The sequence below is a fragment of the Nocardioides sp. NPDC127514 genome (genome assembly GCF_040302125.1).
Lineage (GTDB): Bacteria > Actinomycetota > Actinomycetes > Propionibacteriales > Nocardioidaceae > Nocardioides.
This window is the reverse complement of sequence record NZ_JBEORF010000020.1, coordinates 57224-114894: the sequence shown is the minus strand read 5'-3', so window position 1 is coordinate 114894 and position 57671 is coordinate 57224. Positions and strand designations below refer to the sequence as shown.

50 protein-coding genes and 1 riboswitch (2 of these 51 running past the window's edge) are annotated in these 57671 nt (G+C 69.4%); of the genes, 22 read left to right on the top strand and 28 right to left on the bottom strand.

Features of this window, described 5'->3' with window-relative positions:
• On the bottom strand, positions 1 to 320 hold the 5' portion of the coding sequence (locus ABTX24_RS17240) for a DinB family protein (protein WP_350841213.1). It extends 223 nt beyond the left edge of the window; only the first 320 of its 543 coding nucleotides appear in the window; its start codon is at positions 318 to 320; the stop codon falls past the left edge of the window.
• A gap of 119 nt (positions 321 to 439) precedes the next feature.
• Here ABTX24_RS17240 and ABTX24_RS17235 point away from each other — a divergent pair, with 119 nt between their 5' ends.
• Positions 440 to 973: a TetR/AcrR family transcriptional regulator gene (locus ABTX24_RS17235; protein ID WP_160025211.1), complete on the top strand. Its 534-nt coding sequence runs from the start codon at positions 440 to 442 to the stop codon at positions 971 to 973.
• Positions 974 to 1040: 67 nt separating this feature from the next.
• Here ABTX24_RS17235 and lpdA read toward each other — a convergent pair whose 3' ends face one another.
• Positions 1041 to 2441, bottom strand: coding sequence for a dihydrolipoyl dehydrogenase (lpdA, locus tag ABTX24_RS17230; protein WP_160025212.1), 1401 nt, complete (start codon positions 2439 to 2441; stop codon positions 1041 to 1043).
• Positions 2442 to 2513: 72 nt separating this feature from the next.
• Here lpdA and ABTX24_RS17225 point away from each other — a divergent pair, with 72 nt between their 5' ends.
• The 3 genes from ABTX24_RS17225 (at position 2514) to ABTX24_RS17215 (ending at position 6013) form a co-directional block, all read left to right on the top strand.
• Complete coding sequence (locus tag ABTX24_RS17225) at positions 2514 to 2966, top strand: gamma-glutamylcyclotransferase family protein (RefSeq protein WP_160025213.1); 453 nt, start codon at positions 2514 to 2516, stop codon at positions 2964 to 2966.
• Between the two features lie 31 nt (positions 2967 to 2997).
• A complete protein-coding gene (locus tag ABTX24_RS17220; protein ID WP_350841210.1) occupies positions 2998 to 3795 on the top strand; it encodes a purine-nucleoside phosphorylase in 798 nt (265 codons plus the stop codon).
• A 568-nt stretch (positions 3796 to 4363) separates the two neighbouring features.
• Complete coding sequence (locus ABTX24_RS17215) at positions 4364 to 6013, top strand: phospho-sugar mutase (RefSeq protein WP_160025215.1); 1650 nt, start codon at positions 4364 to 4366, stop codon at positions 6011 to 6013.
• Positions 6014 to 6017: 4 nt separating this feature from the next.
• Here the strand turns inward: ABTX24_RS17215 and ABTX24_RS17210 are convergent, their stop codons facing one another.
• Positions 6018 to 6587: a hypothetical protein gene (locus ABTX24_RS17210; protein ID WP_350841208.1), complete on the bottom strand. Its 570-nt coding sequence runs from the start codon at positions 6585 to 6587 to the stop codon at positions 6018 to 6020.
• 45 nt (positions 6588 to 6632) lie between these two features.
• Between ABTX24_RS17210 and deoC the strand changes: the two genes are divergently transcribed.
• Together deoC and ABTX24_RS17200 are read left to right on the top strand one after the other, a co-directional pair.
• Positions 6633 to 7301 (top strand): deoxyribose-phosphate aldolase, encoded by a 669-nt coding sequence (deoC, locus tag ABTX24_RS17205; protein WP_350841206.1) that lies wholly within the window; start codon positions 6633 to 6635, stop codon positions 7299 to 7301.
• Positions 7302 to 7331: 30 nt separating this feature from the next.
• The gene (locus tag ABTX24_RS17200; protein ID WP_350841204.1) at positions 7332 to 7943 is read left to right on the top strand and encodes a uridine kinase family protein; all 612 of its coding nucleotides are present in this window, start codon (positions 7332 to 7334) and stop codon (positions 7941 to 7943) included.
• Here ABTX24_RS17200 and ABTX24_RS17195 read toward each other — a convergent pair.
• Complete coding sequence (locus ABTX24_RS17195) at positions 7918 to 8997, bottom strand: adenosine deaminase (RefSeq protein ID WP_350841202.1); 1080 nt, start codon at positions 8995 to 8997, stop codon at positions 7918 to 7920. The genes ABTX24_RS17200 and ABTX24_RS17195 overlap by 26 nt on opposite strands.
• A 35-nt stretch (positions 8998 to 9032) precedes the next feature.
• On the opposite strand from ABTX24_RS17195, the gene ABTX24_RS17190 reads away from it, so the two are divergent.
• Positions 9033 to 9488 (top strand): MaoC family dehydratase, encoded by a 456-nt coding sequence (locus tag ABTX24_RS17190; RefSeq protein WP_160025220.1) that lies wholly within the window; start codon positions 9033 to 9035, stop codon positions 9486 to 9488.
• 7 nt (positions 9489 to 9495) lie between these two features.
• Here ABTX24_RS17190 and ABTX24_RS17185 read toward each other — a convergent pair whose 3' ends face one another.
• Genes ABTX24_RS17185 through ABTX24_RS17175 form a run of 3 tightly spaced genes read right to left on the bottom strand, consistent with a single transcriptional unit; the run spans position 9496 to position 12349 of the window.
• Complete coding sequence (locus tag ABTX24_RS17185) at positions 9496 to 10539, bottom strand: S66 family peptidase (protein WP_350841200.1); 1044 nt, start codon at positions 10537 to 10539, stop codon at positions 9496 to 9498.
• A 59-nt stretch (positions 10540 to 10598) separates the two neighbouring features.
• Complete coding sequence (locus ABTX24_RS17180; protein ID WP_350841198.1) at positions 10599 to 11882, bottom strand: thymidine phosphorylase; 1284 nt, start codon at positions 11880 to 11882, stop codon at positions 10599 to 10601.
• Between the two features lie 53 nt (positions 11883 to 11935).
• The gene (locus tag ABTX24_RS17175; protein ID WP_160025223.1) at positions 11936 to 12349 is read right to left on the bottom strand and encodes a cytidine deaminase; all 414 of its coding nucleotides are present in this window, start codon (positions 12347 to 12349) and stop codon (positions 11936 to 11938) included.
• Between the two features lie 179 nt (positions 12350 to 12528).
• Here ABTX24_RS17175 and ABTX24_RS17170 point away from each other — a divergent pair, with 179 nt between their 5' ends.
• From ABTX24_RS17170 to ABTX24_RS17155, 4 genes are all read left to right on the top strand, one after another.
• Positions 12529 to 13617: a BMP family lipoprotein gene (locus tag ABTX24_RS17170; RefSeq protein WP_160025224.1), complete on the top strand. Its 1089-nt coding sequence runs from the start codon at positions 12529 to 12531 to the stop codon at positions 13615 to 13617.
• Between the two features lie 114 nt (positions 13618 to 13731).
• The gene (locus tag ABTX24_RS17165) at positions 13732 to 15246 is read left to right on the top strand and encodes an ABC transporter ATP-binding protein (RefSeq protein WP_160025225.1); all 1515 of its coding nucleotides are present in this window, start codon (positions 13732 to 13734) and stop codon (positions 15244 to 15246) included.
• Positions 15243 to 16523 (top strand): ABC transporter permease, encoded by a 1281-nt coding sequence (locus tag ABTX24_RS17160; RefSeq protein ID WP_350841195.1) that lies wholly within the window; start codon positions 15243 to 15245, stop codon positions 16521 to 16523. Before ABTX24_RS17165 ends, ABTX24_RS17160 begins: the two co-directional genes overlap by 4 nt.
• 5 nt (positions 16524 to 16528) lie before the next feature.
• Entirely contained in the window at positions 16529 to 17812 is a 1284-nt protein-coding gene (locus tag ABTX24_RS17155) for an ABC transporter permease (protein ID WP_201451128.1), read from the top strand.
• 7 nt (positions 17813 to 17819) lie between these two features.
• Here ABTX24_RS17155 and ABTX24_RS17150 read toward each other — a convergent pair whose 3' ends face one another.
• The 5 genes from ABTX24_RS17150 to ABTX24_RS17130 are packed head-to-tail and all read right to left on the bottom strand — an operon-like array spanning position 17820 to position 25723.
• A complete protein-coding gene (locus ABTX24_RS17150) occupies positions 17820 to 19004 on the bottom strand; it encodes an amidohydrolase (RefSeq protein WP_350841193.1) in 1185 nt (394 codons plus the stop codon).
• 12 nt (positions 19005 to 19016) lie between these two features.
• The gene (gene meaB, locus ABTX24_RS17145; protein ID WP_502890849.1) at positions 19017 to 20015 is read right to left on the bottom strand and encodes a methylmalonyl Co-A mutase-associated GTPase MeaB; all 999 of its coding nucleotides are present in this window, start codon (positions 20013 to 20015) and stop codon (positions 19017 to 19019) included.
• Between the two features lie 12 nt (positions 20016 to 20027).
• Positions 20028 to 21713, bottom strand: coding sequence for a serine/threonine protein kinase (locus ABTX24_RS17140; RefSeq protein WP_350841189.1), 1686 nt, complete (start codon positions 21711 to 21713; stop codon positions 20028 to 20030).
• 60 nt (positions 21714 to 21773) lie between these two features.
• Positions 21774 to 23951 carry a methylmalonyl-CoA mutase gene (gene scpA, locus ABTX24_RS17135; RefSeq protein WP_350841187.1) on the bottom strand — a complete coding sequence of 726 codons (2178 nt, stop codon included), beginning with the start codon at positions 23949 to 23951 and terminating at the stop codon, positions 21774 to 21776.
• On the bottom strand, positions 23948 to 25723 hold the full coding sequence (locus tag ABTX24_RS17130; protein ID WP_350841185.1) for a methylmalonyl-CoA mutase family protein: 1776 nt from the start codon (positions 25721 to 25723) through the stop codon (positions 23948 to 23950). Before ABTX24_RS17130 ends, scpA begins: the two co-directional genes overlap by 4 nt.
• 89 nt (positions 25724 to 25812) lie before the next feature.
• On the opposite strand from ABTX24_RS17130, the gene ABTX24_RS17125 reads away from it, so the two are divergent.
• A complete protein-coding gene (locus tag ABTX24_RS17125) occupies positions 25813 to 26256 on the top strand; it encodes a hypothetical protein (RefSeq protein WP_350841183.1) in 444 nt (147 codons plus the stop codon).
• Here ABTX24_RS17125 and ABTX24_RS17120 read toward each other — a convergent pair.
• From ABTX24_RS17120 to ABTX24_RS17110, 3 genes are all read right to left on the bottom strand, one after another.
• A complete protein-coding gene (locus tag ABTX24_RS17120) occupies positions 26253 to 26591 on the bottom strand; it encodes a DUF1707 SHOCT-like domain-containing protein (protein WP_350841181.1) in 339 nt (112 codons plus the stop codon). The two genes, ABTX24_RS17125 and ABTX24_RS17120, sit on opposite strands and share 4 nt — an antisense overlap.
• A complete protein-coding gene (locus tag ABTX24_RS17115; protein WP_350841180.1) occupies positions 26588 to 28132 on the bottom strand; it encodes a sulfatase-like hydrolase/transferase in 1545 nt (514 codons plus the stop codon). Before ABTX24_RS17115 ends, ABTX24_RS17120 begins: the two co-directional genes overlap by 4 nt.
• Positions 28133 to 28260: 128 nt before the next feature.
• Positions 28261 to 29844 (bottom strand): sulfatase-like hydrolase/transferase, encoded by a 1584-nt coding sequence (locus tag ABTX24_RS17110; RefSeq protein ID WP_350841178.1) that lies wholly within the window; start codon positions 29842 to 29844, stop codon positions 28261 to 28263.
• A 104-nt stretch (positions 29845 to 29948) separates the two neighbouring features.
• On the opposite strand from ABTX24_RS17110, the gene ABTX24_RS17105 reads away from it, so the two are divergent.
• The 4 genes from ABTX24_RS17105 (at position 29949) to ABTX24_RS17090 (ending at position 34684) form a co-directional block, all read left to right on the top strand.
• Complete coding sequence (locus ABTX24_RS17105) at positions 29949 to 31052, top strand: glycosyltransferase (RefSeq protein WP_350841176.1); 1104 nt, start codon at positions 29949 to 29951, stop codon at positions 31050 to 31052.
• 107 nt (positions 31053 to 31159) lie between these two features.
• Complete coding sequence (locus ABTX24_RS17100; protein ID WP_350841174.1) at positions 31160 to 31879, top strand: succinate dehydrogenase cytochrome b subunit; 720 nt, start codon at positions 31160 to 31162, stop codon at positions 31877 to 31879.
• 13 nt (positions 31880 to 31892) lie between these two features.
• Entirely contained in the window at positions 31893 to 33947 is a 2055-nt protein-coding gene (locus tag ABTX24_RS17095) for a fumarate reductase/succinate dehydrogenase flavoprotein subunit (protein WP_350841172.1), read from the top strand.
• On the top strand, positions 33944 to 34684 hold the full coding sequence (locus ABTX24_RS17090) for a succinate dehydrogenase/fumarate reductase iron-sulfur subunit (RefSeq protein WP_160025237.1): 741 nt from the start codon (positions 33944 to 33946) through the stop codon (positions 34682 to 34684). Before ABTX24_RS17095 ends, ABTX24_RS17090 begins: the two co-directional genes overlap by 4 nt.
• 138 nt (positions 34685 to 34822) lie before the next feature.
• On the opposite strand, the gene ABTX24_RS17085 is transcribed toward ABTX24_RS17090, so the two are convergent.
• Positions 34823 to 35239 (bottom strand): organic hydroperoxide resistance protein, encoded by a 417-nt coding sequence (locus ABTX24_RS17085; protein WP_160025238.1) that lies wholly within the window; start codon positions 35237 to 35239, stop codon positions 34823 to 34825.
• 48 nt (positions 35240 to 35287) lie between these two features.
• Here ABTX24_RS17085 and ABTX24_RS17080 point away from each other — a divergent pair, with 48 nt between their 5' ends.
• On the top strand, positions 35288 to 35749 hold the full coding sequence (locus ABTX24_RS17080) for a MarR family winged helix-turn-helix transcriptional regulator (protein ID WP_160025239.1): 462 nt from the start codon (positions 35288 to 35290) through the stop codon (positions 35747 to 35749).
• A gap of 3 nt (positions 35750 to 35752) precedes the next feature.
• On the opposite strand, the gene ABTX24_RS17075 is transcribed toward ABTX24_RS17080, so the two are convergent.
• The 4 genes from ABTX24_RS17075 to trpS form a co-directional block, all read right to left on the bottom strand.
• Positions 35753 to 35977 (bottom strand): SCO4848 family membrane protein, encoded by a 225-nt coding sequence (locus tag ABTX24_RS17075; RefSeq protein WP_350841170.1) that lies wholly within the window; start codon positions 35975 to 35977, stop codon positions 35753 to 35755.
• Between the two features lie 76 nt (positions 35978 to 36053).
• On the bottom strand, positions 36054 to 36971 hold the full coding sequence (locus ABTX24_RS17070) for a YihY/virulence factor BrkB family protein (protein WP_350841168.1): 918 nt from the start codon (positions 36969 to 36971) through the stop codon (positions 36054 to 36056).
• Positions 36972 to 37015: 44 nt separating this feature from the next.
• Complete coding sequence (locus tag ABTX24_RS17065) at positions 37016 to 37540, bottom strand: 2'-5' RNA ligase family protein (RefSeq protein ID WP_350665729.1); 525 nt, start codon at positions 37538 to 37540, stop codon at positions 37016 to 37018.
• 12 nt (positions 37541 to 37552) lie between these two features.
• Positions 37553 to 38590, bottom strand: a complete 1038-nt coding sequence (gene trpS / locus ABTX24_RS17060; RefSeq protein WP_350719713.1) for a tryptophan--tRNA ligase — start codon at positions 38588 to 38590, stop codon at positions 37553 to 37555.
• Positions 38591 to 39031: 441 nt separating this feature from the next.
• On the opposite strand from trpS, the gene ggpS reads away from it, so the two are divergent.
• A complete protein-coding gene (ggpS, locus tag ABTX24_RS17055; protein ID WP_350841166.1) occupies positions 39032 to 41314 on the top strand; it encodes a glucosylglycerol-phosphate synthase in 2283 nt (760 codons plus the stop codon).
• Here the strand turns inward: ggpS and ABTX24_RS17050 are convergent.
• The gene (locus tag ABTX24_RS17050; RefSeq protein ID WP_350841164.1) at positions 41311 to 42513 is read right to left on the bottom strand and encodes an MFS transporter; all 1203 of its coding nucleotides are present in this window, start codon (positions 42511 to 42513) and stop codon (positions 41311 to 41313) included. The two genes, ggpS and ABTX24_RS17050, sit on opposite strands and share 4 nt — an antisense overlap.
• Before the next feature lie 122 nt (positions 42514 to 42635).
• Between ABTX24_RS17050 and ABTX24_RS17045 the strand changes: the two genes are divergently transcribed.
• Positions 42636 to 42848 carry a helix-turn-helix domain-containing protein gene (locus tag ABTX24_RS17045; protein WP_141802873.1) on the top strand — a complete coding sequence of 71 codons (213 nt, stop codon included), beginning with the start codon at positions 42636 to 42638 and terminating at the stop codon, positions 42846 to 42848.
• Positions 42848 to 43387: a Clp protease N-terminal domain-containing protein gene (locus tag ABTX24_RS29660; protein WP_160025245.1), complete on the top strand. Its 540-nt coding sequence runs from the start codon at positions 42848 to 42850 to the stop codon at positions 43385 to 43387. The genes ABTX24_RS17045 and ABTX24_RS29660 overlap by 1 nt, the downstream gene beginning before the upstream one ends.
• Positions 43388 to 43419: 32 nt before the next feature.
• Here the strand turns inward: ABTX24_RS29660 and ABTX24_RS17030 are convergent, their stop codons facing one another.
• Both ABTX24_RS17030 and ABTX24_RS17025 read right to left on the bottom strand, forming a co-directional pair.
• Positions 43420 to 46953 carry an ATP-binding cassette domain-containing protein gene (locus tag ABTX24_RS17030; RefSeq protein WP_350841162.1) on the bottom strand — a complete coding sequence of 1178 codons (3534 nt, stop codon included), beginning with the start codon at positions 46951 to 46953 and terminating at the stop codon, positions 43420 to 43422.
• Positions 46954 to 47179: 226 nt separating this feature from the next.
• Entirely contained in the window at positions 47180 to 49372 is a 2193-nt protein-coding gene (locus tag ABTX24_RS17025) for an NADP-dependent isocitrate dehydrogenase (protein ID WP_350841160.1), read from the bottom strand.
• A 254-nt stretch (positions 49373 to 49626) separates the two neighbouring features.
• On the opposite strand from ABTX24_RS17025, the gene ABTX24_RS17020 reads away from it, so the two are divergent.
• A complete protein-coding gene (locus tag ABTX24_RS17020; protein ID WP_350841158.1) occupies positions 49627 to 50703 on the top strand; it encodes an MIP/aquaporin family protein in 1077 nt (358 codons plus the stop codon).
• 57 nt (positions 50704 to 50760) lie between these two features.
• Here ABTX24_RS17020 and ABTX24_RS17015 read toward each other — a convergent pair whose 3' ends face one another.
• The 5 genes from ABTX24_RS17015 to ABTX24_RS16995 form a co-directional block, all read right to left on the bottom strand.
• Positions 50761 to 51123, bottom strand: a complete 363-nt coding sequence (locus ABTX24_RS17015) for a DUF3017 domain-containing protein (protein ID WP_350841156.1) — start codon at positions 51121 to 51123, stop codon at positions 50761 to 50763.
• 5 nt (positions 51124 to 51128) lie between these two features.
• Positions 51129 to 51980, bottom strand: coding sequence for a bifunctional methylenetetrahydrofolate dehydrogenase/methenyltetrahydrofolate cyclohydrolase (locus tag ABTX24_RS17010; RefSeq protein ID WP_160025248.1), 852 nt, complete (start codon positions 51978 to 51980; stop codon positions 51129 to 51131).
• Positions 51981 to 52211: 231 nt separating this feature from the next.
• Positions 52212 to 53804 carry a bifunctional phosphoribosylaminoimidazolecarboxamide formyltransferase/IMP cyclohydrolase gene (gene purH, locus ABTX24_RS17005; protein WP_350841154.1) on the bottom strand — a complete coding sequence of 531 codons (1593 nt, stop codon included), beginning with the start codon at positions 53802 to 53804 and terminating at the stop codon, positions 52212 to 52214.
• A 32-nt stretch (positions 53805 to 53836) separates the two neighbouring features.
• A riboswitch (ZMP/ZTP riboswitch) is annotated at positions 53837 to 53914 on the bottom strand.
• Positions 53915 to 53924: 10 nt separating this feature from the next.
• Complete coding sequence (gene purN / locus ABTX24_RS17000) at positions 53925 to 54566, bottom strand: phosphoribosylglycinamide formyltransferase (RefSeq protein WP_160025250.1); 642 nt, start codon at positions 54564 to 54566, stop codon at positions 53925 to 53927.
• Between the two features lie 10 nt (positions 54567 to 54576).
• On the bottom strand, positions 54577 to 55839 hold the full coding sequence (locus ABTX24_RS16995) for a cell division protein PerM (RefSeq protein WP_350841152.1): 1263 nt from the start codon (positions 55837 to 55839) through the stop codon (positions 54577 to 54579).
• 156 nt (positions 55840 to 55995) lie between these two features.
• Here ABTX24_RS16995 and ABTX24_RS16990 point away from each other — a divergent pair, with 156 nt between their 5' ends.
• Positions 55996 to 57671 carry the 5' portion of a SigE family RNA polymerase sigma factor gene (locus tag ABTX24_RS16990; RefSeq protein ID WP_350841150.1) on the top strand. 157 nt of this gene lie beyond the right edge of the window, so 1676 of the gene's 1833 nt are visible here — the first part of the coding sequence; the start codon lies at positions 55996 to 55998; the stop codon falls past the right edge of the window.

Below are 57671 nucleotides of genomic sequence, written 5' to 3'. Positions count from 1 at the left end.
CCCGCCAGCGTCTCGTGCTCGGCGAGCACGAAGTCGGCGGCGAACTCGGCGTACTTCTCCGGGGTGAGCTCCTGCGCCACCGCGCCACGGACGATGAAGTCGGCCCACCCCCGCTCGCAGGCTGACACGTGCTTGACCAGGCCGCCGAGGCTGAGCGCGGAGGCGGTCGGGGTGAGCCGGGCCTGCTCGTCGGTCAGGTTGCGGACGGCGTAGCGCAGGAAGCCGCGGTGCTTGGCCAGGGTCTCGAGCAGGTCGGTCCGCTCACGGGACAGGGTGGCGGTGGCGCTGGTCTTCACGGCGCTGGCGGCGGTTGCGGTCATGACATGGACTCCTTGGTGGTGTTTCCCTCTGACACCAGCAACGCTATGAGGCGTTCAGGTCAGTTTCTGTCCGCATTGGTCGGGGACGAAAAATATCGTCCGGCCATTACCCTGCTGGGATGACGAGCCCAGCCAGCCCGACCCGAAGCGACGCGGTCCGCAACCGGGACCTCCTGGTCGCCGCCGCCCGCGAGGTGCTCGCCGAGCAGGGTCTGGACGCGCCGATGTCGGCGGTCGCCAAGCGCGCCGGCGTCGGCCAGGGCACCCTCTACCGGCACTTCCCCGACCGGCTCACCTTGGCGACCGCGGTGCTGGAGGAGAACGTACGCGACATCGAGCAGGTCGCCGCCCGCCCCGATGCGACGCTGGCCGACGTGCTCGGCGTGGTCACCTGGCAGATGATCCGCTCGACCGCGTTCGTCGGCATCATCCGGCTCACCGACGAGGAGAGCTCCCGCTTTCTGGCCGACCGGGTACGCACCGCCATCGACGGGCTCCCGAGGCAGACCTACAGCACCGACGACCTCATGCTCGCCGTCGCGATGGTCTCCGGCGGGGTGCACGGACCGACCCCGGAGGCGCGTGAGGCCGCCGCCCGCCGGGCGTGGGACCTGCTCGGCATCGAGATCGGCCCGGTCACGGCGGGCGTGTAGAAGAAACCGCAGACGTGACGAGGCCCGGATCCGCGGATCCGGGCCTCGACGCGAGAGATTGGTCTGATCAGAGGTTGATCATGTGACCAGCGATGCCCTCGATGGCTTCCTTCATCGCCTCCGACAGCGTCGGGTGGGCGAAGACGTTGCGCGCGACCTCGTCGGCGGTCAGGTCCCACTGCTGGGCGAGCGTCAGCGCGGGCAGCAGCTCGGTGACCTCGGGGCCGATCATGTGGGCGCCGAGGATCTCGTTGTGCTCGGCGTCGGCGACGATCTTCACGAAGCCGACGGTCTCGGCCATGCCGCGGGCCTTGCCGTTGGCGGAGAACGGGAAGGACGAGGTCTTGACGTCGTAGCCCTTCTCCTTGGCCTGCGCCTCGGAGTAGCCGAACGAGGCGATCTGCGGCTGGCAGAACGTCGCGCGCGGGATCATGTCGAAGTTGATCTCCATGGTCTCGGCGTCGGCGATGGTCTCGGCGGCGACGACACCCATGGCCTCGGCGGTGTGGGCGAGCATCAGCTTGCCGGTGCAGTCACCGATGGCGTAGATGCCCTCGACGTTGGTGCGGCCACGGGCATCGACAGCGATCGCGCCCCGGTCGGTGAGCTCGACGCCGGTGTTCTCGAGGCCGAAGCCCGCGACCCGCGGCGCGAACCCGAAGGCGGCCAGGAACTTGTCGGCCTCGAGGACCTGCTCGTCGCCACCGGCGGCCGGAGCCACGGTGACCTTCACACCCGAGCCGGTGTCCTCGGCGCCCTTGACGGCGGTCGAGAGCAGCACGTTGACGCCGAGCTTCTTGTACTGGCGCAGCAGCTCCTTGGACACGTCGGCGTCCTCGGTCGGCACCATCCGGTCGAGGAACTCCACGATCGTGACGTCCACGCCGAAGTTCTTCAGCACGTAGGCGAACTCGACGCCGATGGCGCCCGAGCCGCCGATGATGATCGAGCTCGGCAGCTGCTCGGTGAGGATGTGCTCCTCGTAGGTCACGATGTTCTGCCCGTTGGGCACGACACCCGGGACCGAGCGCACGGTCGCGCCGGTGCCGATGATCAGGTTGTCGAAGGTGTAGTCGGTCGAGGCGCCGTCCTTGCCCTTGACGGCGATCGACTTCGGCCCGGTGAGAGTGCCCCAGCCGTCGATCTCGGTGATCTTGTTCTTCTTCATCAGGTAGTGCACGCCCTTGGCGCTGGCGTCCGCGACACCGCGGCTGCGCTTGAAGGTCGCGCTGAAGTCCATGGTCGCGTCACCCGAGATCCCGAAGGTCTTCTTCTCGTGGGTGATGATGTGCGCGATCTCTGCGTTGCGCAGCAGCGCCTTGGACGGGATGCACCCGACGTTGAGGCAGACACCGCCCCAGTACTTGTCTTCGACGACGGCGACGGACTTGCCGAGCTGAGCGGCACGGATGGCGGCGACGTAGCCACCGGGGCCAGCGCCGAGGACGAGAACATCAAAGTGGGTCACGTACCCAAGGGTAGACCGCCAATAACAGATAGATCCCAAGCGGGTGAGGACTGGGCGGTAACCTCGTGACCCGTGACTCTCTATGCGGCCTATGGCGTCAATCTCGACCCGGCGCTGATGAGTGAGCGGTGCCCGCATTCGCCGTTGCGCACGACCGGGTGGCTGGGTGGCTGGCGACTCACCTTCGGGGGCGAGGACAACGTGCTCGGCGACGGACCGACGGCCACGATCGTCCAGGACCCGTTCGAGCAGGTCTTCGTCGCGGTCTACGACGTCGTGGACCAGGACATGGAAGCCCTGGAGAAATGGGAGCTGGCCGACATCGGCCTCTACTTCAAGACCAAGGTGCGGATCTCGGCGCTCGCCGAGGACCTGCTCTGCGAGACCTACGTCCTGGACACGTACGAGGGTGGCATCCCGGACGCCCGACACCTGGGCGCGCTGGCCGACGCCGCCGAGGCGGCCGGGGCACCGGCCGACTACGTGCACGCGCTGCGTACGCGCCCGTGCCGGTCCAACGACTGAGTCGGTCTGGGCGCGGGTCTAAACTCGGCGAGTGACCACGCCTTACGAACTCGCCAAGGAAGCCGCCTCCGCGCTCGCGGAGAAGACCGGCATCGAGAAGCACGACATCGCGTTGGTGCTGGGCTCGGGCTGGCTGCCCGCCGTCGACGCGCTCGGCGAGGACTACACCGAGATCGCCACCACCGACCTGCCCGGCTTCAGCGCCGCCGCGGTCCAGGGGCACAGCGGCAAGATCCGCTCCATCCGGTCGGCGAGCGGTCGCAACCTGCTGGTCTTCCTCAGCCGTACCCACTACTACGAGGGCAAGGGCGTCGACGCGGTCGTGCACCCGGTACGCACCGCCGCGGCCGCGGGCTGCTCGACGATGGTGCTGACCAACGGCTGCGGCGGACTCAACTCGTCCTGGTCCCCCGGCACCCCGGTGCTGATCAAGGACCACATCAACCTCACCGCCACCTCTCCGCTGGTCGGCGCCAACTTCGTCGACCTCACCGACCTCTACTCCTCGCGCCTGCGAGGGCTGGCGAAGCAGGTCGACTCCTCGCTCGACGAGGGTGTGTACGTCCAGTTCCCCGGCCCCCACTACGAGACCCCGGCCGAGGTGAAGATGGCCGGCATCATCGGTGGTGACCTGGTCGGCATGTCGACCACCCTCGAGGCGATCGCGGCTCGCGAGGCGGGCATGGAGATCCTCGGGATCTCGCTGGTCACCAACCTCGCCGCCGGCATCTCCGACCAGCCGCTCGACCATGCCGAGGTTCTCGAGGCTGGGCGCAATGCGGCTGCTCGGATGGGCGGGCTTCTCGGGGATCTGTTGCCGAAGATCTGAGGTCGTCATCCCGGTCCGACGCTTGTCGCGGGTCGTTCTTCGGGGTTGGTCTTGGGCCGCCGACCCGTTCTTTGAGGGTCTTCTCGACCTGGCCCGGGTGTGGCCGCGGCACACGCACCCACGGCGGGTGACCGCTCCGCGACTGGACCAGACAGGGGTCTCCGGGTGGAAGAAAAACTTCTTCCACCCGCCAACCCCACCCCGGACCAGGCCCCCTCTGAGGCGAACGAATTTTCGTTCGCCTCCCCGGATCAGGCCGAACGAAAATTCGTTCGCCTCCCACCCGAGCCACCCGCAGCGACGGAACGACAAACCCAGATCCAAACCCCTACCAACCCAAACCGCTGCACCAAACCCCTGCCGCCGACCCGATAGCCAGCCAAAATTCTCGGCGACGGCCGGTGTCAAGGATCGCCGAAGGCGACCGGCGCAGCCGGCGGCCGAAGGCCGTCCTTTACTCCGGATGGCGGCGAGAACACCCTCCAAGAACGGGTCGGCGGCAAACCCCAGCCACAAAACGGCAGAAGCCCTTCCATCTTCCGCCACCCGATGACCTAGGGTCAGATCCATGGTCCCCACAGATCAATCTGCGCTCGTCGTCCAAGCCCGGGAATGGCTTGCCGATGACCCAGATGCACAGACCCGAGCAGAGCTCGAGAGCCTCCTCACGTCCACCGCCCCGGGCGCCGCGGCCGAGCTGGCCGACAGGTTCTCGGGCATGCTGCAGTTCGGCACCGCCGGACTGCGGGGCGCGCTCGGCGCCGGGCCCAACCGGATGAACCGGGTGGTCGTGATCAAGGCCGCCGCGGGACTGGCGCGCTACCTGCTCGCGACCGGCGCGCAGGGGCCGGTGGTGATCGGCTACGACGCGCGGCACAACTCCGACGTCTTCGCCCAGGACACTGCCGAGGTGATGACCGGAGCAGGCCTCCACGCGCTGGTGATGCCGCGCTCGCTGCCGACGCCGGTGCTGGCGTACGCCGTCAAGGCGCTGGGCGCGAGCGCTGGCGTGATGGTGACGGCCAGCCACAACCCGCCGCAGGACAACGGCTACAAGGTCTACCTCGGTGACGGTTCGCAGATCGTGCCGCCGGCGGATATCGAGATCGCGAAGCGGATCGCGGCGGTCGACAAGGTGAGCTCGGTCCCGCAGGGACCGGCCGGCCAGACGATCAGCGAGGACCTGGTCGACAGCTATCTCGACACGGTGGTCGGGCTCCTCACCGAGGGCGGCCCGCGTGACCTCAAGACGGTCTACACGCCGCTGCACGGCGTCGGCGGCGATCTGGTGAACCTGGCGATGAAGTTCGCCGGCTTCCCCGAGCCGCTCGTCGTCAAGGAGCAGGAGCGGCCCGACCCCGACTTCCCGACCGTCGCCTTCCCCAACCCCGAGGAGCCCGGGGCGATGGACCGGGCGATGGCGCTGGCGAGCAAGAAGGGCGCCGACCTGGTCATCGCCAACGACCCCGACGCCGACCGCTGCGCGGCCGCGATCCCTGTCGGAAAGAAGTGGCGGATGCTGACCGGCGACGAGGTCGGCGCGCTGCTGGCGACCCACCTGATCCGCAAGGGCGTGACCGGGACGTACGCGGCCTCGATCGTCTCCTCCTCGCTGCTCGGCAAGATCGCCGCGGCCGCCGGCCAGGCCTACGCCGAGACGCTGACCGGCTTCAAGTGGATCTCGCGCGCGCCGGGGCTCGCCTTCGGCTACGAGGAGGCGCTGGGCTACTGCGTCGACCCCGAGCACGTACGCGACAAGGACGGCATCTCGGCGCTGCTGCTCCTGTGCGAGCTGGCGGCTTCGTTGAAGGCGGAGGGTCGTGGCCTGACCGACCTGCTCGACGAGCTCGCCGTCGAGCACGGCCTGCACGCCACCACCCAGCTCTCCGTCCGGCTCGAGGACCCGGCCCAGATCGCGGCCGCGATGCAGCGCCTCCGCGACCGGCCGGTGACCGCGTTGGCCGGGGCCACCGTGCAGCAGCTCGACGACCTCACCACCGGAATCGGTGGCCTGCCGCCGACCGACGGGATCCGTTACCAGCTGGCCGGCGGGTCACGGGTGATCGTGCGGCCCAGCGGCACCGAGCCCAAGATCAAGTGCTACCTCGAGGTCGTCGAGCCGGTCGACTCACCGGAGGCTCTGGCACAGGCCCGCACGGACGCCGAGATCGCTCTCGGCGCGCTCAAGGTCGACATCCGCGCCGCCCTCGGCGTCTAGAGAGCTAGATCACGAGCAGGACCACGAAGACGACGGCCACGACCGCGGTGGCGGCGATCAGCGGCCAGTCCCAGCTGCGGCGTACGTCCTCGGCGAGGGCGAACTGCTCGTCGGAGTCGCGCTTGATCCGGCGCCGGTCGCGGGCGTCCTGGGCCAGCGCGTTGAGCCGGTCCTCGATGAAGTCGGCGTGGTTGCTCAGCGGCTTGTGGTCGCGCTTGGCGCCCTTGATCGCCTCCCGCATCGGACGCCCGACGGCACCGCTGACGTAGGTGCGTCCGCCGGCGTAGGCGCCGAGGGTGCGGCCGACCGAGACGCTCTCCAGGGCAGCCATCGGGAAGCGCACCGTCGAGTAGAGGTGGTGGAGCACGAAGTCACCCTCGCTGACCCCGACCTTCGTGCGGACGAACGCGGCGTACGCGACCAGCGCGAAGAGCACCCCACCGGCTGTCGTCTCGGGGTGCCAGCCGGTGACCGCGTCGATCACCACGACCGCGATCGCGGCCCCTGCCGAGAGGAATCCCCACGTGGTGCTGCTGGAGTTGCGGAACCACTCCTCGGGCTGATCGTCATTCACGGCGCAAACCTTAGCCCTCCGGGCGTAGATGCATATGCTGAGCCCGTGCCTACCCCCGCTGACATCGCGAAGCTGATCGACCACACCCTTCTCAAGCCCGAGGCGACCCACGCCGACGTCGAGGCGCTGATCCTGGAAGCCGCCGAGCTCGGCACCTACTCGGTGTGCGTCTCTCCCTCGATGCTCCCGGTCAACGCGCCGGCCGAGCTGAAGATCGCGGTCGTGTGCGGATTTCCGAGTGGCAAGCATCTCTCGTCGATCAAGGCCGCCGAGGCCAGCGCCGCGGTCGACGCCGGTGCGGACGAGGTGGACATGGTCATCGACGTCGGCGCCGCGAAGGAGAAGCGGTACGCCGACGTGGAGGCCGACATCGCCGCCGTACGTGCGGCCGTTCCCGCTCCCACCGTGTTGAAGGTGATCATCGAGTCCGCGGCGCTCGACGACGACGAGATCGTCGGCGTGTGCCAGGCGGCCGTTCGCGCCGGCGCGGACTTCGTGAAGACCTCCACCGGCTTCCACCCCGCCGGCGGCGCCAGCGTCCACGCCGTGAAGCTGATGCGCCAGACCGTCGGCCCCGACCTCGGGGTCAAGGCCTCGGGCGGCGTACGGACCATGGAGCAGGCCGAGCAGATGATCGCCGCAGGGGCGACCAGGCTCGGGGTCTCGGGCTCGCGCGCGCTGCTGGCGGGGTCGGCTCCCGGCGCCGGCTACTGACTTCGGCCCGCCACAGGCGAGAATGCTCCGGTGCGCGCTCAGGTCATCGTCCTCGCCGGCCCCTCGGGCGCCGGCAAGTCCCGCCTCGCCGAGCGGCTCGGTCTGCCGGTCCTGAGGCTGGACGACTTCTACAAGGACGGCTCCGACCCCTCGCTCCCCCGGATCACCGAGGGCCCCAACGCGGGCCTGGTCGACTGGGACCACCCCGACTCCTGGCACCCCGCTGACGCGGTGAAGGCGATCACGGCGCTCTGCGAGACCGGCACTGCCGACGTACCCGTCTACGACATCGCCCACGACGGCCGCACCGGCTGCCAGTCACTGACCCTCGGCGACGAGCCGTTCTTCGTCGCCGAGGGGATCTTCGCCCAGGACATCGTCGCCGAGTGCCGCGACGCGGGGCTGCTGGCCGCCGCCTACTGCGTCACCCAGTCACCGACGGTGACCTTCTGGCGCCGGCTCACCCGCGATCTCCGCGAGCACCGCAAACCACCGTTCGTGCTGGTCAAGCGGGGCCTGGCGCTGATGCGCGCGCAGCCGCAGGTCGTCGCCGACGCGGTCGCGAAGGGCTGCACGGCGGTCTACCCGAAGCACGGCTTCATCGCCATCCAGCGACTCACAGGGCCGCGTACGCGTCCTTGATCTCGTGGATCAGGTCGACCCGCTCGTCGTAGGGCAGGAACGCCGACTTCATCGCGTTGGTCGTCAGCCGCTGGAGCTCGGGCAGCCCCCAGCCGAAGGCCTCCACGATGCCGGCCATCTCCGCCGACATCGAGGTGCGTGACATCAGTCGGTTGTCGGTGTTGATCGTGACCCGGAAACCCAGGTCGTAGAGCAGCCCGATCGGGTGCTCGGCGATCGACTTCGCCGCCCCGGTCTGCACGTTGGAGCGCGGGCAGAGCTCGAGGGGGATCCGCCGGTCGCGGACGTACGCAGCGAGCCGGCCGAGCCGCGGCGCCTCGCCCTCCTCGAGGGTGATGTCGTCGACGATGCGTACGCCGTGACCGAGCCGGTCGCAGCCGCAAGGGTGCACCGCCTCCCAGATCGAGGGCAGCCCGAAGCCCTCGCCGGCGTGGATGGTGAAGCGCATGTTCTCGGCGGCGAGGTGCTCGAACGCCGCCAGGAACCGGCTCGGCGGGAAGCCCTTCTCCGGCCCGGCGATGTCGAACCCGGCGACCCCGCGGTCGCGCCAGGTCACCGCGAGCTCGGCGATCTCGGCGGCGCGAGCGGCCTGCCGCATGGCGGTGAGCAGCTGGCGTACGACGATCTTCCGACCGGTCGCCGCAACGGCCTCCATACCCTCGTCGAACCCGGTCTGGACGGCCGCGACGACCTCGTCCAGCTCGAGACCGTTGGCCAGATGGAGCTCCGGCGCCCAGCGGACCTCGGCGTAGACGACGCCGTCCTCGGCCAGATCCTCGACGCACTCCCGAGCCACCCTGGTCAGCGCGGGCAGCGTCTGCATGACCGCGAGCGTGTGCGCGAAGGTGTCGAGGTAGCGCTCCAGCGACCCCGAGTCCGCGCTGGTCACGAACCACTCCTCCAGCGCGACCGGATCGTCCTGAGTCCCCTCCGGCAGCCGGTGACCCACCTCAGCGGCGAGCTCGACGAGGGTCGAGGGACGTACGCCACCGTCGAGGTGGTCGTGGAGCAGCACCTTCGGCGCGGCCTTGATCTGCATGTCGGACGGTTCCATGGGCCCATCATTCCGTATGCCGCTAGATTCCGGGGGTGCGCACATTCACCACTCTCCAAGAAGTCTCCGACGCCGCAGGCACCGAGATCGGCACCGGCGAATGGCTCGAGGTCGACCAGGACCGCGTCAACGCCTTCGCTGACGCCACCGGCGACCACCAGTGGATCCACGTCGACGAGGAGCGGGCCAAGGAGGGTCCCTTCGGGGGCACCATCGCCCACGGCTACCTGACGCTGTCGCTGATCCCCTACCTCGGCATGAGCGTCTACTCGCTGGAGACCCCCGGCGCGAAGCTCAACTACGGCCTCAACAAGGTCCGGTTCCCGATGCCGGTCCTGGTCGGCTCCCGCATCCGCCCGGTCATCACCTTCGGCGAGGTCACCGAGCTCCCCACCGGCCTCCAGCTCGTCGTGAGGACGACGGTCGAGATCGAGGGCTCCGCCAAGCCCGCATGCGTCGCGGAGTCGGTCGTCCTGCTCCTGGCGGACTGAGCCCCGCTCAGGAGAAGTCGGCCCACAGACGCTGGGTCGTGCCGTCGACGGTCATCTCGCCGCCGTAGGGCACGATCCACTGCGGCCGGGTGTGCCCAAACGGCGGGCCGACGACGACCACCGCGTCGGGGTTGTAGCGGGCGACGGTCTCGATCGCCGCGTCGCGCTGCTCGGCGCGCTTCGCGGCACGCTCCTCGGCGCTGGGCCGTCGCTCGAAGTCGGAGGTCGGCGGGCGGGCGACGACCACCGCGTCGATCGCCTCGAGCAGCCCGCGCTCGCCCAGCGAGCGCGCGATCCAGCCGAACTCCTGCGCCGGGATGAGCTCCTCGGAGGTCTCCAGGAGGAGTACGCCGCCCGCCAGCACCCCGGGGTCGGCCGGGAAGCGTCCGGCGGTCAGCGCCCACTGGAGGATCTCGATGCAGCCTCCCCAGGTGCGGCCGGTGACCTTCCGTTCGGGACCCGTCCAGCTCCAGGGCTCGGTCGCCTCTCGCTCGCCGTACTCGGTCAGCGCGCGCGGGTCGTTCCAGTCGCGCCCGATGTCCTCGGACTCTCCTGGCTCGGTGATCTCGAGGGTCCCGCCCGTGAGCAGCGCGGCCTTGAACGAAGCCTCGTGGATCGGATCGACTCCCGGCCCCGGACCGAGGTGGACCTGGGTCGAGCCACCGTGGAAGGCGGCCACGCCGTTGGTCCACAGCCAGTTGAGCAGGTTGGTGTTGTCGCTGTAGCCGAGGAACGGCTTGGGATCGGCCCGCACCAGCTCGGCGTCGAGATGCGGGATCACGGTGATCTGGTCCTCGCCCCCGATGGTCGCCAGCACCGCCCGGATCTCCGGATCGCCGAACGCGGCATTCAGGTCGGCCGCCCGCTGCTGCGGCGTCGCACCGACCTTCCTCGTCGTCGGATACTCCACCGGCACCAGCCCGGTCACCTCAGTCAGCCGCCTCAGCGCCTGCTCGTGGATCGCCGGTGCCACCCCGGGCGCGGCGAACGAGGGTGACAGCACGGCGACCTTGTCGCCCGCGACGGCCTTGGGTGGCTTGACGATCTCCATAGGTGAAGTCTGGCGGTACGCCGGCCGGTGAAGCGAACGGTTATCGCGCGCTGGTCGAGTCAGCCGATCCGGTCGAGGATCAGCGGGGTCGCCTCGTACGCAGCCCCGTCCTCGATCTCGTAGCCACCCTCCAGCGCGGCCAACGCACGGTCGAAGCGCTCAGGGGTGTCGGTGTGGAGGGTGAACAGCGGCGCACCGGCAGCGACGGAGTCGCCCGGGCGAGCGTGCCAGGTGACCCCGGCCCCGGCCTGGACGGCATCCTCCTTCCGCTCCCGCCCGGCGCCGAGGCGCCAGGCGGCGAGCCCGACGGCCATCGCGTCGAGCCGGGTGAGGACACCGGACGTCGGCGCGGTGACCACGTGGGTCTCGCGGGCGACCGGCAGCGGCGCCGACGGATCGCCGCCCTGCGCCGAGATCATCGCGCGCCAGGCGTCCATGGCCTTGCCGGAGGCGAGTACGTCGGCGGGGTCCGGGCCGGACACACCGGCAGCGGCCAGCATCTCCCGGGCCAGCGCGACGGTGAGCTCGACGACGTCGGCGGGTCCGCCGCCGGCCAGGACCTCGACGGACTCGGTGACCTCGATGGCGTTGCCGGCGGTCAGGCCGAGCGGGGTGGCCATGTCGGTCACGAGCGCGACCGTGTTGACGCCCGCGTCGGTACCGAGATCGACCATGGTGCGCGCCAGCTCCTGCGCGGAGGCGAGCGTCTTCATGAACGCACCGGCACCGACCTTGACATCGAGGACCAGCGCCCCGGTGCCCTCGGCGATCTTCTTGGACATGATCGAGGAGGCGATCAACGGAATCGACTCGACGGTGCCGGTGACGTCGCGCAGCGCGTACAGCTTGCGGTCGGCCGGAGCCAGCCCCTCACCGGCTGCGCAGATCACCGCACCGACCGACCCGAGCTGGGCCAGCATCTCCTCGTTGGAGAGCGACGCGCGCCACCCGGGGATCGACTCGAGCTTGTCGAGCGTGCCACCGGTGTGGCCGAGCCCGCGCCCGGACAGCTGCGGCACCGCCACCCCGCACGCGGCGACCAGCGGCGCCAGCGGCAGCGTGATCTTGTCGCCCACGCCTCCGGTGGAGTGCTTGTCGGCGGTCGGCCTGTCCAGAGAGGAGAACGACATCCGCTCTCCCGAGGCGATCATCGCCGCCGTCCACCTCGCGATCTCCCGCCGCGACATCCCGTTGAGCAGGATCGCCATGTTGAGCGCCGACATCTGCTCCTCGGCCACCACCCCACGGGTGTAGGCCGCGATCATCCAGTCGATCTGGGAGTCGCTCAGCTCGCCACCGTCTCGCTTGGCGAGGATCACCTCGACCGCATCATGTTCCGCCATGCGGACAGCGTAAGGCGCGATCGCCGCAGGTCCGCTACCGGCCGGAGCCAGGCCTACGCGAGATTCTCCGGACCGAAGGCGTCCGGAAGGACCTCGGACATCGGCCTCACTCCCGAGACGGTCATCAGCAGCAGCTCCGGGCCGCCGTTCTCCCAGAGCAGCTGACGGCAGCGGCCGCAGGGCATGATGACCTCGCCGGAGCCGTCGACGCAGACGACGTGGGTGAGGCGGCCGCCGCCGGTCATGTGCAGCGAGGAGACCAGCCCGCACTCGGCACACAGGGTCACGCCGTAGGCGGCGTTCTCCACGTTGCACCCGTGGAGCAGGCGTCCGTCGTCTGCGTATCCGGCCACTCCGACCGGGTAGTTGGAGTAGGGCGCGTACGCATGTTTTGCGGCTTCCACCGCCTGTGCACGCAGGCCTTCCCAGTCAAAGCCCTCTGCGGCGTACGTCTGCTTCTCGGTCATGGTTCGACCTTAAAGCCTGTCCGGACAACCAAGCACAAGGTACGAGGCTTAGGCTTCGTCGAGATCAAAAGTTGGTAACCGTTCGCGTAATCCCTGGCAATGCTCGGTCTTTGGGGAGAACGTTCGGACATGAATGTCCTTTGCGCCGCGCTTCGCGGAGCAACGACCTGGAGGCACCAGTGAAGAACAACATCAAGAAGGCCGCCGCCGGCGGCTTCGCCGCGGTCCTGACCACTGCCGCGCTCGCCGCGTGCGGAGAGGCGCCGGCCGAGCGCGCTGGGGAGGGGAACAGCGACTACCTTCCCTGCATCGTCTCCGACGAGGGCGGGTTCGACGACAAGTCGTTCAACCAGCTCAGCTACGAGGGTGTGAAGGAAGCCGCCGACGAGCTCGGCGCGAAGTTCAAGGACGTCGAGTCCAACAGCCCCAACGACTACACCTCCAACCTGGAGAGCCTGGTCGGGCAGGGCTGCGACACCATCGTGACCGTCGGCTTCGCGCTCTCGGCCGCGACCATCGAGTCCGCCAAGGCCAACCCCGAGACCGAGTACGTCCTGATCGACGACGCGGCCGACGCCGACTTCGACGGCAAGACCGACGCGGAGAACATCAAGCCGATCCTCTACGACACCGCCCAGGCCGCGTTCCTGGCCGGCTACGTCGCCGCCGACTACACCAAGACCGGCGTCGTCGGCACCTACGGCGGCCAGCCGTTCCCGACCGTGACGATCTTCATGGACGGGTTCAAGCAGGGCGTCGAGTACTACGCCAAGACCAAGAACAAGGACGTCAAGGTCGTCGGCTACGAGGGTGGCGAGAAGGGCTCCTTCACCGGTGAGTTCGTCGCCAACGAGAAGGCCACCAACACCGCCCGCCAGATCATCGACCAGAACGCCGACGTGATCCTGCCGGTCGGCGGCCCGATCTACCAGGGTGCGCTCACCGCGATCGACGACTCCGGCAAGGAGGTCGCCCTGATCGGTGTCGACGCCGACTTCTACGAGACCGACCCGAACACCCAGGACGTCGTGCTCACCTCCATCCTGAAGAACATGAAGACCTCCACCACGGATGTCATCCTCGCCGCGGGCGAGGACAAGTTCGACGCGACGCCGTACGTCGGCACGCTCGAGAACGACGGGGTCGGCCTGGCGCCGTTCCACAACTTCGAGTCCAAGGTCTCCGAGACTCTCCCCGACGAGATCGAGGAAGTCACCGCGGGCATCAAGGACGGCTCGATCAAGGTCAACTCCTACCTGGCGAAGTGACCTAGGTGGTGGTCCCGCTCGTCGCGACCACCACGACGAGGGGGCCGGACACACCCGGCCCCCTCACCACGTACTTCCGGAATTTCTCCACCCCTGCAAGGAATGATCCGTGCCATGAGACTCGCGCTTCGCGACATCACCAAGCGCTTCGGCTCCCTGGTCGCCAACGACCACATCTCCCTGACCGTCGAGCCGGGTGAGATCCACTGCCTGCTCGGTGAGAACGGCGCGGGCAAGTCCACGCTGATGAACGTCCTCTACGGCCTCTACCAGGCCGACGAGGGCGAGATCGTCATCGACGACGTGCCGCAGCGCTTCAAGGGTCCCGGCGATGCGATGGCCGCCGGCATCGGCATGGTGCACCAGCACTTCATGCTCATCCCCGTCTTCACCGTCGCCGAGAACGTCATGCTCGGCCACGAGGCCACCGGCTTCGCCGGCAGTCTCGACCTCGACGCCGCCCGCAAGCGCGTCCGGGAGATCTCCGAGCGCTTCGGCTTCCAGGTGGACCCCGACGCGCTCGTCGAGGATCTCCCCGTCGGCGTGCAGCAGCGGGTCGAGATCATCAAGGCTCTCTCGCGTGACGCCGAGGTGCTCGTCTTCGACGAGCCGACCGCTGTGCTGACGCCCCAGGAGACCGACGAGCTGATGGCGATCATGCGCCAGCTCAAGGAGTCGGGCACGGGCATCGTGTTCATCACCCACAAGCTGCGCGAGGTGCGCGAGGTGGCCGACCGGATCACGGTCATCCGCCGCGGCGCCGTGGTCGGCGAGGCCTCCCCGGAGGCCTCCAACGCCGAGCTCGCGGCCCTGATGGTGGGGCGACCGGTCGAGCTCAAGGTGCACAAGGACCCGGCACAGCCGGGCGAGCGCGCGCTCGTCGTCTCCGACCTCACCGTCGCCGACGAGGACGGTCGTGTCCACGTCGACTCGATCAGCTTCCACATCGACGTCGGTGAGATCCTCGCCGTCGCCGGGGTCCAGGGCAACGGCCAGACCGAGCTCACCGAGGCCATGGTCGGCCTGGCTCCGCACGTCGAGGGCTCGATCATGCTCGACGGCCGCGAGATCGTGGGCCGCTCGGTGCGCAAGGCGCTCGAGGCCGGGATCGGGTTCATCCCCGAGGACCGCCAGGTCGACGGCCTCGTCAGCAACTTCACCATCGCCGAGAACCTCATGCTCAACCGCAGCTACGACGAGCCCTTCGTCTCGCGCGGCTCGCTGAACCTGAAGAAGCTCGACACCTTCGCCAAGGAGAAGCTGGCCGAGTACGACGTACGCGCCCCCGGGGTCTCGACCCTGGCCGGGCAGCTGTCGGGCGGCAACCAGCAGAAGGTCGTCGTCGCCCGTGAACTCTCCCGTGACCTGCGACTTCTCGTCGCGGCACAGCCGACGCGCGGCGTCGATGTCGGGTCGATCGAGTTCATCCACCAGCAGATCGTGGCCGCGCGCGACTCCGGTGTCCCGGTGCTCGTGGTCTCCACCGAGCTCGACGAGATCGCCGCTCTCGCCGACCGGATCATGGTCCTCTACCGCGGGCGGGTCGTGGGCATCGTCCCCGCCGACACCTCCCGCGACACCCTCGGCCTGATGATGGCCGGCGAGTCTCCTGAAGGGAGCGAGTCGTGAGTGAGAAGGGGCCGGAGAACCAGCCGGCCGAGCCGACAGAGCCCACCAAGCCGACTGAGTCGACCGAGCCGGTTGAGCCGGTGAAGGCGTCCGCCGACACCGACCGGGTGCCCGAGGCGAGCCGTTGGCACGTGGCGATGCGCGAGATCACCACGGGCAACGCGCTGGTCGCGGTGCTCTCGGTGGTGCTAGCGATGTTCTTCGGGTCGCTGATGATCCTCTTCACCGACGAGGACGTCCGCTACGGGCTCTCCTACTTCTTCGCCCGCCCTTCCGACACGTTCTTCTATGCGTGGGAGGCCATCTCGGGGGCGTACGTCTCGCTGTGGCGGGGCTCGGTCTACAACGATCTGGGCGGCACGTTCGCCCAGCAGATCAAGCCGATCACCGAGACGATGAAGTTCGCCGCGCCGCTGACGCTGGCCGGGCTCGGCATCGGCCTGACCTTCCGCGCCGGGCTCTTCAACATCGGCGGTCGCGGGCAGATGCTGCTCGGTGGCGCCGCGGCCGCGTTCGTGGCGGTCAGGTTCGACCTGCCGATGATCGTGCACCTGCCGCTGGCCATCCTCGTCGGAGCACTGGCTGCCGCCCTGTGGGGCGGGATCGCCGGCCTCCTCAAGGCGCTCACCGGCGCCCACGAGGTGATCGTGACGATCATGCTGAACTACATCGGCTACTACCTGGTCTTCTACGCCCTGACCCGCAAGTCGCTGCTCCAGGCGCCCGGGTCGGGCAACCCGAAGTCGTCGCCGATGCCGGAGTCGGCGATCCTGCCCGACCTGCTCGGGCCGCAGTTCAACCTGCACGCCGGGTTCTTGCTCGCAGTGCTGGCGACGTTCCTGGTCTGGTGGATCCTCAACCGCTCCTCGCTCGGCTACCGGTTCCGTGCGGTCGGCGAGAACCCCTCGGCCGCGAAGGCTGCGGGCATCAACGTCGGGGTCGCCTACCTGAGCGCGTTCCTGATCTCCGGCGCGCTGGTCGGCCTGGCCGGTGTGAACCAGGTGCTCGGCTCGGTGACCGACGGCGCGACCAGCGGTCTCGACGCCGGGATCGGCTTCGACGCGATCACCGTCGCGCTGCTGGGCCGGTCGCGGCCGTTCGGCATCCTGGCCGCCGGGGTCCTGTTCGGCGCGTTCAAGTCCGGCGGCTTCTTCATGCAGGCCTCCGAAGGCATCCCGGTCGACATCGTGCTGGTCATCCAGTCCCTGATCGTGCTCTTCCTCGCCGCGCCACCTCTGGTGAAGGCGATCTTCCGACTCCCCACGAAGGAGGCCTGAGGACCGTGTCCACTGTCGATCTTCCGGTCAACTCCGACGAACCAGTCGTCGCCGAGCGCATCCCGGGCCTGTGGAAGACGCCCATCGTCATGGCCGTGTTCACCGTGCTGGTGGCGCTGCTCGTCATCGTGGCGCCGCGCACCGGTGACTCCACCTTCCGGTGGAGCCGCGACGGTGACTGGTTCGCCATCCCCGACATCACGCTGCCTGCCAACGGCGTCGTGTGGACGGCCGTGGTGCTGTGCCTGCTGTGCACGGCGTACGCCGCCTGGAACGCTCGCGCCGGCCGCAAGACTCCCCTGGTGCTGGTCGCGGCGTTCGCCGTGATCGCCGTGTCCGGGTTCCTGGCCTGGGCGGTCGCGGGCAAGACGCTGCCCGTGGTCGGCCTGCTCGCCGGCGCGCTGGCGCTGGCGGTGCCGCTGGTGTTCGGTGCGCTCGGCGGCGTACTCGGTGAGCGGGCGGGCGTCGTCAACATCGCCATCGACGGCCAGCTGCTCTTCGGCGCATTCGGCGCCGCGATCGTCGCCTCCCTCACCGGCAGTCCGTGGGCCGGCCTGGTGTCGGCGATGGTCGCGGGGATGCTGGTCGCGCTGCTCCTGGGCCTGTTCGCGATCACCTACTGGGTCGAGCAGGTCATCGTCGGTGTCGTCCTCAACGTGCTCGTGATCGGCTTCACCAGCTTCATGTTCTCCCAGGTCCTCTCGGAGAACGCGGGGGCACTGAACAACCCGCCGCACTTCCCGCGCCTGGAGATCCCGCTGCTGTCCGGCATCCCGGTGGTCGGCCCGATCTTCTTCCGCCAGACGGTGCTGGTCTACATCATGTACGCCGCCGTCTTCCTCGTCGCCTGGGCCCTCTACCGGTCCAAGTGGGGCCTGCGCGTGCGCGCGGTCGGCGAGCACCCGAAGGCGGCCGACACCGTCGGCATCAACGTGATCGCGACCCGCTACCGCACCATCGTGCTGGCCGGCGCGATCGCGGGCATCGGAGGGGCGACGTACACGCTCGTCTCGGTGCCGTCCTTCGGACGCGAGATGACCGGCGGCGCGGGCTACATCGCGCTGGCGGCGGTGATCTTCGGCAAGTGGGATCCGATCAAGGCGACGCTGGCGGCGCTGCTCTTCGGCTTCGCCTCCAACGTCGAGTCCGTGCTCTCGGTGATCGGCTCTCCGGTGCCGTCGCAGTTCATGCTGATGCTGCCGTACGTCGTGACGATCTTCGCCGTCGCCGGTCTCGTCGGACACTCGCGCGCCCCCGCCGCCGACGGCATCCCGTACCGAAAGGGGTAGCCCCGAGCTAGACCAGCGCGCGGTGGGCGGCGGCGGCCAGAACCTTGGCGCCGACGCCCACCGCGCGTTCGTCGATGCGCAGATCGCCCTGGTGGAGGTCGTAGGTGGGGCCGCCGGGGGTGCGTACGCCGAGCCGGAACATCGAGCCGGCGACCTGCTCCTGGTACCAGCCGAAGTCCTCGCCACCGAGGCTCTGCGCGGAGACGACGGCACCCCGCTCCCCCAGAACCTCGCGGACGCTCTCGACGAGGATCTGGTGGGACTCCTCGTCGTTGCTCACCGGAGGGACACCGCGGGTGTAGTCGACGGCGGCGGTCACGCCGTAGGGGGCGATGATCTCGGCGACGACCTCGCGCACGACGTGCTCGACCTCGCTCCAGGCGTCGCTGTCGAGGATCCGCACGGTGCCTCCGACGGAACCGTGGGCGGGGATCACGTTGTGGATCTGGCCGGCGGTGACCTTGCCCCAGACCACGCTCACGCCGGCCCGGGGGTCCATGCGCCGGCTCAGGATCACCGGCAGCTCGGTGGTCACCTTGGCGAGCGCGAAGACCAGGTCGCCGGTCAGGTGCGGACGCGAGGTGTGACCGCCGGTGCCGCTGAGGTGTACGTCGATCAGGTCGGCCGCGCTGGTCAGCGCGCCGGAGCGGATCCCGACGCGCCCGACGTCCACGGTCGGGTCGCAGTGCAGCGCGAAGATCCGCTCCACGTCGTCGAGCGCGCCCAGGCTCATCAGGTGCAGCGCCCCGCCCGGCATGACCTCCTCGGCGGGCTGGAACAGCAGGCGTACGCCACCGGGCAGCGGTGACTCGCGATGCAGGTCGGCCAGCGCGAGGCCGGCGCCGAGCAGGGCCGTGGTGTGGACGTCGTGGCCGCAGGCGTGCGCGACCCCGGGAACGGTGCTCGTCCAGATGTCGGTGGTGACGTCGTCGACGGGCAGGGCGTCCATGTCGCCGCGCAGCGCGACGATCCTCGACTCCTTGCCCCCACCGCCCAGGTCGGCGATCAGACCGGTCGCGGACGGCCGGTCGACCTGCCAGCCCGCCTTCTCCAGTCGTTCGGCGACCAGCTCGGTGGTGCGATGCTCTTGCCAGGAGAGCTCCGGGTGCGCGTGGATGTCCCGGCGCAGGTCGATCAGCTCGGCGTCGTAGGCATCGACTCGCTCGGCGAGGAAGGCAGCAGGCTCCAGCATGGTCCTGTCAGACTAATCCTTGTCGTAGGCGGCGAGGATCCTGTCCGCGGCGACGGTCGCCGGCAGCTCGCCCGAAAGCACCTCGGCACGCACCTCGTCGCGGATCGCCTTGACGCCCGCGGAGTGCTTGAGCCGCTGGTCGAGCTCGTCGCGGACGAGCGCCCAGGTGAAGTCGAGCTGCTGCTCGGCGCGTTTGGTGCGCAGCCCGTCCTCGCCGAGGTGGGCGCGGTGGGCCATCACCTGCTCCCAGACCGAGTCGACCCCGTCGTCGTGGAGCGCCGAGGCGGTGACCACCGGTGGCGCCCACTCCTCGCGGGAGCGCACCAGTCGGAGCGCGCCGGCGAGCTCGCGGGCCGCCGCGCGTGCCTCCTGGGCGCGGTGGGGGTCGTCGGGGTCGGCCTTGTTGACCGCGATCACGTCGGAGATCTCCAGGATGCCCTTCTTGATCCCCTGCAGCTGGTCACCGGTGCGCGCGATGGTGAGGAACAGGAACGTGTCCACCATCCCCGCCACGGTCACCTCGGACTGCCCGACGCCGACGGTCTCGACCAGCACCACGTCGTAGCCGGCCGCCTCGAGCACCGCCATCGCCTGCACGGTCGCCCGCGCGACCCCGCCGAGCGTCCCGGCCGATGGGGAGGGCCGGATGAACGCGTTGGGGTCCACGGAGAGCCGCTGCATGCGGGTCTTGTCGCCCAGGACGGAGCCTCCGGTGCGTACCGAGGACGGGTCGACGGCCAGCACTCCCACCTTGAGGCCGTTGGCGGTCAGCCGGCTGCCGAGCGCCTCGATGAAGGTCGACTTGCCGACCCCGGGAACGCCGGAGATCCCGACGCGCACCGCGTCGCCGGCCGGAAGCTTGGTGAGCAGCTCGCGCGCGATGTCGCGGTGCTGGGGCTTGGTCGACTCCACCAAGGTGATCGCCCGTGACACCGCCGCCCGCTTGCCGTCGCTGATGCCGTCGAGAAGGTCTTGTACGTCGGGCCCTGGCATGGCCAGCACCTTAGCCAATCGCGAACCCGGTCAGCGAGCGCGCCGCAGGACGTCGCGCACGACGCCCGGCAGCTGACCCGAACGTACGTCGTCCAGCGGCACCCACGAGACACCCATCTGCGCCGCGTACCAGGCCGCCGCGGCGGCGATGATCGCCAGGCCGACGACGGCGACGACCCAGCGCTGTGACGGCGAGGACGCGGCGCGGGCGACCGGTCCGACGGTGTCACGGACCCGTTGCGAGGCGAGCCAGGCCGCGGACATGAAGACCATCGCGGCGACGTAGAGCACCGCGGTCAGCGGCAGCCCGAACGCCAGGCAGCCGACCGCGACGGCGGCCGCGATCACGCCCGTCAGCGCGGTCAACGCCACCGTGCCGGGGACGGCGCGCACCAGGTCCCACGGTGAGCGCACGAGCGCCCAGAGGCCGTCGTACCACTTCCGGCCGCGCGCCTCGCGACGCTTCGAGAGATGGTCGGCAGCCAGCGAGACCGCCCGCAGCAGCCAGACTCCGAGGCCGAGCAGGGTGGCGCCCAGGAACGGGTACGCAGCCACGACCCCGGCGAGGATCGCGGCGAGCGCGACCAGGATCAGGAAGTGCATCGGCCCCGGCCAACGCTTGAGGTTGACGTGCTTGCTGGGTGGGCTCCAGCCGGGCTCGGGCGACGGAGCCGGTGGCGGAGCCTGCGGGTCGAACCGGCGCACCACGACCGGCTCGGCCGGCGCGTCGGCCACGGTCACCGCCGTCGGCGGCACCTCCTCCACCTCCGTCACGGCATCGCCGGCGGCGTCCGGGTCCACCAGCGTCGGCTTCAGCCCGGCGTCCACCGGTGCGGCGGCCAGCGGCATCGTCACCGGCAGCACCTTGGTGACCGCTTCGGCCCCCGACCACGGCACCTCCGGCTCCATCAGCCACTCCCGCAGCTCCTCCAGGCCCGGCCGGTCCGCGGGATCCGTCGCCAGCGCCGCCGTCAGGACGTCCCGCATCGACCCCTCGATGCCGTCGAGGTCGTGCTGGCCGCGGCGTACGCGATCCAGGACGGCCATCGACGGACCGGTCCCGAACGGCGGCCGGCCCAGCAGCGCATAGGCCGTGGTGGCGGCCCAGGAGTGCACGTCGCTGGCCGGCGAGGAGGGTGTCCCCTCCAGGGTCTCCGGCGCCAGGTATCCCGGGGTGCCGACCAGCCATCCGGTGAGGGTGATCTTGGGGTCGTCGGCGACCCGGGCGAGCCCGAAGTCGATGAGCACCGGCGTACGCCCCTCCATCACCACGTTGGACGGCTTCACGTCACGGTGCAGCACGCCGGCGTCGTGGCAGGCGGCGACGCCGCCGGCCAGGCAGCGCGCCAGCCAGAACCGGTCCTCGCCGACGACGGGTCCGTCGTCCTTGATCCGGTCGTGCAGCGTCGGCCCCGGCACGTAGCGGGTCGCGACGTAGGGAAGGTCCGCGTAGGGGTCGGCGTCGACGATCTCGGCGATCCACGGGCTGCGCACCTGCCGCAGCGACCGCACCTCGCGCTCCAGACGGGCGCGGGTCTCCTCGTCCCCCACGACATGGGTACGCAGCACCTTCAGCGCCACCCGCTCGCCGGTCTCCTCGTGGCGGGCCAGGTGGACGACACCCATGCCGCCCTCACCGAGCTTGCTGAGGATCTCGTAGGCGCCGACCCTCATCAGCCCGTCCCCGGATGCCCGCCCGGGGCGTAGGTCCGTCACAGCTCTGAGGCTAGACGAGCCCGACGCCCCCGGCGAGGACATACTCGGAGCTACCGCTGGTCAGTGGTCGAGCTGCTCCCGCAGACGACCGAGCAGGTCGATGGCGGAGTCGGCGATGACGGTGCCGGGCAGGAAGACCGCGGCGGCGCCCATCTGCTCGAGCGTGGCCACGTCGTCGGGCGGGATGACCCCGCCGATGACGATCATGATGTCCGGGCGCCCCTGCTCCTCCAGCGCCGCCTTCAGCGCGGGGAGCAGCGCGAGGTGACCGGCAGCCAGCGACGAGACCCCGACGATGTGTACGTCGGCGTCGACCGCCTGCTGCGCGACCTCCTCGGGGGTGGAGAACAGCGGGCCTACGTCGACGTCGAAGCCGAGGTCGGCGAAGGCCGAGACCACGACCTTCTGGCCACGGTCGTGGCCGTCCTGGCCCATCTTCGCGACCAGGATCCGCGGGCGGCGACCCTCGGCCTCCTCGAACTCCTTGGTCGCCTCCAGCACCTTGGTGACCTTCGAGTCACCCGACGTCGTCGCCTCGTCCCGATACACACCGGAGATGGTACGGATGACGGCCTGGTGCCGTCCCCAGGCCTTCTCCATCGCGTCGGAGATCTCCCCGACGGTCGCCTTCGCCCGGGCCGCGTCGACGGCCAGCTTGAGCAGGTTGCCGTCCAGGTTGCCGGTGCCGCTGGGCTTGCTCGTCGAGCCGGCCGCGTTGGTGATGGCCTCCAGGGCCCGGCGTACGTCCTCGTCGTCGCGCTCCGCGCGCAGCCGCTCGAGCTTGGCGAGCTGCTGCTTGTAGACCTGGTCGTTGTCGACCTTGAGCACGTCGAGCGGGTCCTCGGAGGGGAGCCGGAAGGTGTTGACGCCGATCAGCTTCTGGGCACCGGAGTCGAGGCGCGCCTGGGTGCGGGCGGCCGCCTCCTCGATGCGCATCTTCGGGATGCCCTGCTCGATCGCCTTGGCCATACCGCCGGCCGCCTCGGCCTCCTGGATGTGTGCCCAGGCGCGCTCGGCGAGGTCGTGCGTCAGACGCTCGACGTAGTAGGAGCCGCCCCACGGGTCGATGATCTCGGTCGTGCCGGACTCCTGCTGCAGCAGCAGCTGGGTGTTGCGGGCGATGCGGGCCGAGAAGTCGGTCGGCAGCGCGATCGCCTCGTCCAGCGCGTTCGTGTGCAGCGACTGGGTGTGGCCCTGGGTCGCGGCCATCGCCTCGATCGCGGTGCGGCCGACGTTGTTGAAGACGTCCTGGGCGGTCAGCGACCAGCCGGAGGTCTGCGAGTGGGTCCGCAGCGAGAGCGACTTGGGGTTGGACGGGTCGAACTGCGAGACCAGACGCGACCACAGCGCGCGGGCCGCGCGCATCTTGGCCACCTCCATGAAGAAGTTCATCCCGATCGCCCAGAAGAAGCTGAGCCGCGGCGCGAACGCGTCGACATCGAGGCCCGCGGCCAGACCGGTCCGCAGGTATTCGACGCCGTCGGCCAGCGTGTAGGCGAGCTCGAGATCGGCCGTCGCCCCGGCCTCCTGCATGTGGTAGCCGGAGATCGAGATCGAGTTGAACCGGGGCATCTTCGCGGCCGTGTAGGAGAAGATGTCGCCGATGATCCGCATCGACGCCGCCGGCGGGTAGATGTAGGTGTTGCGGACCATGAACTCCTTGAGGATGTCGTTCTGGATGGTCCCGGCCAGCTTCTCGGGCGGGACACCCTGCTCCTCAGCGGCCACGATGTAGAGCGCCAGCACCGGCAGCACCGCGCCGTTCATGGTCATCGAGACCGACATCTGGTCCAGCGGGATGCCGTCGAACAGCGTCCTGGTGTCGTAGATGGAGTCGATCGCGACGCCCGCCATGCCGACGTCACCGCGCACCCGCGGGTGGTCGGAGTCGTAGCCACGGTGGGTGGCCAGGTCGAAGGCGACGGAGAGGCCCTTCTGACCGGCCGCCAGGTTGCGGCGGTAGAACGCGTTGGACTCCTCCGCGGTCGAGAACCCGGCGTACTGCCGGATCGTCCACGGCTGGGTCGTGTACATCGTCGGGTAGGGCCCGCGCAGGAACGGGCTCAGCCCCGGGAAGGTGTCGAGCGCGTCGAGACCCTCGAGATCCGCAGGCCCGTACGCCGGCTGGATCTCGATGCCCTCAGGGCTCAGCCAGCCCTCACCCGAGGGAGCGTCGGCGGGGTACGGCGGGGTCTCGCCCTTCAGCGGAAGGCCCTTGAAGGAGCTGGGGATGGTCATGCGAGCTTCTCCCTCGTAGCGGTCAGGAAGGCGAGCGCGTCGACGCCCATCGAGGCGGCGTCGTCCACCTCGGCGTCGACGGCGTCGGGCTTCCCGGCGATGATCACGTGTGTGGCACCGGCCTCGCGGAGGGCCGCGATCGCGGCTGCGCCCCACTCGGCGTACGTCTTGTCCGAACCGGCCAGGCAGACGACGGGCGGCGCGCCGGCAGCGCGGTACTTCCCGGCGATGTCCTCGGCGTCGCTGGTCGCGCCCGCGACCTCGACGCCGATGCCACCGGCGGCGAGGAGGTTGGTGGCGAACGTCGCCCGGGCGGTGTGCTGGGCGACGGTGCCGAGGGTGGCGAGGAAGACCTTGGTGGTCGCGGGAGCGTCGCGCAGGGCCTCGAAGGAGGCGCCGTAGCGCACGACGCGCTCGTTGAGCGGGTCGACCGGCCGCTCCGGGAGCGTCTCGGCGAGGTTGGGGAACTCGGTGAGCCCGGTGATCGGGCGCCTGCGCCGAGCGATCGCCTTCTCCCGCTCGGCGGAGACCGCGGCGATCCGGTCGCGGAAGGGCGAGAAGTCGCGTCCCTGCTCCCACTCCTCCTCGATGTGGATGAACGCCTCCCAGCCGGCCGCGGCCATGTCGGCGGTCAGCTGCTCGACGGCGAAGGAGCCACCGGCGGGGTCGGCGACGGCCGCGACGTGGGACTCGTCGATCAACAGGTGGGACACGTTGCGGGCGATCCGTCGCCCGAACCCGTCCGGCACGCCGTTGGCGGAGTCGAACGGCAGCACGGTCACCGCGTCCGCGCCGCCGACACCGGCGGCGAAGGCCGCGACGGTGCCGCGCAGCATGTTCACGTAGGGGTCGTACTTCGACAGCATCGGACGCGAGCTCACCGCGTGGATGCGCATCTCCACGCCCTCGGCCCCGGAGAGCTCGAGGACGCGCGCCCACAGCTGACGGGCGGCCCGCAGCTTGGCGATCGTCGGGAACTGCTCGTCGGTGGCCGCGAACCGGAACTCGATGAGGCTCGCCGCCACGGCGGGCGAGAACCCGGCCTCGGTCAGCGCACGCAGGTAGGCGACGCCGACCGCGATCGACCAGCCGAGCTCCTGCACGTCGGACGCGCCGAGATCGTGCGCAGCCGTGGCGTCGACGACGATCGCGCGCACCCCGATCCCCTGGGCGAGACGGGCGAGGTCGACCAGCTCGGCGAACGCCTCGTCGGGCGCCAGCGGCAGGTCGCGCAGCAGCGCGCCCATCGGGTCGGCACCCAGGTTGGTCGCGGCGTGCAGGCCGGTGCCGCGCTCGGCGATCAGCGCGAGCAGGTTCTGGGCGACCTTGACCGCACCGATCGGCGCGTCGAGCACGATCGGCGCCAGGTCGAGGAGCACCTTGTCGAGGAGCACGGCGAGGTCGGTGGTCTCGTCGGCGGCCACCCACAGCGAGGAGACCCCGCCGTCCAGGTCGACCAGCGCGGCCTCGTTGGCCGCCTTGGCGTCCAGGCCGGAGAGACCGGAGACGAGCGAGCGGATGTCCCAGGCGCCGGCGCGCGAAGGACGGGCCGCGTCGGCGAGGGTCCCTCCCGGCAGGCCGAGCGGGGCGATCCGGAGTCCGTCGAGGGAGGTGCGGGTCAGCTTGTCCCAGACGAGCGAGTCGGCGTCGTCGGCGGTCAGCCGACCGCTCTTACGGAGGACGGCAGCAGTCGCCGCCTCCCACTCTGCCTGGGAATGGGCATCCGCCGGCTGGGCAAGGCGCAACGAGTCGTCGCGAGCGGCGTCGTTCATGGATCGAACCTTAGGCCGATGAAGTGGCGGTGACCACAAAGTGTGAGGTTTACAACCGCTAACTGAGACACGCCGTTAGGTTGAGCGCCGTGAAGGTACGCACTCCCGGCGGACAGGTCTATCGGATCACCCGACGTTGGGTCCCCTGGCAGCGGAAGTCGCGCCGCCTGAGTCTCGACGCATTGGAGATCCCTCTCGGCGCCCCTTCCGGCGACGACCCGATCAGCGCGATCCTCATGGTGCTCTGGCTCGTCATCGCGCTGCCGATCCTCGTCGTGGTCGTCGCGGTCATGCTGCTCACCGGCATCGAGCTCCTCCTCCTGCTCGCGATCCTCCCCTTCGCCGTCGGCGCCCGGGTCGTCTTCGGCCGCCACTGGACCGTCGAGGTGCGCCGCGCCTTCACCCCCATCCACGAGGAGCGCGCCGGCAGCTGGACCGCCAGCGGCGTACGCATCACCGAGCTGGCGCGGGAGATCGAGTCGGGCCGCGTCCCCGCGGACACCCTGGCCAAGCATTCGGCCAAGCAGTCCTAGTCGCGCCACAGGCGCAGCAGCGGTAGGCCGGTGTAGACGAGCACCCACACCGGCCAGAAGAACCCCCTGCCGACGAGGTGCCAGACCAGGACGGCGATCGCGCCGCAGATCAGGAAGACCAGCAGATCGCGTACGAGCCGAGGGCCCGCCTCACCAGGCGGAGCGGGCTCCTCGCCCAGGTCGTCGACGACCGCGGCGAGCTCGGCGGACCGGACGGCACCCCACACCGCCTCGGCACGCGACTCCAGTTCACGCGCGTCGATCCTCCCCGCGGCGTACGCCTCGACGAGCCGCGCCCGCGCGGCCTCGCGCTCCAGGTCACCGACCCTCGTCACAGCGCCCCCAGATCGAGTGCCCGGCCGGCTGTGTACAGGTCCTTCGGGCAGGTCGAGGCGGCGCACTCGTCGTAGCGAGAAGCCAGCCTGGCGAGCGCCGTCACGGTCTCCGCGAGGGCCGGGGCCGCGGCGAGATTGTGCTGCTCATAGGGGTCCGAGGAGCGGTCGTAGACCTCGACCTGGCCGGTGTGCAGGCGGGCGTAGGTCCAGGGGCCGACCCGGACGCCGGACCACAGCTGCCTGCTCCCGTCGGTCACCCGCCAGCCGCTGATCGGGATCGCGCGGACCTGCTCGGGCGCGCTCAGCCACGGCATGATGTCGATCCCGTCCGGCGCCCGAGGTGGCTGCGCCCCGGCCGCGGCCAGCAGGGTCGCGGCGAGATCGGGGTTGGTGACCGGGGTCCGTACCGTCCGGCCACGCGGCACCCCCGGGCCACTCATCAGCACCGGGATCCGCAGCGACTCGTCGTAGTGCCACAGCTTGCCGTTGAGGTTGTGGTAGCCGTTCGAGAAGCCGTTGTCGGACGTGAACACGACCAGCGTCCGCTTCAGCTCACCGCTCTTCTTCAGCCCGCCCAGAAGCGAGGCGATGTTGCGATCCAGGCTGCGGATCGCCTCGAGGCGGCGCTGATAGGCGATCCGGAGGGCGTCCTTCTTCCGCGGGTTGACCTTCCCGCGCCCGGGCGAGCCCTTCGCGTAGCCGGAGGTGTCCTCGGGAAAGAGGTTCGGCCGCGCCGGGATCTGGACGTTGTCGTAGAACCCGCGGTCCTGGGCGTCGGGCACGGTCACCGACAGCGCGGCGTCGGTACCCGGGTAGATCTTCTTCGGATCGTCCGGCCCCGAGGGCCCGCCGTGGTGCGGCGCCACGTAGTTGACCCAGGTGAACCAGGGCTTCCCGCTCGCGCGCTCGGCCGCGATCCCGGCCTTCGCATGCTCGGTGATGACCGTCGAGGAGTAGCCGTTGGACTTGATGATCTCGCCGTTGACGTTGAACTTCGGCGAGCGGAAGTTGTACGTCGACGGGTCGACGGTCGCGCGCCACTGGTCCCAGCCGGGCGGCACGTCGCCGCGGGTCGCACCCTCCCCGTAGCCGTTGAGGTACTTCCCGGCCAGGATCGTCGAGTAGCCCGCGTCCTGCAGCGACGTCGCGACCGTCGAGGAGTCGTCGAAGGCCTGATACCCGCCGTACGGCCCCTCGATCGTGCGAGCGCCGTGGTTGTGGGCGTACTGCCCGGTCAGCAGCGAGGCCCGCGCCGGCACGCAGATCGGCGTCGGCGCGATCCCGTCGGAGAAGGAGACGCCGGTCCGCTCGACCAGCTTCCGCACTCGCGGCAGGTAGTCCATGTCCAGGGCGGAGAGGTCGTCGACCGTGACCATCAGCAGGTTCGGCCTCTCCGCGGGCCGCTCCAGAGCAGGCGTACGCGTCGGGCCGGCCGCCACGGCGGCCGGCTCGTGCACTAGGCCGGTCACCGCGAGGGCGCTCATCGCCGCCGTCGCCACAGCAGCGCGCTTGCGACGCGTGAACAGGTTGACGACCGGCATGACCACACACTCCTAGAGTAATAAGAGTTACTTACTCTAGTTTAATCGAGGCGGGTAGTCCGGTAGCGAACTGCCTATTACTGGCCGGTAAATGGGCAGTTCGCTACCGGACTACCCGATTCGCAGCCTCAGAGACCGTCGAGGTCGAGCGGGCGGTCGGCGGCGTACATCTTCTTGGGACAACTGTCGCCGGCGCAGTCGCGGTACTTGTCGGTCAGGTCGGCCAGCTGCGAGACCGTCGTGGCGTGAGCCGGGTCGTCGGCGAGGTTCTTCATCTCGTACGGATCGTTGGTGCGGTCGTAGAGCTCGACCTCACCGGTCGTCAGCTCGACGTAGGTCCACCGCCCCACGCGCACCCCGGACCAGAGCCGCGAGGTGCCATCGGAGGTCGGCCACGCCTCGATCGGTACGACACGAGTCTGCTCGGGCGCACGCAGCCACGGCAGGATGTCGATGCCGTCGGGCTCGTGCGGATCGCCGGCCCCGGCCGCCGCGAGCAGCGTCGTGGCGATGTCCGGGTTGGTCAGCGTGGTCCCGACCTCGCGCCCCTTCGGTACGCCGGGACCGCTCATCAGCACAGGGATCCGCAGCGACTCCTCGTAGTACCAGAGCTTGCCGTTGAAGTTGTGGTAGCCGCTCGAGAAGCCGTTGTCGGAGGTGAAGACGACCAGGGTGCGCGCCAGGTCGCCGCTCTTCCTCAGCCCACCGAGGAGGGAGGCGATGTTGCGGTCCAGGCTGCGCGCCGACTCGATCCGCCGCTGATAGGAGAGCCGGTAGGCGTCCTTCTCGATCTGCGAGGGGTTCTTCCGCGACGGCGACCCCTTCGGGAACTTCTTGCGCGCCTCCGGGAACAGGTTGGGCTGCTGCGGGATCGGCTCGTCGGCGTACTTGTCCCGATCCTGCTTGTCCGGCACCGGTACGCCGATCGCACCCTTGGTGCCCGGGAAACGCTGCTTGGGGTCACCCTTCTCCGTCGGCCCGCCGATGTGCGGGGCCACGTAGTTGACCCACTGGAACCACGGCTTCTCCGCTGCCCCGGCCTTCTTCTTGCCATCCTTCTGCACAGCCGTCAGTGCTGCTCTCGCCTGCTGGGTGATGACGGTGGTCGAGTAGCCCTTGGGCTTCACCAGACGCCCGTTGACGTTGAACTTCGCGCCCAGGTAGTTGTACGTCGAGGGGTCGACGGTCGCGCGCCACTCGTCCCAGCCCGGAGGCAGGTCGCGCTCGGTCCCCGCGTCGCCGTACTCGTTGAGGTACTTCCCGGTGAACACCGTCGAGTAGCCCGCCTCCTGCAACGAGGTGGCCAGGGTCGCGGAGTCGTCGAAGGAGGGATAGCCACCCTCGGGACCGTGGATGGTGTGGGCACCGTGGTTGTGGGCGTACTGCCCCGACAGCAGCGAGGCGCGGGCCGGCACGCAGATCGGCGTCGGCGCGACCGCGTCGGTGAAGGTGACGCCGCTGTCCCCCACGAGCTTCTTCACGCTCGGCAGGTAGTCCATGTCGAGGGCGGAGAGGTCATCGACCGTGATCATCAGCAGGTTGGGCTTCTCGACCGGCATCTCGAAGGCCGGCGTCGAGGTCGAGGGCTGCTCGGAGACGCGCTCGCCCGACGGCTGCTGGGTCGGCGCCTGACCACAGCCCGACATCCCTACGAACCCAGCAACCGCGAGTGCTGCTGCCGAAAGCGTCCAGACCCGTCTGGATACCGCCACTGATTGTCCTCATCACGCTGGTCGTCTACTGGTCGTGCCGATGGTTCATCCCAGGTCAACGCACACGTCGCGCTCTCGCCATCCCCGGCCAGGACGCTGGTCCCATGAAGATGGCGCTGGTCACCGAGAGCTTCTTTCCTACCATCGATGGTGTCACAACCACGGTGAAGGCCATCGCCGACCGCATGATCGAGTCGGGCCACGAGGTGCGGTTCATCGCGCCCGGCCCCGGCCTCTCGGTCTACCGCAACAGCCGGGTCGTCCGCGTCTCGCCGATCGCCAAGACCGGCCGTCAGGTACGCAACGCCCTGGAGTCGTTCGAGCCGGACGTCGTGGTCACCTTCGACCCGGGCCGCCTGGGCCGCAAGGCTCTGTCGTCGCCGACGGCGGCCGCCGCGACCACGCTGGTCGTCCAGCAGTCCCCGCTCTCGCCCAAGGCGGCGCTCGCCTGGAGCACCTCGATCGCCGCGTACGCCGATGAGATCTTTGTCACAAGCGAGTACCTGCGCCGCACGCTCGCGGCGATCGACGTCGCCGCCGAGGTGTGGGAGCCGGGGGTCGACACGGCCGCCTTCTCGCCCAGTCTGCGCGACGACTGGCTCCACCGCCGGTGGTCCAAGGCGAAGTCCCGACCCACACCGCTGGTCGTGGTCGGCTACGCGGGCAACCTCGCCAAGAGCCATGGCGTACGCCGCCTCGCCGAGCTCACCGTGGTGCCGGGGATCCGCCTCGTCATCATCGGCGACGGACCCCAGCGCGGATGGCTCAAGCAGAGGGTCCCGCAGGCGAAGCTGACCGGTCCGCTGGGCACCGGCGACCTGGCCATCGCACTGGCGTCGCTCGACGTTCTCGTCCACCCCGGCGAGGAGGAGGGATGCGGCCACATCCTGCGTGAGGCCGCGGCCAGCGCCCTCCCGGTGGTCGCCCCGCGCGCCGGCGCGGCGGCCGAGATCGTCCAGCACATGGAGACCGGATTGCTCTACAACCCGGCCCGCGCCCGCGAGCTCGCCGACGCGGTCGCCTCGGTGGTCTCCGACCCCCGGCGGCGCCTGCTCGGCGACCGCGGCCGGGAGCTGGTCGCGACGCGTCCGTGGACCGATGCCGTCGACGAGCTGCTGGCCCGCCTGGTGGCACTGAGCGAGGTCCGGTCCTCACAATCTCACGCCATCGCCACGGAGAATGCACACCCTGCTGTTAGGCTTGCCTAACCCATTCCCAAGATACTCGTCAGTAACCCCACCCGCCCACGCAGCGACGAAAATGTCACATACTCCCTGCGTACAAGTTCGGGTATGAGGGTAGTAGCGTGCGTGCCGTGGCAACCACGACTCTGATCAAAGGCGCGCGGTCGACGCGCTCGACGATCGCCCTGAAGCTCCTTATGGCGGCCAGCGGCATCGTCTTCATCCTCTTTGTGCTGGCGCACATGTACGGCAACCTCAAAGCCTTCAGCGGCGAGATGGCCTACAACGAGTACGCCGAGCACCTGCGTACGTTCGGGGAGCCGATGCTGCCGTACGGCGGGCTCCTCTGGATCCTGCGGGTAGTGCTCCTGGGCTCACTGATCGCGCACGTCGCTTCGGCGGTGGCGCTCTCCATCCGTGCCCACGCGCAGCGCCCGGTGAAGTACGCGGTGAAGAAGAACAAGGCTTCGTCGCTCTCCTCGCGCACCATGCGCTGGGGCGGCGTGGCCCTGCTCCTCTTCGTCGTCTGGCACCTGCTCCAGTTCACCATCGTGAAGATCAACGTGGGCACTGGCGGGCAGGCCCCTGAGGTCACCGAGAACCCCTACCGGCTGCTGATCGCCGCGTTCCAGCCGGAGCAGTGGTGGATGGTCATCATCTACCTGCTCGCGATGCTCGCGCTCGCGTTCCACCTGCACCACGGCACCTTCAGCGCCATCCAGACGCTCGGGTTCACCAACACCGCTGAGTCGCGTGCCAGGGCCCGCGTCGCCGGCTGGGTCGTCGCGATCGTGGTCGCCGGCGGCTTCTCGCTGGTCCCCCTGTTCACCGTCTTCGGCGTCATCTCGTAAGGACATCTGACACATGGCTGCTGGAACCCACTACCTGTCCGGCCTCACCCCGACCAACGAGGCACCGGTCCAGAAATCCGACGACGCCGCGGGCTACTACGTGCTCGGCGACAAGCTGGTCGACCCGAAGGCTCCGACCGGCCCGATCGCGGGGCGCTGGACGACCCGCAAGTTCGAGAACCGCCTGGTCAACCCGGCCAACCGCCGCAAGCTGTCGGTCATCATCGTCGGCACCGGCCTGGCCGGCGGCGCCGCTGCCGCCACGCTCGGCGAGGCCGGCTACAACGTGAAGTCGTTCTGCTACCAGGACTCCCCGCGTCGCGCCCACTCGATCGCCGCCCAGGGCGGCATCAACGCCGCCAAGAACTACAAGGGCGACGGCGACTCGGCCTACCGGCTCTTCTACGACACGGTCAAGGGCGGCGACTACCGCGCCCGCGAGTCCAACGTCTACCGCCTCGCCGAGGAGTCGGTGAACATCATCGACCAGTGCGTGGCCCAGGGCGTGCCCTTCGCCCGCGAGTACGGCGGTCTGCTCGACAACCGCTCCTTCGGTGGCGTGCAGGTGTCGCGTACGTTCTACGCCCGCGGCCAGACGGGGCAGCAGCTCCTCATCGGCGCCTACCAGGCCATGGAGCGCCAGGTCGCCGCCGGCACCGTGGAGCAGTTTACGCGTCACGAGATGCTCGAGCTGATCGTCGCCGACGGCAAGGCCCGCGGCATCATCGCCCGCGACATGGTCACCGGCGAGATCGAGACCCACCTGGCCGACGTGGTCGTGCTCGCGACCGGCGGCTACGGCAACGTCTTCTACCTCTCGACCAACGCGATGGGGTCCAACGTCACCGCCACGTGGCGTGCGCACCGCAAGGGCGCCTACATGGCCAACCCCTGCTACACGCAGATCCACCCGACCTGCATCCCGGTGACCGGCGCCCACCAGTCGAAGCTGACCCTGATGTCGGAGTCGCTGCGTAACGACGGTCGCATCTGGGTGCCCAAGAACGCCGAGGACTGCGCCAAGGACCCGCGCGAGATCCCCGAGGAGGACCGCGACTACTTCCTGGAGCGGATCTACCCCGCCTTCGGAAACCTGGTCCCCCGCGACATCGCCTCGCGCGCCGCGAAGTACATGTGCGACGAGGGCCGCGGCGTCGGTCCGGAGGTCGACGAGACCCAGCCCGACGGCACGGTGAAGAAGTTCCGCCGCGGTGTCTACCTCGACCTGGGTGCCGCGATCGAGCGCCTCGGCAAGGCCGCGATCGAGGAGAAGTACGACAACCTCCTCGACATGTACGAGCGGATCACGGGTGAGAACCCCTACGAGCTGCCGATGCGCATCTACCCCGCCGTCCACTACGTCATGGGCGGCCTCTGGGTCGACTACGAGCTCTCGACCAACATCGAGGGTCTCTACTGCACCGGTGAGGCCAACTTCTCCGACCACGGCGCGAACCGCCTCGGTGCCTCGGCGCTGATGCAGGGTCTGGCCGACGGCTACTTCGTGCTCCCGAACACCATCCGCGAGTACCTCGCCGACGGTCCGTTCGACCCGATCTCCGAGGACCACCCGGCGGTCGTCGAGGCGAAGCAGTCGGTCCAGGAGCGGATCGACAAGTTCATGTCGATCAACGGCACCCGCTCGGTCGAGTCGATCCACAAGGAGCTCGGCCTGATCATGTGGGAGTACTGCGGCATGGAGCGGACCGAGGAGGGCCTCAAGAAGGCCATCGGGCTGATCCGCGAGCTCAAGAAGGAGTTCTGGACCAACGTCAAGGTCCTCGGCTCGGCCGACTCCCTCAACCAGGACCTCGAGAAGGCCGGCCGTGTCGCCGACTTCATCGAGCTCGGTGAGCTCATGTGCATCGACGCGCTCAACCGGCGCGAGTCCTGCGGCGGCCACTTCCGCGCCGAGTCGCAGACCGAGGACGGCGAGGCGCTGCGTCACGACGACGAGTTCGCCTACGTCGCGGCCTGGGAGTTCGGTGGCGAGGACGGCGCCCCGATCCTCCACAAGGAGGACCTGATCTACACCGCCATCGAGATGAAGCAGAGGTCGTACAAGTGAAGCTCACCCTCAAGATCTGGCGGCAGGCCAACGCGTCCGAGAAGGGTGCGCTCAAGACGTACGAGCTGGACGGGGTGTCCTCGGACATGTCGTTCCTCGAGATGCTCGACCTGCTCAACGAGCAGCTCCTGCACAACGACGAGGAGCCGATCGCGTTCGACTCCGACTGTCGCGAGGGCATCTGCGGCATGTGTTCGCTGATGATCAACGGCGAGGCGCACGGCCCGGAGGTCACCACGACCTGCCAGCTGCACATGCGCTCCTTCAACGACGGTGACACCATCACCATCGAGCCGTGGCGCGCCGCGTCGTTCCCGATCGTCAAGGACCTGATCGTCGACCGCTCCGCGTTCGACCGGATCATCCAGAACGGCGGCTACATCTCGGCCAACACCGGCTCGGCCCCCGAGGCCAACTCGGTGCCGGCCCCGCGCGACAAGGCCATGCGGGCGTTCAACACGGCCACCTGCATCGGCTGCGGCGCCTGCGTCGCCGCATGCCCCAACGGCTCCGCCTCGCTGTTCCTCGGCGCGAAGATCACCCACCTCGGTGAGCTGCCGCAGGGCCAGCCGGAGCGCTACTCCCGCGTGCAGTCCATGGTCGGCCAGCACGACGCCGAGGGCTTCGGTGGCTGCACCAACATCGGTGAGTGCGCCTCCGCCTGCCCCAAGGAGATCCCGCTCGACGTGATCTCCCAGCTCAACAAGGACCTGCGCAAGTCGCTGATCCTCGGCTGACCATCTGGTCACCACGCGACAGAAGGGCCGCTCTCCCTCGGAGGGCGGCCCTTCTTCCATGCCGAGACGTCAGGTACGTCGGCCGAGACGTCACGGTCGTGCCTACTCGGCCGACGTAGGTGACGCCTCGGCCGGTGGTCAGGCGACAGTGAGCTTGACCTCGACGTTGCCGCGGGTGGCGTTGGAGTACGGGCAGACCTGGTGGGCCTGCTCGGCGAGCTGCTGGGCGGTCGTGGCGTCGGCGCCGGGGATGGTCACCTCGAGCTGCACGGCGAGGCCGAAGCCGCCCTGGCCGTTCTCACCGATGCTCACGTCGGCGACGACCTCGGAGTCGGTCATGTCGACCTTGGCCTTGCCGGCCACCAGCTTGAGCGCAGAGTGGAAGCAGGCCGCGTAGCCGGCGGCGAAGAGCTGCTCGGGGTTGGTGGCACCACCGGCGCCACCCATTTCCTTGGGAACGCGAACGTCGGCGTCGATGAGACCGTCGGAGGACTGGACGTGGCCGTTGCGGGCGTCGCCGGTGCTGACTGCGGTGGCTGTGTAGATCGGTGTCATGTGCACAACTATATTGCGCACAACTTAATAGCGCAAGGGGGTAGACTGATGGATGTGTCCGGCCGTACCTACCCTCAGCTCTCGCTCGACCTTCAGCTCTGCTTCCCGCTGTACGCAGCGACCAGAGCCGTGACGAAGCGCTATGTGACCCTGCTCAAGGGGACCGGGCTGACCTATCCGCAGTATCTGGTGATGCTGGTGCTCTGGGAGAGCGAGGAGCCGCTATCGGTGACCTCCCTCGGCCAGCGCCTGCGGCTCGACTCGGGCACCCTGACGCCGTTGCTCAAGCGGCTCGAGACCGCTGGGCTGGTGCGGCGCGACCGCGACCCCGGCGACGAGCGCCGGGTGCTGGTCAGCCTGACCGAGGCCGGCCAGGCCCTGGAGGAGCAGGTCTCCGGCGTGCCGCAGGAGCTCGGCGCATCGATGGGGATCACCCGTGACGAGGCGCTCGCGCTGCGCGACCAGCTCACCGAGCTGGTCGACCACCTCGACACGGCCGAGTCCTCCTGAGGACTATCCCCTGGTCAGCAGCCGCTGTACGCCGAGCTTGATCAGCAGGCCGCCGAGGAGCACGTCGACGACCACGAGCACCGCGTGGGCGATGTAGTAGGGCTTCGGACGGGTCTGCTCCGGGTCCTTGGCGGTCTTGACGAGGTTGCGGCCGAAGTTGGTCCAGATCACGATCGTCCAGACCCCGATGACCAGGAGGAGCGCGCCGTCAGTCTTCTCGAGCTTCATGAGTACGACTCTCTCATCCGCCGCACCCGCGCTGGCGTTCGGGCCGCTCCCGGATGGTCCGGGGAGTTTCCGTCCATTACTCGCCGGTAGACCGACCGGAACTCCCCGGACTATCGGCGTCCGGCTCGGCAGGAGTCGCGCCGACGTGGGCGTAGGAGGCGGCGTACAGGATCACCATCGAGGTGTAGTGGATCCAGACGACCAGGATGAGGGCGATGCCGAAGGCCTGGAAGGCCGGCTGCCCCTGGGTGGCCTTGAGCAGCAGGGTCGAGGCCTGCTTGAGGATCTCGAAGCCGATGGCGCCGAGCACGGCGCCGGCCCACAGGGGACGCTTGGGGGTGTCGCTCTGGGGAGCCAGGTGGAACATCGCGAAGAAGAGCACCGTGTTGGCCGCGAGGCCCAGCACCAGGGTGAGGAGGACGATCAGCCAGCCGAAGCCTTCGTCGAGGCCGATCCAGTCCAAGACGTTGACCGAGAAGGTGCGTACGAGGCCGGTGAAGGCCACCGCGACCAGCAGGATCAGGCCGAGCCCGATGAGTGCGACCAGGTCGCGGGCCTTGGCCGCCAGGAAGCCCGGCTGCTCCTCGTCGGGCACCAGGAAGACCGCCTCGAGCGCCTTGCGAAGTCCGTCGATGAAGCCGAGGCCGGCGTAGAGCAGACCGATGAGACCGATGATCCCGACCGCGCCGGCCGCACTCTCGATGTCGGAGATCTTCAGCTGCCCGGCACCGTCGCCGACCAGCCCGGGCAGGACCTGGTCGATCGCCTCGACGAGGTCGCTCTCGGCTCCGGAGTAGACCTTGGCGATCTGGCCGACGGCGAAGAACGCCAGCGCGAGGATCGGGAACGTCGACAGGAAGCCGAAGTAGGTGATCGCGCCGGCCTGCTGGGCGGCCCCGACGTCGCCGTAGTGCTCCTGCGTGCGAATCACCCGGTCCAGCGCCGGGAAGCGCGCACGCAACTCGGCGATCTTTGCCTTGACCTTTTCCTTCATCCCGAGGTCCCCATCCGTCGTTCATGGGCGGACCCGAGCCCGCCTCAACCGGTCAGTGCTGCTCTCAGCGCGAACTCCCGCGTCGGGCGCCAGCCATCCGTGTCGTCGTGGACATAGAGGTGGAACTCTTCGACCGACCACTCGCACTCGAAGTCGGCCAGCTCGCCGAAAGCCTTGTCGAGGCTAGCGTCGGGAAGGTCGTGAGCGATCGTGACATGCGGGTGATAGGGAAACGTGAGCTTCTGGTCGAGCGGTCCCTGCCGGACCGCGTTGGCCAGCTGCTCACAGCCCGAGATGCCCTGCACCACTGCCACGAACACCACCGGCGAGACCGGCCGGAAGGTGCCGGTGCCGCGCAGGTGAACGCTGAAGGGGGCGACCCGCGAAGCCGCCGACTCGAGATGGCTCTCGACGTCGGGCAGCAGGTCGTCGTGGATCTCCGTCGGGGGCACAAGAGTGATGTGCGTCGGGATCATGGTCGCCGTCGCGTCCCCGAGAGACGTCCGGTAGTCCTGGAGCTGACTTGCCCATGGCTCCGGGATCGCGATGGCAACACCGATGGTGCGCATGCGCCGACCTTACTAGCCGAGCGGCGACGCGGGGGGCACAAAGCCGACCCGCTCGTAGACGTCGGCCAGAGTCTTGCGGGCGACCACGCCTGCCTTCTCCGCACCCTGCTGCAAGATGCCGTCGAGGTACGCCCGGTCCTCGAGAACCTCGAAGGTCTTCTCCCGGAATGGGGTGACGTAGTCGACGACGACCTCGGCGAGATCCTTCTTCAGATCGCCGTAGCCCTTGCCGGCGTACTTGCCGACCAGGGTGTCGATCTCGGAGCCGGTCAGCGCGGAGTAGATCCGGAGCAGGTTGGAGACGCCCGGCTTGGCTTCCTCGTCGAAGCGGATCTCCATCTCCGAGTCGGTGACCGCGGAGCGGATCTTCTTCGCCGAGACCTTCGGATCGTCGAGCATGTCGATCAACCCGGTCGGCGACGAGGCCGACTTGGACATCTTGATCGTCGGGTCCTGGAGGTCGTAGATCTTCGCGACCTCCTTGAGGATGTAGGGCTCGGGCAGCCGGAACGTCTTCTTGTAGCGGCTGTTGAACCGCTGCGCGAGGTCGCGGGTCAGCTCGAGGTGCTGGCGCTGGTCCTCGCCGACCGGGACGTACGCCGGGCGGTACAGCAGGATGTCGGCGGCCATCAGCATCGGGTAGGAGAAGAGGCCGACCGAGGCCGCGCCCTCACCACCCTTGGCGGACTTGTCCTTGAACTGGGTCATCCGCCGGGCCTCACCGAACGAGGTGATGCACTGCATCACCCAGCCGAGCTGAGCGTGCTCTGGCAGGTGGGACTGGACGAAGATCGCGGACCGCTCCGGGTCGACTCCGGCGGCCAGCAGCTGGGCGGCGGCCCGCCGCGTACGCTCGCGGAGCACCTTCGGGTCCTGCTCGACCGTGATCGCGTGCAGGTCGGCGATGAAGAAGAACGGCTCGTGCTCCTCCTGCAGGTTCACCCACTGCCGGACCGCGCCGAGATAGTTGCCGAGGTGGTAGGAGTCCGCCGTCGGCTGGATGCCGGAGAGGACCCTGGGCCTAGTCGTAGGAGCAGTGCTGCCGGTCATGTGCGCATTCTGTCAGCCACCCGCCGAAAGGCTCGAAATGGTGGGAGGAAGAGGATCGATCACCGATCCGTACGAGCTGTGGACCCTGCCCGCGGCACCGACCTGCGTGCCGGCCATGGGCCTCGGCGCCCCCCGTGATCAACGTCGAGGACCGTGGTCGCCCGCGGTCTTTCTTGAAGGCCGCGGGCAGGATCCGCATGACCCCTCAACGACCGATTCCCGACTGAGTTATCGAACAGGTGCATCCAATTTCTTACGAGTTTGTGGACCTCCTGAGGGGCTCTACTCAGCGCAGATTCGATGGCCCGTCAAATGCCCTTTTCCGGCCCGACACATGCCCCTGTTAACCTGTTTGGTCGACCCGCGGATCCTCCAAGGGGTCCGCAGCCTCGGGCCAGCTGCCGAATCGGCCTCGAGGCCAGGCGACCCTCGAGGAGACTTGTGAACGACACGTCCGCTGCCAACGCACGCATGCTGCTTGCGACCGATCTGGACGGAACCTTCCTAGCCGGCGACCCCGAGGCGAAGGTCAAGCTGTACCAGACGCTGAGCCGCCGCGAGGACGTACTTCTGTCCTTCGTCACCGGTCGTGGGCTGGAGTCGGTGCTGCCGCTGCTCGCCGACCCGACCATCCCGACGCCCGACTTCATCATCTGCGACGTCGGCGCCACCATCGTGACCGGACACGACCTGCTCGCCGTCGAGCCCATCCAACAGGAGATCGCCGCCAAGTGGCCGGGCGAGCTCACCGTGCTCGAGAAGATCGGCGACCGCCCCGGACTGGTCCGGCAGAACGTGCCCCAGGACCGCCGGGTCTCCTACTTCTGCGACCCCGAGGCCGTCACCGACGACCTCGCCCCGCTGGTCGCGCAGATCGGCTGCGACCTGCTCTACTCCGCCAGCCACTATCTCGACGTGCTGCCCGCCGGGATCAACAAGGGCCACACGGTGACGAAGCTCGTCGAGCACCTCGGCATCCCCAAGGACCGCGTGCTGGTCGCCGGTGACACCCTCAACGACCTGTCGATGTACGACATCGGGTTCCCGGGCGTCTGCGTCGGCGAGGCCGAGGACCTGCTGCTGGACGCGACCCGCGACAAGGAGCGTACGTTCCACGCCACCTCCCCCGGCACCGGCGGGATCCTGCAGGCGATCAGGCACTTCAACCTGCTCGACGACGAGCACATCTACGACCCGGAGAACGACGCCGACGACCCCGGGAAGTCCGACCTCGTCATGGTCTACCACCGGCTCCCCTACGACGAGGTGATCGAGGACGGCGAGGTCAAGCGCCGCCGGCCGAAGTCGCCCAACGGCATCATCCCGACGCTGCTCTCCTTCTTCACCGAGCGCACCGGATCCTGGGTCGCCTGGTCCATCGACGACCCCAAGCGCGGCAAGTTCGCCACCCACACGGTCGTCGACCCCAAGCTCTACCCGGGCCTGGTGGCCTCCCGGCTGCCGCTGTCGAAGAAGGACGTCGACGTCTTCTACAAACGTTTCTCCAAGGAAGCGTTCTGGCCGCTGCTGCACACCTTCTGGGAACGCGCGAAGTTCAAGGAGGACGATTGGAAGGTCTATTGCCGGGTCAACCGGGCCTTCGCCGAGCAGGCGGCGGCCGAGGCGGCGTACGGCGGCATCGTCTGGATCCACGACTACAACCTGTGGATGGTGCCGGCCTACCTGCGGGAGATGCGGCCGGACGTGAAGATCGCGTTCCTGCACCACACCCACTTCCCCGGCGCTGACGTCTTCAACGTGGTGCCGTGGCGCCGCGAGATCATCGGCTCGCTGCTGCAGTGCGACTACATCTCGTTCCACATCCCCCGCCAGGTCGAGAACTTCGTCGACGTGGCCCGCGGCGTGGCGCCGGTCGAGGTGATCGAGACCGAGGACTCGGCGCCTCGGTTCCGGACGTACGGCTTCGCACTCGGTCTGGACACCATGCCCTCGGTGATCGACGTCGGTGGACGTCGGGTGCACCTGGGCGCCAACCCGGTCAGCGTCGACACGAAGCGGATCGAACAGACCCTGGCCACCCCGGCGGTGCAGAGCTCGATCGCTCGGGTGAAGGAGGAGTTCGAGGGTCAGCGGATCGCGCTGGCCGTATCCCGCCTCGACTACACCAAGGGCGTGCTGCAGCAGCTCGAGGCCTTCGAGCGGGCGCTGCTGGAGGACCCGTCGTTGATGGGCGAGCTGTCGCTGGTGCTGGTCTGCGTGCCCGCGGCCGGCGAGATGACCGTCTACAAGACGCTGCAGAACCAGATCGAGCAGGCCGTCGGGCGGATCAACGGCCGGTTCTCGCGGATGGGCTGGATGCCGGTCCACTTCTACTTCCGGCCGATCCCGTTCGAGGAGCTGCTGGCCTACTACGCCAACGCCGACGTCATGTGGATCACCCCGCTGCGCGACGGCCTCAACCTGGTCGCGAAGGAGTACGCCGCGGTCCACGGTCTCCTCGGCACGAGCGGCACGCTGGTGCTCTCCGAGTTCGCCGGGGCAGCCGCCGAGCTTCGCGGCGCGGTGCTGACCAACCCCCACGACGTCTCCGACATGGTCCGGGTCTTCCTGCAAGCCGTCGACATGGACGAGGCCGAGGCCAAGGACCGGATGCGCGGGCTGTGGGACACCATCCGCCACCACGACTCCAAGGCCTGGGCCGACGGGTTCCTGGCGGCGGTCGAGGCGGCCACCGCCACGGACGGCAACGAAGAGGCCTTCTAGGCCTTACGCCGGTGGATGCTGGTGCTCCACAGCAGCACCAGCATCCCGGCGGCGGCCAGCCCGGCGCCGACCAACGGCGCCTCGCGGACACTCCAGACGTCGAGGGCCAGGCCGCCGGCGAAGGCGCCGAGGGCGTTGGCGATGTTGAGGCTCGCGTGGTTCATCGCGGCGCCGAGGGTCACCGCGTCATCGGCGACGTCCATCAGGCGTACCTGCAGGTTGATCACCAGCACCGAGGCGATAGCGGTGGTCAGGAAGGCGACCGGAGCGAGCCACCACCCGGCCGGGGCGACCAGCCAGAAGAGCGTCAGCACCGCCACCATGCCCAGGCTGCTCGCGAGCAGTGAGCCCATCACCGACCACCGGGCCAGCTCTCCCGCGACCCAGGTGCCGACGACCATCCCGGTGCCGAACGCGAAGACGAACCACGGCACCGCCCCCTCAGCCAGGCCGGCGGTGTCGGTGACGATCGGGGAGATGTAGGAGTACGCCGCGAACATCCCGCCGAACCCGACCGCACCCGCGAGCATCGTCAGCCAGACCTGCTTGTTGGTGAAGAAGCGGCCGGCCTCGCTGCGGCCGGTCGCATTCGGGTCACCCGGGAAGTGGGGCACCGAGAGCTGCACCAGGACCACGGTCAGCAGCGCGAGGCCGGCTGCGGCTGCGTACGGTGCCCGCCAGCCGGCGGTCTGACCGAGCCAGGTCGCGAACGGGACGCCGATCACGTTGGCGACCGAGAGGCCGAGCATCACCAGGGCGACCGCTCGTCCGCGGTGCTTGGGCGCGGCCATCGACGTCGCGACGATGCTCGCGACACCGAAGTAGGCGCCGTGCGGGAGCCCGTCGAGGAACCTCGCGACCAGCAGCATCTTGTAGTCCACGGCGACGGCGCTGAGCAGGTTGAACAGTGCGTACGCCGCCATCAGCGACAGCAGCAGCCCCTTGCGCGGAAGATGGGCGACGAAGAACGAGAGGATCGGTACGCCGACCACCACTCCGACCGCATAGGCGCTGATCAGGTGGCCGGCCGTGGATGTTCCGACGCCGACGCCCTCGGCGATCTCGGGCAGCACGCCCATGGTGACGAACTCGGTCGTACCGATCGCGAACCCACCCGTCGCGAGGGCGAGCATGGCGATCACGAACCGGACGGTGGTGACCGGTCTCGCGGCGGTCTCGGGGCTGGCGATGTCAGTCACTACTGCCTAACCTTCGGCGATTTGCGGGCTATTCCGTGAATCGGTGTGACGCGTGTCCCGGCGGCGGGCCGGCTTCGTCAACCCAGGTTGACACGATGCTGATGTCAACCTATATTGACAGCATGACGGATGCGAAGGACCTTGCCGAGTCGGCCGCGAGCGCCGACCCGAGCACCGGGTTGCGAGCCGCGCTCGCACTGCGTCGCCTCGCCGACTCGCTGGAGCGGCTGCAGGTGGCGAACGCCCGCCGACAGGGATGGGCCTGGCAGGAGATCGCCGACGCGCTGGAGGTCAGCCGACAGGCGGTCCACAAGAAGTACGCGAAGGAGATGTGATGTTCGAGAGGTTCACCAAGCCGGCCCGCGATGCGGTGACCGCTGCCCAGACGTACGCCACCGAGCTCGGTCACGAGCGCATCGGCGACGACCACCTGCTGCTGGCGATCGGCTCCAGCGCCGGCTCGTCCGCCGCCCGGGCGCTCGCCGAGGCCGGTGTCGATGCCGCTGCACTGCGGGCGGAGGTCGAGCGGGCCCACGGGCGCCTCGGCGACGACGACGCCGACGCGCTGTCCGCGCTCGGGATCGACCTGGACGCGGTGCGCTCCAAGGTGGAGGAGGTGTTCGGTGCCGGCGCCCTGGACAGCGGGAAGCCACGCCGCCGCCTCGGCGGGCACATCCCCTTCACCAAGAACGCGAAGAAGGTCCTCGAGCTCTCGCTGCGCGAGGCGATCCGGCTCAAGGACCGCTCGATCGGCACCGAGCACATCCTGCTCGCCATCCTGCGAGCGGAGGGGGAAGGACATGCTGCCCTACAGGCCCTCGGCGTGGATGCTGCTGCGCTGCGCCAGACGCTCGAGCACGGCGAGGCCGCCTGACGCCTCACCCCCGCCTCCCGAGGAGGCGGGGGTCAGCCGGCCAGGTGGGACCACGCCGGAGCGAGCTCGGTCCACGGACCTACCGCGGCGATCTCGCCGTCGACCATGACGACGACCCGGTCGGCCTGAGCGAGAGCGGCTCGCTTCGAGGTGGCGCCGATGACCGTCGTGTGCCGGTCACGCAGCGCCCGCCAGAGCTCGATCTCGGTGGCCGCGTCGAGCGCGCTGGAGACGTCGTCGGCCAGGAGCAGCTCGGTGTCGGCGGCCAGCGCTCGCGCCAGGGCGAGGCGCTGGACCTGTCCCCCGGAGAGGCGTACGCCACGGTGACCGACGATCGCGTCCGCGCCGCCCGCCTCCTTGACATCGAGCTCGAGGCGCGCGTCGGCGACCGGACTGTCGAACGGCCGGTCGTGTCCCAGGCGGATGTTGTCGGCGAAGGTGCCGGAGAGCACCCGCGGCACCTGGGCGACGTACGCCACCTGCCCCGGCCTCAGGAAGGACTGCGGGTCCTGGACCAGCTCGTCGTTCCACCGGATCGTGCCGGTGTGCTCGATCAGGCCGGCCAGCGACGCCAGCAGGGATGACTTGCCGGAGCCGACCTGCCCCACGAGCAGGACCAGCTCGCCACGCTCGATGGTGAGCGAGACGTCGGAGACGCCGATCGTGCCGTCGTCGTGGACCGCCGACAGGGCCGAGAGCTCGAGGGACTCGAGCGGCACCTGCTCGACCGGGCCCGGATCCGGCGCGTCACCGGTGACCAGGTCGACGCCCGGCGGCAGATCCATCAGGTCGCGACCGCCGGCGAACCGGCTGGTCTCCTTCTGCCACGCGCGGGTGCCGGGCGCCTCGGTGACGACCATGCCGGCCACCCGGCCGAACCAGTCGAAGCCCGAGACCGCGTTGGCGACCAGCAGCGCGGTCGCCAGACCCCAGCCGCCGCCGAAGTAGATCCCCCAGGCAGCCACGACGCCGCACTGCACCATGAGCGCGGGAACCCCGTCGAGGAACGCCTGCACCCGGTGCTCCTTCACCGCTGCCTCGACCCTCCCTGCGTCGACGTGCTGCAGGTGGGCGTGGACCTGCGGGGTGGCCGCGGCCAGCTTCACGGTGCGTACGGACTCGAGCGCGGAGACCACCGCACGGCCGAACCGCGCGCGAGCGGCGGAGGAGGCCGCTGCCGAGCGGCCGGCGATCGGCCGGCCGACCGCGGAGGCCAGCGCCGAGGCGATCATGACGACCAGGAGCACGGCGCCCGCGAGCGCGGTGCCGGCGAGCAGAGCGGTGATCGTCGCGATCACGAGACCGTTGACGAAGTCGACCCAGCGGTCGGCGTAGCGGGCGTACCGGTCCGCGTCCATCGAGCGGGCGACGACCTCGCCCGGCGGCGTACGCGTCAGGCGGTGCTGGCGGGTCTGGCCGTAGAGCACGGCCATCCGGGCACGCAGCATGACCTCGATCCACCAGCGCGGGTAGCGGTAGAAGGCGTCGGCGAGCATCAGCGGCGCGGCCAGCAGGCTGACCACGAGCAGCACCGACATCACCGTCGGCCTGCCACCGTCCTGCAGCGACTCGACGATCCGGCCCCACAGGAGCCCGGTGAAGGCACCCTGCGCACCGGTCATCGAGGCGAACAGGAAGAGCAGCGCACCCGCGACGCCCCACTCGGGGCGCAGGAACAGGACGTGCAGCATCCCCCGGGCGAGCGACGGCCCGGTGCCGACCTCGGGGACGTCCGGCGGAGCGCCCGAGCGGCGCTTGCCGCCCACGTTGCCCTCCGCGACGTGGTCGAGGGTGGAGTGGTCGACAGGCTTCGCCGCGGGCGAGGGCGAGTCGTGGTGATCGGTGCGGCTGGCCTCGAGCAGGTCATGGAACGGCCCCGGCGTGGTCGCCAGCGAGGCCCGCAGGCCGTGCTGGATCACCCGGCCGTGGTCGAGCACGGCCACGTGCGGCGCCCGCTCGATGGTGGAGAGCCGGTGGGCGATCAGGATGCCGGTCCGCCCGGTCAGCAGCCGGTCGGCAGCAGCGACCACCCGGCGCTCGGTGAGCGGGTCCATCCGGGCCGTCGCCTCGTCGAGGACGACCACCCGTACGTCACGCACCAGCAGCCGGGCGAAGGCGACCAGCTGCTCCTCCCCCGCCGACAGCGAGGTGCCGCCGGGGCCGAGCAGGGTGTCGAGCCCGTCGGGCAGGCCGGCGACCCACTCCGAGAGGCCGAGCCGGGCCACCGCCCGCTCGATGTCCTCGCGGGGGCGCGCGTCGTCGAAGAGCGAGATGTTCTCCGCGAGCGTGCCGGCCAGGATCTCGGTGCGCTGTGTCACCACACCCACGGAGGCGCGCAGCTGCTGCAGGTCGAGGTCGCGTACGTCCACGCCACCCAGGAACACCGAGCCGCGAGGCGGCTCGACGGCCCGGGAGAGCAGCGAGGCGAGCGTCGACTTGCCGGAGCCGGTGCGGCCGACCAGGGCGATGGTGTCACCGGCCGGCACCGTGAGCGAGATGCCCTGGAGAGCGAAGGTGCCCTCGGCGTAGGAGAAGGTCAGGTCGCGCAGGTCGACCTCGAGCGCTCCCCCGCCGGGGACGGGCTCGCCACCTTCGGGCTCCGGCTCCGAGCCCATCATCTGGCGCAGCCGGATGACCGCGCCCAGGCCCGCCTGGATGTCGGGCAGGTGGTTGGCGAGCATCGCGATCTGGCCCACGAACGTGCTCGTGACCAGGAACAGCGTCACCAGCGCGCTGATCCCGAGGCGGTCGTTCGCGGCGAGCGCCACTCCGGCGAGACCGATGCCGGCCAGCAGGGAGTGCAGGAGCACGCCGGCCCGGCGGCCGACCTTCGCCTCGACCGTGACGACTGCTCGGAACTTCTCGTGGACGATCGCCGACAGCCTGGCCACCCGGGCGACCACGTGGTCCTGGCCCAGGCTCGTACGCAGGTCGTCACGCCCCGCGATGCCCTCCTCGAGCACGGCGGCGTGGTCGGTCCAGGAGGCCTCCTCGATGACCTTGAGCTCGGAGATCTTGCCCAGCAGCCGGCGGATGACGAACCACGTCACCGCGGCGAGCAGCGGGAACAGGATCGCCGCCGGCAACCAGGTGAAGCTGGCCACGATCCACATCGGCAGCGCCGCGAAGACGGAGCGGAAGAGCATCCACAGCTGCCAGCGCAGCAGGTTGCCGACCTCGTGGGAGTCATCGTCGACCCGGTCGAGGATCTCGCCGACGGCCTGCTCGCTCAACTCGGAGAGCGGCTGTCGCATGGCCGCTTGGAGCACGTCCTCGCGCAGCTTGCCCTCGACCCGGTCCGAGACCCCGACCCAGGCGATCTTCGCCGTCGAGTCGATCAGCGAGGCGCCGATCACGCAGAGCGCCAGCCAGCCGACCAGGCTCGCGGTCGGGTTCTCCGCCAGCCGTCCGGCCACGACGGTGCCGATCGACTGGGCCACCATGGCCACCGCCAGCGCGATCAGAGCGGCGAGCGTCACCGCCCCCTTCAGGCGTCGCCAGTCGACCTGCCGGCTCGGGTCGGCAGGGTCGGCGGGGACTCCGAGAGCCTTGCCTGAGGTGGGCACGGGCGGAGTCGAGAGCGTCGCAGTCATCAGAAGATCACGGTATGCGCGACCACCGACACCCGCCTAAAGGTTTTCCGCCCTCAACCGGCGACAAACACCACGCTGACCTGCATCTATAGGAATCAGAAGAAAGATCTGGAGAGCAAGGTCACGTACGCCGGGAAGGTGTCCCGAAACGGCACGACGGCCCGGCACGGGAGTCCGTGCCGGGCCGTCGTGAGGTGAACTAGAGAGAGTCGATCGCCTCGTTGAGCGTCGCGGAGGGACGCATCACGGCGGTGACCTTCTCGGGGTCGGGCAGGTAGTAGCCACCGATGTCGGCGGGCTTGCCCTGGACCGCGAGGAGCTCCTCGACGATCTTGGCCTCGTTGGCCGCGAGGGTCTCGGCGAGGCCCTTGAACGCGGCGGCGAGCTCGGTGTCCTCGGTCTGCGCGGCGAGCTCCTGGGCCCAGTAGAGACCCAGGTAGAAGTGCGAGCCGCGGTTGTCGGTGGTGCCGAGCTTGCGACCCGGGGAGCGGTCGTTCTCGAGGAAGGTCGCGGTCGCGCGGTCGAGCGCACCGGCGAGCACCTTCGCGGCCGGGGCGGACGCCTGCTCGGCGTACTTCTCGAACGCGGGCACCAGCGCGAAGAACTCACCCAGCGAGTCCCAGCGGAGGTAGTCCTGCTCGACCAGCTGCTGCACGTGCTTCGGCGCCGAGCCGCCCGCACCGGTCTCGAACAGACCGCCACCGGCGATCAGCGGGACGATGGAGAGCATCTTCGCCGACGTACCGACCTCGAGGATCGGGAACAGGTCGGTGTTGTAGTCACGCAGCACGTTGCCGGTGACCGAGATGGTGTCCTCACCGTTGCGCAGGCGCTCGAGGGAGTACGCCGTGGCGAGCTCGGGCGAGAGGATCTTGATCTCGAGACCCTCCGTGTCGTGCTCCGTCAGGTAGGTCGTGACCTTCTTGATCAGCTCGGCGTCGTGGGCGCGCGACTCGTCGAGCCAGAAGATGGCCGGGGTCTTCGAGTCACGGGCACGCGAAACGGCGAGCTTGACCCAGTCGCGTACCGGGATGTCCTTGGTCTGGCAGGCGCGCCAGATGTCGCCGGCCTCGACGTCGTGCTCGATGAGCACGTCGCCGGCCTTGTTGAGGATCCGCACGGTGCCGGCGGCCTCGATCTGGAAGGTCTTGTCGTGGGAGCCGTACTCCTCGGCCTTCTGCGCCATCAGACCGACGTTGGGGACGGTGCCGATCGTGGCCGGGTCGAGCGGGCCGTTCTTCTTCACGTCGTCGATGACGGTCTGGTAGACGCCGGCGTAGGAGGAGTCCGGGATCACCGCGAGGGTGTCGTCCTCGCCGCCGTCGGCACCCCAGAGCTTGCCGCCGTTGCGGACCAGAGCCGGGATCGAGGCGTCGATGATGACGTCCGAGGGGACGTGCAGGTTGGTGATGCCCTTGTCGGAGTTGACGTAGGACAGGCGCGGGCCCGCCTCGATGGCGGCCTTGAAGGCGGCCTCGATCTCGGCGCCCTTCTCCAGGCCGGAGAGCCCGGACAGGATCGCGCCCAGGCCGTCGTTGGCGGAGAGGCCGGCGGCCTCGAGGTCCGCGCCGTACTTCTCGAAGACGTCGGTGAAGTAGGCCTTCACGACGTGGCCGAAGATGATCGGGTCGGAGACCTTCATCATCGTGGCCTTCAGGTGCAGCGAGAAGAGCACGTCGTCGGCCTTGGCCTTGGCGAGCGCGTTCTCGAGGAAGGCGTGCAGGTTGGCCACGGACATGTACGTCGCGTCGACGATCTCGCCCTCGAGCACCGGCAGCTCGGCGAGCAGCGTCACCGTCTCGCCGTCGGCCTTCTCGAGCACGATGGAGAGCGTGTCGTCGGCCGGGAGCGTCACGGACTTCTCGTTGGACTTGAAGTCGTGGGAGCCCATCGTGGCGACGGTCGTCTTGGAGTCGTCGGAGAACGGCTTGTTGGTGTGCGGGTGAGCCTTGGCATACGCCTTGACCGAGCCCGGCGCGCGGCGGTCGGAGTTGCCCTCACGCAGGACCGGGTTCACCGCGGAGCCCTTGACCTTGTCGTACTTGGCCCGGATCTCCTCCTCCTCGGGCGTGCTGGGCGCCTCGGGGTAGTCGGGGATCTGGTAGCCCTGAGTCTGCAGCTCCTTGATGGCGGCCTTCAGCTGCGGGATGGAGGCGGAGATGTTGGGCAGCTTGACGATGTTGGCTTCCGGCGTCTTCGCCAGGTCACCGAGCTCGCCGAGCGCGTCGTCGGCCAGGCCGAACTGGGCCAGGATGCGCGAGGCCACGGAGATGTCACGCGTCTCGACCTCGACCCCCGCCTTGGCCGCGTAGGCCGAGACGATCGGAAGGAAGGAGTACGTCGCCAGCAGCGGCGCCTCGTCGGTGTGGGTGTAGATGATTCGTGCGGCCATTGCTGTGGCTACTCCTGACAAGTTGCGATCTGCGTAGATCCGGACCCGGGACGATAGAAAGTGTCTTGACATCAAGATAACAGAAAGGGTGATGAGACACCGCCCCGCCCCACCTAAGCACCACGATGTGCCGTCGCAAAAGAGTTACTGTGTGTCAACACCTCATGTTGTTCAGGTGACTGCTGATACCTGAGTGCTTCTCGGGTGTCGATGGGTCTGACCGACGTCAACAGACATTGAAGGGTTAAGGGGACATGACTGAGGAATCACTGTCGGCGGCTGAGCCGACCTTCATCCAGAAACTCGTAGCCGAGGTCATCGGGACATTCGTCCTCGTGTTCATCGGGTGCGGCTCGGTCGTAGCCGTCGTCGCCGGCGCCACCCACGCCGGTCAGGCGACCTGGGGGCTCGAGGTCGCGGCCGTCGGCCTGGCGTTCGGTATCGCCGTCGTGATCGGCGCCTACACCTTCGGCCGCATCTCCGGCGGCCACTTCAACCCGGCGGTGACGCTCGGCGTGGCCACTGCCGGCCGGATCAGCTGGAAGGACGCCGGTGCCTACATCGGCGCACAGTTCGTCGGCGCCACCCTCGGCGCGATCGTGCTGTTCCTCATCGCGCTCTCCTCGGACTACAACTCGTGGAACGACGGCGGCCTCGGCGCCAACCGCTTCGGCGACGGAGCCGGCACCGGCCTCATCGGCGCGATCCTGGTCGAGCTGGTCCTCACCTTCATCTTCGTCTTCATCATCCTCGGTGTCACCGACGTTCGGGCCGGGACCAACGCCACCGCTGCGCCGCTCGCCATCGGCCTGGCGCTGGCCGCGATCCACTTCGTCGGCATCCCCCTGACCGGCACCTCGGTCAACCCCGCCCGTTCGTTCGGCCCCGCTCTCTTCTCGGGCACCGACGCACTGGCCAACCTCCCCGTCTTCCTGATCGTCCCGGCTCTCGGCGGCGCCGTCGCCGGTTTCGTCTACCCTCTGCTCCTCGGCAAGGACGGCTCCGAGATCGTCGGTGCCGGCCTCGCCTTCGGCGGCGACAACCTGAAGCCGGCTCAGAGCGTCCCGGCCTGGGACTCCCAGGCTGTCGCCCCGGCGGCACCCGCCGCTCCGGCGGCACCCGCGGCTGCGTCTCCGGCGGCACCCGCCGCGCCCGCCGCCGAACCGACACCTCCGGCTCCGGACACCGGCGACCGCACGGTCGTCTCCGGTGGCGGCCAGCCGGCCTGGCAGCAGCCGACCCCGGCCGCCGAGGGCGACCTCCCGGTCTACGAGCAGGACGGCTGGCGCTGGGACTACGCCAAGCAGGAATGGGTCCCGATCGAGCAGTAGTCTCGAGAAGCACGAAGGCCGCCCCTCGGGGCGGCCTTCGTGCTGTCTGTACGTCTTCTATTCGCCCGGAACGGTCACCGCGAGGATCCACAGCGCGCCCGCGGTCAGCGCCAGCAGGGCCACGTCGAACCAGCGGTTGCGCACCGCGAGCATCCCGGCATCCTTCGTACGCAGCACCGCACGCCCCAGCGACGCGGCCCCCACCCCGGCGGCGAGGACGATGATCCCCACCCGCCAGTGGCCGAAGCCGACCAGCCCGAGACCGACGATCGCCGCGGTCAGCACACCGAGGTAAACGAACCCGCCGATGGTCGAGGGGAAGCCGCGTACGTCCTGGAGGTCCGTCTTCTCGTGCTCAGGCGCCACCACCACCGGTGCGGGAGCCCCCGGTGTGGGGGTGAGCGGCGGGTGAACGGACACGATTTTCAGAGCCTTTCGAGAGCCTTCTCGGCGCTGAGGACGATATTGGAGAGCAGCATCGCGCGTGTCATCGGACCCACCCCACCCGGGTTCGGCGACACCCAGCCAGCCACGTCCCATACGTCCTCGGCCAAGTCTCCTGCGATCTTACCGTCGACCCGGGAGACACCGACGTCCAACAGGGCCGCGCCGGGCTTGACCATGTCCTTGGTGATGATCCCGGGCACGCCCGCGGCAGCCACCACGATGTCGGCGTTGCGGGTGTGGGCGGCCAGATCGCGGGTGCCGGTGTGGCACAGGGTGACCGTCGCGTTCTCGCTGCGGCGGGTGAGCAGCAGGCCCAGCGGACGCCCGACGGTCAGCCCACGGCCGACCACGACGACCTCGGCGCCGTTGATCTCGACCCCGTGACGGCGCAGCAGCTCGATGCAGCCCACCGGGGTGCACGGCAGCGGCCCGTCCTCACCGAGGACCAGCTTGCCGAGGTTGTAGGGGTGCAGCCCGTCGACGTCCTTCTCCGGAGCGACCCGGGAGAGCAGCGCGAACTCGTCCAGACCGGTCGGCTGCTGGATGAGGTAGCCGGTGACGGCAGGATCCGCGTTGAGCTCGTCGATGACCTTCTCGACCTCCGCCTGGGTCGCGGTGGCGGGCAGGTCGACACGGGTCGAGGCGACACCGATCTCGGCGGCGTCCTTGTGCTTGGCGTTGACGTACCAGTGCGAGCCCGGGTCGTCACCGACCAGCACGGTCCCGATGCCCGGGGTGATCCCCTGGGCCTTCAACTTCTCGACCCGCTCTGCGAGCTCGGCCTTGATCGCCTTCAGCGTCGCGGTGCCGTCCAGCTTCTGTGCTGTCACGATGTCAATCCTGTCACTCGGTCTTCAAAGAATTTCGTACGCTGCGGGGTGGCGCGCCGTCGGGGTTGCTTCGCGCTGGCTTCCGCGCCGGTTTGTCCGGCAGTCCGGCTTGCTCCGGGCTTCGCCGACGCGGCGCAAAGGTCCCTCCTCCGCTTCGCTCCTCCGGGACATTTGCGCCGAGTCGGCGCTTGTGCACACGGCGCCCACGCCTTCGGCGCGGGCTTGTGTGCATCAGTGTGCGAAGTGCCTGGTGCCGGTGAAGTACATCGTCACTCCGGCCGCCTCGCATGCCTTGATGGTGAGCTCGTCGCGGATGGAGCCGCCGGGCTGGACGATGGCCTTGACGCCGGCGTCGATCAGGATCTGCGGGCCGTCCTCGAAGGGGAAGAAGGCGTCGGAGGCGGCGACGGCGCCCCGGGCCCGCTCGGAGCCCTCGGCCAGGGTGTTGGCGCGCTCGACCGCGAGCCGGCAGGAGTCGACGCGGTTGACCTGGCCCATGCCGATGCCGACCGAGGCACCGTCGGAGGCCAGCAGGATCGCGTTGGACTTGGCCGAGCGGCAGGCCTTCCAGGCGAAGGCCAGGTCGGCGAGGGTGGCCTCGTCGGCGGCCTCGCCCGTGGCCAACGTCCACGCAGCCGGGTCGTCACCCTCGGCGTCGACGTGGTCGACCTGCTGCATCAGCAGGCCACCGGAGATCGGGCGGGTCTCGACCGCGGAGCGCTCGTCGGCGGCGGCGACCAGGATCCGGATGTTCTTCTTGCCCTGCAGGATCTCGACGGCACCGTCCTCGTAGCCCGGAGCCACGATGACCTCGGTGAACACCTCGGCGACCTGCTCGGCCATCTCGACCGAGACCGGCCGGTTCGAGGCGATCACGCCACCGAATGCGGAGACCGGGTCGCAGGCGTGCGCCCGGCGGTGCGCCTCGGCGATGTCGGCGCCGACGGCCAGGCCGCACGGGTTGGCGTGCTTGATGATCGCGACCGCCGGCTCGGCGAAGCCGTTGGCGGCCCGACGCGCGGCGTCGGTGTCGACGTAGTTGTTGTAGGACATCTCCTTGCCGTGCAGCTGCTCGGCACGGGCGAGCCCGGCGGGTCCGAACCCGTTGAGGTAGAGCGCCGCCTTCTGGTGCGGGTTCTCGCCGTAGCGCAGGACGTTGGCCTTCTCGTACGTCCCGCCGACCCACGCCGGGAAACCGGTGCCCTCGGAGGTGTCGGTGAGCACGGAGCCCATCCAGGAGGCGACGGCCACGTCGTACGTCGCGGTGTGGACGAACGCGGCCGCGGCGAGGGCCTTGCGCTGGTCGTAGGTGAACCCTCCGGCCTGCACCGCGGCGAGGGTGTCGGCGTACTGCTCCGGGGAGGTCACGATCGCGACCGAGGGGTGGTTCTTGGCGGCGGCGCGGACCATCGAGGGGCCACCGATGTCGATCTGCTCGACGACCTCGTCCGGGCCGGCGCCGGAGGCGACGGTCTGCACGAACGGGTAGAGGTTGGAGACGACCAGGTCGAAGGGCTCGACCTCGAGTTCCTTGAGCTGCTCGACGTGGGACTCGAGGCGGCGGTCGGCGAGGATGCCGGCGTGCACGCGCGGGTGCAGCGTCTTCACGCGGCCGTCGAGGCACTCGGGGAAGCCGGTCAGGTCCTCGACCTTGGTCACCGGCAGGCCCAGCTTCTCGATCAGTGCCGCCGAGCCGCCGGTCGAGACGAGCTCGACACCGGCGTCATGGAGCCCGCGGACCAGGTCCTCGAGACCGGTCTTGTCGTAGACGGACACCAGGGCCCTCTTCAGTGCAATTTTTCCGGGGCGGATCTGGTCCTGCACAGCCATACTCCTCATCGGTCGATGAATTCGATGAGGGGCACCCAGGCGGTCGATGCCGTCTCTTTACACTCCCCGGTGGTCCCCCACCTGCGCCAGTCGTGTGCTCGTCAGTCTAACCGTTCAGGCGCGCCCGAACCGAACCCGCCGACCGTCCACCGTGTAGCCCTCACGGGCGATCCGGCCAACGCTCTCGACGAGCATCGACCGCTCGACGACCTTGATCCGCTCGTGGAGCGTCTCCTCGGTGTCGTCGTCCTCCACCGGCACCGTCACCTGCGCCATGATCATCCCGGTGTCGACCCCGGCGTCGACGATGAAGAGCGTCGCACCGGTGACCTTCACGCCGTACTCCAGCGCGTCCCGCGCCCCGTGCATCCCCGGGAAGGACGGCAGCAGTGCCGGGTGCGTGTTGAGCGTCTTCCCCCCGAACCTTTCGAGGAAGGCAGCTCCCACCAGCTTCATGAAACCCGCGGAGACGACAAGATCGGGCTCGTACGCAGCCACCGACTCGGCCAGGGCCGCATCCCACTCCTCACGCGAGCCGAAGTCCTTGACCCGGTGCACGAACGTCGGGATCCCGGCGTCGGTCGCCCGGGTCAGCCCCTGGATCCCGTCGCGGTCGGCCCCGACCGCGACGACCTCTGCCCCGAACTCCGGGGAGGCACAGGCGTCCAGCAGGGCCTGGAGGTTGGTGCCCGAGCCGGACACGAGGACGACGATCCGCAGTCGAAGCGGAGCTCGAGACGATCGGTTGAGCGACATGCTGCGAACTCTAGGCGGCCGGCTCGGTCGGGAGGGAACGCCGGTGCCACCAGGTCATGGTGAGCCCGGCGAGCAGACCGGCGAGACCGAAGAAGGCGATGGCGTTGACGAGCACCTGCCCGGCGTACGGCCCGACGTCGAGCATCCGGCCGGGGCCGACCGCGCCGCCGGCGATGCCGGAGGCGATGGCGACGAGGAGGCCTGCGACGACGCCGGCGCTGACGCCACGGAGGGCGCCCTCCGACCAGCGCAGGGTCGGCCGGACCCGGCTGACCCGGCAGACGGCCCAGAAGGCGGTGAGCGGGCCGAGCGCCATCACGGCGGCGACCCAGGCGGGCGGGGCGCCGTTGTCGGGCAGCGCGGCGAGCATCGGGAACATCGGCAGCGGCCCGAGGGTCACCGCCGTCGGGGTCACCGTGGTGCCGACGCCGACGGTGAAACCCGGCCCGAGGGCGTACGCACTGGAGAAGAGCACGGCGTTGGGCAGCACCAGGACAGCGAGCAGGGAGTAGAGGATGATCCCGCCGAGGTCGAGGTGGAGCTGGGAGACGACGTTGATCGAGGTGGTGAAGTCGGCGAAGAGGGCCGCGAAGAAGACCAGCGTGCTGACCGCGAGCCACCAGACCAGGATCGACCTGACCATCACCAGTACGTCCACGGCGGCGCGGGGCAGCAGGGTGATCCACAGCGCCGCGCGGCCGGAGCCGACCGCGATCGCGGGCAATGCCACGAGCACGCAGAGCCCGACCGACCACGAGAAGACGCCGACGATGCTCGGCGCGGTGGCCGGGGTGCCGGCGATGATCGCGGTGGCCAGCGCGGTGCCGGTATAGCCGAGCGTGAAGAGGCCGGCGACGACCGGGACGGTCAGGTCGCGCTCGCCGTCGGCGAGGGCGTTGACGTCCGGGCCGTGCAGCGAGACCGAGTCGCCGACCCGGACCGCGACCTGCCACATCGCCCAGGCGAGGACCAGGGTCAGGCCGAGCGGGACGACGGTGATCGCGACCCCGGAGACGAGGACGCCCGAACCGTGCCCGAGCAGCCACCCGAGCGCGGCGACACGCACGGCGTCCGACGGCTCGCCGTGGGCGCCCATGTCGCTGATGAACCAACCCAGGATGCCGATCGCCAGGCACACCACCAGCGTCGCGCCGGCCGTGCCGATGCCGCCCAGCAGAGCGACCGCGACCAACGGGCGGCGGTGGCGGAGATCGTGGCGATCATCCGCGGCTCGCCCGCGGTCAGGGGTGCGTGGAGGCAGCAGGGACGACATCGCCACTCATCCTCGCAACCCGCGTCGTCTCGATCTCGGCGACGCGCCGCCTGAGACGTTCACCGGGTTGGTCACAGCGGTTGATACCCGCCTGTGCATCTGCGGCTATTGCCGTTCATTCGACCGAATCACCTACAGTTGACCGCTGACATGGGCATGACCACGGCAGACCACGAGACCTTCGAGGCGTTCTATCAGGACGTCCGTGGACGCCTCCTTCTCCAAACCTGGTCGCTGACCGGGGATCTGGAGGCCGCCAAGGCCGCCGTGCGCGGCGCGCTGGTCGTCACCTGGCACCACTGGCGCAAGGTGAAGCCGATGGACGACTTCGAGCGCGAGGACTGGGTCCGCCCGATCGCCTGGTCCAAGGCGATCCGCAACCACTCGGTGCCGCTGCTCCACCGCGACCAGACGATCGCGCCGGAGGCCCGCCACACCCTCTCCGCGCTGCGCGGCCTGCCGCTCCACGACCGCAAGGTCTTCCTGCTCGGCCACCTCACCAGCGTCGACCTGGCGCAGCTGGCGCGCGAGGTCGGCACCCCGATCAGCCGCACCGAGACCGACCTGCAGGCCGCCAACGCCGCCATCTGCGTCGAGCTCGGGATCGTCCCGGAGCAGCTGCAGTCCATCTTCGACCCGCTCGTCGACGTGCTCACCGAGCAGCCCTGGCCTAAGACCTCGACGATCACCACCGCCGGCGCCGTACGCCGCCGGGTGCACACCGCGATCGGCGCGGCCGCTGCGATCGCCGCCCTGGTCGGCACCGGCTTCTTCGTCACCCAGGGCGCCGAGACCGAGCCGCGGCTCAACACTCTCTCGATGCAGTCGGCGGCCGAGGAGTTCGAGGTCGAGCCGAGCCAGATCCCCGGCAAGAAGCTGACCGCCAAGGACCTGATGACCGAGGAGGAGGTCGCGAAGATCTACGGCGGCTCCTGGGCCGTCGACATCTCCTCCGACAACCTCGAGGGCACCGGCCTCACCATCCCCTGCCAGGCCGACACCTCGGCCGACAAGCGGCCGATGGCGAGCCTGGCACGCACCTTCATCGCCAAGGCGAAGGCGACCACCGCCGGCACCACGATCGAGTCCTCGGTCGACGCGAAGGCGGCGGCTGCGGCGTACAAGAAGATGCAGGGGTGGTACGCAGCGTGCGCCGAGCCCCGCTACCAGTTGATGTTCACCGAGTCGGTCGACGGCATCGGCGACCAGGCGACCCTCTTCACCTACCGTGACTGGGAGAACAACCGCGCGGTCACCTACGGCGTCGCGCGCACCGGCAACCACACCGCCGCGGTCACCGTGAAGACCGAGGGCAAGTCCAGCACGACCGCGGCCAAGACCTCGACCATGCTCGGCACCGCCGTCCACAACCTCTGCTCGATGCCGGGCGCGGGTGCGTGCGTGGAGACCAAACGACCGCGGGCGACGGTGGTCCCGATCCCCACGGGCAAGGCGCCTGGGCTGATCAACGAGACCGATCTGCCTCCGGTCAGCACCATCGGTGACCCGTGGGAGGGCACCGAGGCGAAGCCGGCCAAGACCAACCCCGCCCAGACCCGCTGCGACGAGACCCAGTTCAACGCCAAGGGCATGACCGGCGCCCAGACGCGCTCCTTCGTGATTCCCGAGACGAAGAAGAAGCTCGCCCAGACCTTCGGACTCACCGAGACGGTCGGCAAGTTCGGCTCCGCCAAGGAGGCGCAGGCCTTCAACGTCGCGATCAAGGGCCGGCTGGACAAGTGCAGCGACAAGCAGCTCGGCAGCCACGTCACTCAGCTCGCGACCGAATCCATCAAGGACGGCGCGATCACGGTGTGGTACATCCGGGTCGA

Coding starts and splice junctions, on each gene's coding strand:
- ABTX24_RS17235 (WP_160025211.1), top strand. CDS start 440: ATGACGAGCCCAGCCAGCCCGACCCGAAGCGACGCGGTCCGCAACCGG.
- ABTX24_RS17215 (WP_160025215.1), top strand. CDS start 4,364: ATGGTCCCCACAGATCAATCTGCGCTCGTCGTCCAAGCCCGGGAATGG.
- ABTX24_RS17195 (WP_350841202.1), bottom strand. CDS start 8,997: ATGGAACCGTCCGACATGCAGATCAAGGCCGCGCCGAAGGTGCTGCTC.
- ABTX24_RS17185 (WP_350841200.1), bottom strand. CDS start 10,539: ATGGAGATCGTCAAGCCACCCAAGGCCGTCGCGGGCGACAAGGTCGCC.
- ABTX24_RS17180 (WP_350841198.1), bottom strand. CDS start 11,882: ATGGCGGAACATGATGCGGTCGAGGTGATCCTCGCCAAGCGAGACGGT.
- ABTX24_RS17175 (WP_160025223.1), bottom strand. CDS start 12,349: ATGACCGAGAAGCAGACGTACGCCGCAGAGGGCTTTGACTGGGAAGGC.
- ABTX24_RS17165 (WP_160025225.1), top strand. CDS start 13,732: ATGAGACTCGCGCTTCGCGACATCACCAAGCGCTTCGGCTCCCTGGTC.
- ABTX24_RS17150 (WP_350841193.1), bottom strand. CDS start 19,004: ATGCTGGAGCCTGCTGCCTTCCTCGCCGAGCGAGTCGATGCCTACGAC.
- scpA (WP_350841187.1), bottom strand. CDS start 23,951: ATGACCATCCCCAGCTCCTTCAAGGGCCTTCCGCTGAAGGGCGAGACC.
- ABTX24_RS17130 (WP_350841185.1), bottom strand. CDS start 25,723: ATGAACGACGCCGCTCGCGACGACTCGTTGCGCCTTGCCCAGCCGGCG.
- ABTX24_RS17115 (WP_350841180.1), bottom strand. CDS start 28,132: ATGCCGGTCGTCAACCTGTTCACGCGTCGCAAGCGCGCTGCTGTGGCG.
- ABTX24_RS17105 (WP_350841176.1), top strand. CDS start 29,949: ATGAAGATGGCGCTGGTCACCGAGAGCTTCTTTCCTACCATCGATGGT.
- ABTX24_RS17095 (WP_350841172.1), top strand. CDS start 31,893: ATGGCTGCTGGAACCCACTACCTGTCCGGCCTCACCCCGACCAACGAG.
- ABTX24_RS17085 (WP_160025238.1), bottom strand. CDS start 35,239: ATGACACCGATCTACACAGCCACCGCAGTCAGCACCGGCGACGCCCGC.
- ABTX24_RS17080 (WP_160025239.1), top strand. CDS start 35,288: ATGGATGTGTCCGGCCGTACCTACCCTCAGCTCTCGCTCGACCTTCAG.
- ABTX24_RS17075 (WP_350841170.1), bottom strand. CDS start 35,977: ATGAAGCTCGAGAAGACTGACGGCGCGCTCCTCCTGGTCATCGGGGTC.
- ABTX24_RS17070 (WP_350841168.1), bottom strand. CDS start 36,971: ATGAAGGAAAAGGTCAAGGCAAAGATCGCCGAGTTGCGTGCGCGCTTC.
- ABTX24_RS17065 (WP_350665729.1), bottom strand. CDS start 37,540: ATGCGCACCATCGGTGTTGCCATCGCGATCCCGGAGCCATGGGCAAGT.
- trpS (WP_350719713.1), bottom strand. CDS start 38,590: ATGACCGGCAGCACTGCTCCTACGACTAGGCCCAGGGTCCTCTCCGGC.
- ABTX24_RS17045 (WP_141802873.1), top strand. CDS start 42,636: ATGACGGATGCGAAGGACCTTGCCGAGTCGGCCGCGAGCGCCGACCCG.
- ABTX24_RS29660 (WP_160025245.1), top strand. CDS start 42,848: ATGTTCGAGAGGTTCACCAAGCCGGCCCGCGATGCGGTGACCGCTGCC.
- ABTX24_RS17025 (WP_350841160.1), bottom strand. CDS start 49,372: ATGGCCGCACGAATCATCTACACCCACACCGACGAGGCGCCGCTGCTG.
- ABTX24_RS17020 (WP_350841158.1), top strand. CDS start 49,627: ATGACTGAGGAATCACTGTCGGCGGCTGAGCCGACCTTCATCCAGAAA.
- purN (WP_160025250.1), bottom strand. CDS start 54,566: ATGTCGCTCAACCGATCGTCTCGAGCTCCGCTTCGACTGCGGATCGTC.
- ABTX24_RS16995 (WP_350841152.1), bottom strand. CDS start 55,839: ATGTCGTCCCTGCTGCCTCCACGCACCCCTGACCGCGGGCGAGCCGCG.